The sequence below is a fragment of the Sporosarcina sp. FSL K6-1540 genome, assembly GCF_038620285.1.
In the GTDB taxonomy this organism is placed as follows: domain Bacteria; phylum Bacillota; class Bacilli; order Bacillales_A; family Planococcaceae; genus Sporosarcina; species Sporosarcina psychrophila.
In genome coordinates this window covers 4,493,400-4,551,070 of the sequence record NZ_CP152018.1, presented here as the reverse complement: position 1 = coordinate 4,551,070, position 57,671 = coordinate 4,493,400, and the positions used below count along the sequence as shown (strand labels likewise).

General features: G+C 37.1%; 55 protein-coding genes, 1 pseudogene and 1 riboswitch (2 of these 57 cut by a window edge). Of the genes and pseudogenes, 48 read left to right on the top strand and 8 right to left on the bottom strand.

Translation table 11 applies throughout. From position 1 onward, the window contains the following. From hpaB to MKY15_RS21875, 10 genes are all read left to right on the top strand, one after another. Window positions 1-449 carry the 3' end of a 4-hydroxyphenylacetate 3-monooxygenase, oxygenase component gene (gene hpaB, locus MKY15_RS21920; protein ID WP_342538588.1) on the top strand. Its footprint begins 1,036 nt before the window's first position, so only the last 449 of its 1,485 coding nucleotides appear in the window; its start codon lies beyond the left edge, outside the window; it ends in the stop codon at window positions 447-449. Between the two features lie 135 nt (window positions 450-584). Continuing rightward, on the top strand, window positions 585-1,055 hold the full coding sequence (locus MKY15_RS21915; RefSeq protein ID WP_342539801.1) for a flavin reductase family protein: 471 nt from the start codon (window positions 585-587) through the stop codon (window positions 1,053-1,055). Window positions 1,056-1,170: 115 nt separating this feature from the next. Beyond that, window positions 1,171-2,094, top strand: coding sequence for a 2,4-dihydroxyhept-2-ene-1,7-dioic acid aldolase (gene hpaI, locus MKY15_RS21910; protein WP_342538587.1), 924 nt, complete (start codon window positions 1,171-1,173; stop codon window positions 2,092-2,094). Window positions 2,095-2,292: 198 nt separating this feature from the next. Then, on the top strand, window positions 2,293-3,804 hold the full coding sequence (gene hpaE, locus MKY15_RS21905; RefSeq protein ID WP_342539800.1) for a 5-carboxymethyl-2-hydroxymuconate semialdehyde dehydrogenase: 1,512 nt from the start codon (window positions 2,293-2,295) through the stop codon (window positions 3,802-3,804). A gap of 20 nt (window positions 3,805-3,824) precedes the next feature. After that, on the top strand, window positions 3,825-4,808 hold the full coding sequence (gene hpaD / locus MKY15_RS21900; RefSeq protein WP_342539799.1) for a 3,4-dihydroxyphenylacetate 2,3-dioxygenase: 984 nt from the start codon (window positions 3,825-3,827) through the stop codon (window positions 4,806-4,808). Between the two features lie 323 nt (window positions 4,809-5,131). Beyond that, window positions 5,132-6,118 carry an ABC transporter substrate-binding protein gene (locus tag MKY15_RS21895; RefSeq protein WP_340742350.1) on the top strand — a complete coding sequence of 329 codons (987 nt, stop codon included), beginning with the start codon at window positions 5,132-5,134 and terminating at the stop codon, window positions 6,116-6,118. A 906-nt stretch (window positions 6,119-7,024) separates the two neighbouring features. Beyond that, window positions 7,025-7,150: a hypothetical protein gene (locus MKY15_RS21890; protein WP_338656246.1), complete on the top strand. Its 126-nt coding sequence runs from the start codon at window positions 7,025-7,027 to the stop codon at window positions 7,148-7,150. Window positions 7,151-7,253: 103 nt separating this feature from the next. Next, window positions 7,254-8,591, top strand: coding sequence for a gluconate:H+ symporter (locus tag MKY15_RS21885; RefSeq protein ID WP_067210563.1), 1,338 nt, complete (start codon window positions 7,254-7,256; stop codon window positions 8,589-8,591). Window positions 8,592-8,756: 165 nt separating this feature from the next. Further along, entirely contained in the window at window positions 8,757-9,548 is a 792-nt protein-coding gene (locus MKY15_RS21880; RefSeq protein WP_340742349.1) for a VLRF1 family aeRF1-type release factor, read from the top strand. Window positions 9,549-9,748: 200 nt separating this feature from the next. After that, window positions 9,749-11,569 carry a LysM peptidoglycan-binding domain-containing protein gene (locus MKY15_RS21875; protein WP_342538586.1) on the top strand — a complete coding sequence of 607 codons (1,821 nt, stop codon included), beginning with the start codon at window positions 9,749-9,751 and terminating at the stop codon, window positions 11,567-11,569. Between the two features lie 64 nt (window positions 11,570-11,633). On the opposite strand, the gene MKY15_RS21870 is transcribed toward MKY15_RS21875, so the two are convergent. Continuing rightward, window positions 11,634-11,822: a hypothetical protein gene (locus MKY15_RS21870; RefSeq protein WP_340742347.1), complete on the bottom strand. Its 189-nt coding sequence runs from the start codon at window positions 11,820-11,822 to the stop codon at window positions 11,634-11,636. An 820-nt stretch (window positions 11,823-12,642) separates the two neighbouring features. On the opposite strand from MKY15_RS21870, the gene MKY15_RS21865 reads away from it, so the two are divergent. The 11 genes from MKY15_RS21865 (at window position 12,643) to MKY15_RS21815 (ending at window position 21,955) form a co-directional block, all read left to right on the top strand. Further along, entirely contained in the window at window positions 12,643-12,807 is a 165-nt protein-coding gene (locus MKY15_RS21865) for an aspartyl-phosphate phosphatase Spo0E family protein (protein ID WP_067210553.1), read from the top strand. A 317-nt stretch (window positions 12,808-13,124) separates the two neighbouring features. Further along, a complete protein-coding gene (locus MKY15_RS21860; RefSeq protein ID WP_187045167.1) occupies window positions 13,125-14,141 on the top strand; it encodes an ABC transporter substrate-binding protein in 1,017 nt (338 codons plus the stop codon). Window positions 14,142-14,159: 18 nt separating this feature from the next. Beyond that, the gene (locus MKY15_RS21855; RefSeq protein WP_067210548.1) at window positions 14,160-15,212 is read left to right on the top strand and encodes an ABC transporter permease; all 1,053 of its coding nucleotides are present in this window, start codon (window positions 14,160-14,162) and stop codon (window positions 15,210-15,212) included. Beyond that, a complete protein-coding gene (locus MKY15_RS21850; protein WP_067210546.1) occupies window positions 15,187-15,984 on the top strand; it encodes an ABC transporter ATP-binding protein in 798 nt (265 codons plus the stop codon). Before MKY15_RS21855 ends, MKY15_RS21850 begins: the two co-directional genes overlap by 26 nt. A 152-nt stretch (window positions 15,985-16,136) precedes the next feature. Further along, on the top strand, window positions 16,137-17,258 hold the full coding sequence (locus tag MKY15_RS21845) for an FAD-dependent oxidoreductase (RefSeq protein WP_342538585.1): 1,122 nt from the start codon (window positions 16,137-16,139) through the stop codon (window positions 17,256-17,258). Between the two features lie 151 nt (window positions 17,259-17,409). Further along, window positions 17,410-17,943 (top strand): YhcN/YlaJ family sporulation lipoprotein, encoded by a 534-nt coding sequence (locus tag MKY15_RS21840; protein ID WP_342538583.1) that lies wholly within the window; start codon window positions 17,410-17,412, stop codon window positions 17,941-17,943. A gap of 231 nt (window positions 17,944-18,174) precedes the next feature. Beyond that, on the top strand, window positions 18,175-18,951 hold the full coding sequence (locus tag MKY15_RS21835) for a hypothetical protein (RefSeq protein ID WP_342538582.1): 777 nt from the start codon (window positions 18,175-18,177) through the stop codon (window positions 18,949-18,951). A 214-nt stretch (window positions 18,952-19,165) separates the two neighbouring features. Next, the gene (locus tag MKY15_RS21830) at window positions 19,166-19,567 is read left to right on the top strand and encodes a hypothetical protein (protein WP_342538581.1); all 402 of its coding nucleotides are present in this window, start codon (window positions 19,166-19,168) and stop codon (window positions 19,565-19,567) included. Window positions 19,568-20,458: 891 nt separating this feature from the next. Then, window positions 20,459-20,656 (top strand): hypothetical protein, encoded by a 198-nt coding sequence (locus MKY15_RS21825; RefSeq protein ID WP_067210533.1) that lies wholly within the window; start codon window positions 20,459-20,461, stop codon window positions 20,654-20,656. Between the two features lie 129 nt (window positions 20,657-20,785). Then, complete coding sequence (locus MKY15_RS21820) at window positions 20,786-21,541, top strand: exodeoxyribonuclease III (RefSeq protein ID WP_067210531.1); 756 nt, start codon at window positions 20,786-20,788, stop codon at window positions 21,539-21,541. A gap of 132 nt (window positions 21,542-21,673) precedes the next feature. Continuing rightward, the gene (locus MKY15_RS21815) at window positions 21,674-21,955 is read left to right on the top strand and encodes a VOC family protein (RefSeq protein WP_255428699.1); all 282 of its coding nucleotides are present in this window, start codon (window positions 21,674-21,676) and stop codon (window positions 21,953-21,955) included. Between the two features lie 157 nt (window positions 21,956-22,112). Here the strand turns inward: MKY15_RS21815 and MKY15_RS21810 are convergent, their stop codons facing one another. Together MKY15_RS21810 and MKY15_RS21805 are read right to left on the bottom strand one after the other, a co-directional pair. Next, complete coding sequence (locus MKY15_RS21810) at window positions 22,113-23,045, bottom strand: YsnF/AvaK domain-containing protein (protein ID WP_342538580.1); 933 nt, start codon at window positions 23,043-23,045, stop codon at window positions 22,113-22,115. A 420-nt stretch (window positions 23,046-23,465) separates the two neighbouring features. Beyond that, window positions 23,466-24,668, bottom strand: a complete 1,203-nt coding sequence (locus MKY15_RS21805; RefSeq protein WP_342539798.1) for an MFS transporter — start codon at window positions 24,666-24,668, stop codon at window positions 23,466-23,468. A gap of 151 nt (window positions 24,669-24,819) precedes the next feature. Further along, window positions 24,820-24,921, top strand: a riboswitch (purine riboswitch). Window positions 24,922-25,075: 154 nt separating this feature from the next. Between MKY15_RS21805 and MKY15_RS21800 the strand changes: the two genes are divergently transcribed. The 9 genes from MKY15_RS21800 (at window position 25,076) to MKY15_RS21760 (ending at window position 34,373) form a co-directional block, all read left to right on the top strand. Continuing rightward, window positions 25,076-25,663 (top strand): xanthine phosphoribosyltransferase, encoded by a 588-nt coding sequence (locus tag MKY15_RS21800; RefSeq protein WP_067213979.1) that lies wholly within the window; start codon window positions 25,076-25,078, stop codon window positions 25,661-25,663. Window positions 25,664-25,710: 47 nt separating this feature from the next. Continuing rightward, complete coding sequence (locus MKY15_RS21795; RefSeq protein ID WP_067213980.1) at window positions 25,711-26,946, top strand: nucleobase:cation symporter-2 family protein; 1,236 nt, start codon at window positions 25,711-25,713, stop codon at window positions 26,944-26,946. Window positions 26,947-27,042: 96 nt separating this feature from the next. Beyond that, the gene (locus MKY15_RS21790; RefSeq protein ID WP_342538579.1) at window positions 27,043-28,032 is read left to right on the top strand and encodes a tyrosine-type recombinase/integrase; all 990 of its coding nucleotides are present in this window, start codon (window positions 27,043-27,045) and stop codon (window positions 28,030-28,032) included. An 876-nt stretch (window positions 28,033-28,908) separates the two neighbouring features. Next, a complete protein-coding gene (locus MKY15_RS21785) occupies window positions 28,909-29,136 on the top strand; it encodes a hypothetical protein (RefSeq protein ID WP_342538578.1) in 228 nt (75 codons plus the stop codon). A gap of 48 nt (window positions 29,137-29,184) precedes the next feature. After that, window positions 29,185-29,907 (top strand): hypothetical protein, encoded by a 723-nt coding sequence (locus tag MKY15_RS21780; protein WP_342538577.1) that lies wholly within the window; start codon window positions 29,185-29,187, stop codon window positions 29,905-29,907. A gap of 164 nt (window positions 29,908-30,071) precedes the next feature. Continuing rightward, on the top strand, window positions 30,072-30,284 hold the full coding sequence (locus MKY15_RS21775) for a hypothetical protein (RefSeq protein WP_342538576.1): 213 nt from the start codon (window positions 30,072-30,074) through the stop codon (window positions 30,282-30,284). Between the two features lie 669 nt (window positions 30,285-30,953). After that, a complete protein-coding gene (locus MKY15_RS21770; protein ID WP_342538574.1) occupies window positions 30,954-32,402 on the top strand; it encodes a hypothetical protein in 1,449 nt (482 codons plus the stop codon). A 242-nt stretch (window positions 32,403-32,644) separates the two neighbouring features. After that, window positions 32,645-32,920: a hypothetical protein gene (locus tag MKY15_RS21765; RefSeq protein ID WP_342538573.1), complete on the top strand. Its 276-nt coding sequence runs from the start codon at window positions 32,645-32,647 to the stop codon at window positions 32,918-32,920. A 412-nt stretch (window positions 32,921-33,332) separates the two neighbouring features. After that, entirely contained in the window at window positions 33,333-34,373 is a 1,041-nt protein-coding gene (locus tag MKY15_RS21760) for an S-layer homology domain-containing protein (RefSeq protein WP_342538572.1), read from the top strand. A gap of 477 nt (window positions 34,374-34,850) precedes the next feature. On the opposite strand, the gene MKY15_RS21755 is transcribed toward MKY15_RS21760, so the two are convergent. Continuing rightward, on the bottom strand, window positions 34,851-36,275 hold the full coding sequence (locus tag MKY15_RS21755) for a toll/interleukin-1 receptor domain-containing protein (protein WP_342538571.1): 1,425 nt from the start codon (window positions 36,273-36,275) through the stop codon (window positions 34,851-34,853). A gap of 332 nt (window positions 36,276-36,607) precedes the next feature. Here MKY15_RS21755 and MKY15_RS21750 point away from each other — a divergent pair, with 332 nt between their 5' ends. The 15 genes and pseudogenes from MKY15_RS21750 to MKY15_RS21680 all read left to right on the top strand — a co-directional run bounded on the left by MKY15_RS21750 (window position 36,608) and on the right by MKY15_RS21680 (window position 50,130). After that, on the top strand, window positions 36,608-37,180 hold the full coding sequence (locus tag MKY15_RS21750) for a recombinase family protein (RefSeq protein ID WP_342538570.1): 573 nt from the start codon (window positions 36,608-36,610) through the stop codon (window positions 37,178-37,180). A 130-nt stretch (window positions 37,181-37,310) separates the two neighbouring features. Further along, complete coding sequence (locus tag MKY15_RS21745; RefSeq protein ID WP_342538569.1) at window positions 37,311-38,633, top strand: hypothetical protein; 1,323 nt, start codon at window positions 37,311-37,313, stop codon at window positions 38,631-38,633. 348 nt (window positions 38,634-38,981) lie between these two features. Beyond that, entirely contained in the window at window positions 38,982-39,221 is a 240-nt protein-coding gene (locus MKY15_RS21740) for a hypothetical protein (RefSeq protein WP_342538568.1), read from the top strand. Window positions 39,222-39,248: 27 nt separating this feature from the next. Then, complete coding sequence (locus tag MKY15_RS21735) at window positions 39,249-39,602, top strand: hypothetical protein (protein WP_342538567.1); 354 nt, start codon at window positions 39,249-39,251, stop codon at window positions 39,600-39,602. A gap of 125 nt (window positions 39,603-39,727) precedes the next feature. Beyond that, window positions 39,728-40,018, top strand: coding sequence for a hypothetical protein (locus MKY15_RS21730; RefSeq protein WP_342538565.1), 291 nt, complete (start codon window positions 39,728-39,730; stop codon window positions 40,016-40,018). Window positions 40,019-40,383: 365 nt separating this feature from the next. Further along, complete coding sequence (locus MKY15_RS21725; protein WP_342538564.1) at window positions 40,384-40,560, top strand: hypothetical protein; 177 nt, start codon at window positions 40,384-40,386, stop codon at window positions 40,558-40,560. A gap of 352 nt (window positions 40,561-40,912) precedes the next feature. Further along, window positions 40,913-41,692: a hypothetical protein gene (locus MKY15_RS21720; protein ID WP_342538563.1), complete on the top strand. Its 780-nt coding sequence runs from the start codon at window positions 40,913-40,915 to the stop codon at window positions 41,690-41,692. A 432-nt stretch (window positions 41,693-42,124) separates the two neighbouring features. Next, a complete protein-coding gene (locus tag MKY15_RS21715) occupies window positions 42,125-43,246 on the top strand; it encodes a hypothetical protein (RefSeq protein WP_342538562.1) in 1,122 nt (373 codons plus the stop codon). 476 nt (window positions 43,247-43,722) lie between these two features. Then, window positions 43,723-44,124 carry a hypothetical protein gene (locus MKY15_RS21710; RefSeq protein WP_342538560.1) on the top strand — a complete coding sequence of 134 codons (402 nt, stop codon included), beginning with the start codon at window positions 43,723-43,725 and terminating at the stop codon, window positions 44,122-44,124. Window positions 44,125-44,326: 202 nt separating this feature from the next. After that, window positions 44,327-45,265 (top strand): hypothetical protein, encoded by a 939-nt coding sequence (locus MKY15_RS21705; protein ID WP_342538559.1) that lies wholly within the window; start codon window positions 44,327-44,329, stop codon window positions 45,263-45,265. 408 nt (window positions 45,266-45,673) lie between these two features. Further along, entirely contained in the window at window positions 45,674-46,231 is a 558-nt protein-coding gene (locus MKY15_RS21700) for a hypothetical protein (RefSeq protein ID WP_342538558.1), read from the top strand. Window positions 46,232-46,466: 235 nt separating this feature from the next. Then, window positions 46,467-46,976, top strand: a complete 510-nt coding sequence (locus tag MKY15_RS21695; protein ID WP_342538557.1) for a hypothetical protein — start codon at window positions 46,467-46,469, stop codon at window positions 46,974-46,976. A gap of 541 nt (window positions 46,977-47,517) precedes the next feature. Then, window positions 47,518-47,937, top strand: a pseudogene (locus MKY15_RS21690) (solute carrier family 23 protein); the annotation flags it as partial. 330 nt (window positions 47,938-48,267) lie between these two features. Further along, window positions 48,268-49,002: a VWA domain-containing protein gene (locus MKY15_RS21685; RefSeq protein ID WP_187045161.1), complete on the top strand. Its 735-nt coding sequence runs from the start codon at window positions 48,268-48,270 to the stop codon at window positions 49,000-49,002. Window positions 49,003-49,314: 312 nt separating this feature from the next. Further along, window positions 49,315-50,130, top strand: coding sequence for a Cof-type HAD-IIB family hydrolase (locus MKY15_RS21680; protein ID WP_342538556.1), 816 nt, complete (start codon window positions 49,315-49,317; stop codon window positions 50,128-50,130). Between the two features lie 247 nt (window positions 50,131-50,377). On the opposite strand, the gene MKY15_RS21675 is transcribed toward MKY15_RS21680, so the two are convergent. Further along, a complete protein-coding gene (locus MKY15_RS21675; protein WP_342538555.1) occupies window positions 50,378-50,707 on the bottom strand; it encodes a DUF3889 domain-containing protein in 330 nt (109 codons plus the stop codon). Window positions 50,708-51,167: 460 nt separating this feature from the next. Here MKY15_RS21675 and MKY15_RS21670 point away from each other — a divergent pair, with 460 nt between their 5' ends. Further along, window positions 51,168-52,382 (top strand): NupC/NupG family nucleoside CNT transporter, encoded by a 1,215-nt coding sequence (locus MKY15_RS21670; protein ID WP_187045160.1) that lies wholly within the window; start codon window positions 51,168-51,170, stop codon window positions 52,380-52,382. A gap of 87 nt (window positions 52,383-52,469) precedes the next feature. Here MKY15_RS21670 and MKY15_RS21665 read toward each other — a convergent pair whose 3' ends face one another. From MKY15_RS21665 to MKY15_RS21655, 3 genes are all read right to left on the bottom strand, one after another. Next, window positions 52,470-52,748: a DNA primase gene (locus tag MKY15_RS21665; protein ID WP_338656303.1), complete on the bottom strand. Its 279-nt coding sequence runs from the start codon at window positions 52,746-52,748 to the stop codon at window positions 52,470-52,472. A 140-nt stretch (window positions 52,749-52,888) separates the two neighbouring features. Continuing rightward, the gene (locus MKY15_RS21660) at window positions 52,889-54,697 is read right to left on the bottom strand and encodes a sensor histidine kinase (RefSeq protein ID WP_342538554.1); all 1,809 of its coding nucleotides are present in this window, start codon (window positions 54,695-54,697) and stop codon (window positions 52,889-52,891) included. 4 nt (window positions 54,698-54,701) lie between these two features. Further along, window positions 54,702-55,481 (bottom strand): response regulator, encoded by a 780-nt coding sequence (locus tag MKY15_RS21655; protein WP_342538553.1) that lies wholly within the window; start codon window positions 55,479-55,481, stop codon window positions 54,702-54,704. 364 nt (window positions 55,482-55,845) lie between these two features. On the opposite strand from MKY15_RS21655, the gene MKY15_RS21650 reads away from it, so the two are divergent. Next, window positions 55,846-57,219 (top strand): extracellular solute-binding protein, encoded by a 1,374-nt coding sequence (locus MKY15_RS21650; protein ID WP_342538552.1) that lies wholly within the window; start codon window positions 55,846-55,848, stop codon window positions 57,217-57,219. Between the two features lie 115 nt (window positions 57,220-57,334). After that, window positions 57,335-57,671 carry the 5' portion of a sugar ABC transporter permease gene (locus tag MKY15_RS21645; protein ID WP_187047913.1) on the top strand. 512 nt of this gene lie beyond the right edge of the window, so 337 of the gene's 849 nt are visible here — the first part of the coding sequence; its start codon is at window positions 57,335-57,337; its stop codon lies off the right edge, out of view.

Sequence of the window (57,671 nt, the reverse complement as noted above, 5' to 3'; positions counted from 1 at the left end):
GTTCCCACTTATTCAAATCGGAGCACAATGCAAAAATCGATCAATATGGTAATATGACGCCGGACTTTGAACCACTAAATGCAGCACGTAATTGGTTCCCGAAAATGTATCAGCGTATGAATGAAATTATTAAAATTCTAGGCGCTTCGGGATTAATGGCGCTTCCAACTGAAGCAGACTTTAGCAATACGGATGTTGGAGCGTTAGTTCATCGTTACACACAAGGTGCGAATATTAACGGCGAAGAAAAAGTACAGCTATTCCGTTTAGCATGGGATATTTCTATTAGTGCGTTCGGTAACCGACAAGCTCTCTATGAATATTATTTCTTTGGAGATCCAGTGAGAATGTCGAATGCCTATTATGATGGATTTGATAAGCAACCTTATAAAGACATGGTTACAAACTTTTTAAATAAAACTAAAAAAGAAGCTGGAATAGTATTTTGACTAGAAAAGCGTATGGCGCCTGAAGCCTAGACACTGTACCGTGTCGAATAACTTATACTTTCTTATCTCGAAATAATTAAACAGGTGAATTGAAAGTGGAAAGGAGAATATATTATGCAACAAGTAGATCACGAGATTGATGATCGTTTATTCAGAAATGCTATGGGCAGTTTTGCAACGGGTGTGACGGTTATTACAACGGAAGTTGCTGAAGAGGTACATGGCATGACGGCGAATGCTTTTATGTCCATATCTCTCAACCCGAAGCTGGTGGCAATTAGTATTGGAGAAAATGCAAGAATGCATCAGCATATCAAAGATGCTAATCAATTCGCGATTAACATATTATCATCTGACCAACAAAATGTGTCAAAGCAATTTTCGGGTCAGCTTAATGGAGAATCTGAAATTACATTTGCCACCTATAAAGGATTGCCAATTCTAGAAGATGCGTTAGCCGTTGTTACATGCAAACTGTATAGCGAATACGTAGTAGGAGATCATACGGTTTTTATTGGTCATGTTACTGGCGTTAAACTTGAACAAAAAGATCCATTACTATTTAGTCAAGGAAAGTACCGTGAACTAAAAGAACTCGAAGAATAATGAGTGTGCTAGTTTACCTTATTCGTGGTGTGACAGAGAGTCGAGTAGGCGAGCTATACAGCTGGAATACTTTTCTTGAAACAGATATTTAATAATTTTGAAGGAGTGAATTCTTTTGTTATACGATGAAGCCAAAAAGAAGTTAAGAGGTTCAATTTGTCCTGTCGTTACACCATTTACTGAAAGTGGTGCGATTGATGAAGATGCATTCATTAAGCTGATTAATTGGCAAATTGACAGCGGAAGTCATGGGATTTCTGTTACAGGAACGAGTGGTGAACCAAGTTCTTTAACAATTGCTGAAAGAAAACGAGTTATGGAATTAGCAAAAGAAACAATTGCTGGACGTGTATTTTTTGCACCTGGTACAGGGTCTACCAATCATGATGAAACAATGGAGTTAACGAAATATGCAGAAGAACTAGGTGCAGATGCTGCAATGGTTATTGTGCCTTACTACAATAGACCGAACCAGGAAGCACTTTATCAGCACTTTAAAACGGTTGCTGATTCAGTTACAACGCCAATCATTATTTACAATATCCCAGGTCGATCCGCCGTCAATATGGAAGTTAGCACGATGAAACGCTTAGTTGAGGACTGTCCCAACATTATTGGTGTAAAAGAAGCAAACAAAGACTTTGAACATGTAAATCGTGTACTTCTAAATTGTGGAAGAGACTTCCTATTATTCTCAGGAATCGAACTGCTTTGCTATCCAATGCTGGCAATTGGCGGGGCTGGATTTATTAGTGCCACAGCAAATGTTGAGCCAACTAAAGTAGCCGAACTTTACAATGCTTGGGTTGCTGGAGACGTTGCGAGAGCACAAGATCTTCACTTCGAATTAATGCCATTAAATGATGCACTCTTCAAAGATACCAATCCAGCCCCCGTTAAAGTAGCACTTGGTATGATGGGGAAAATTACGCCGAAGCTTCGCTTACCTCTAGGATTACCAACAGCTGTAATCCAACAAGAAGTTCGTGAATCACTTATTGAGCTTGCAATTTTACCTAAGGAAGTTACTGCAAACTGACTAAAAAAATAATATATATGTTGAACAAATGAATGCCTATATAAACTGAGTGAAGGCGCATTACAGGGGGGCTAAGGAAGGCAGTCTAAGTTCGCAACGTCATGTCGCAACGACTGCATGACCTGCATCCTGCAGGCCAAAGCGAATTAGATGGGATTCCTTATTTCAACATATATAAGAAGGAAATAGGTGATAAGTATGGTGTCAACCCATGGGGTAGTTTCTTATAAACATGAAACACAACAGAATATTTCACTCTATATAAATGGAGAGTTCACTCCCGCTTTAAGTGGGACGACGATCAAAAATATGAATCCGTTTACTAATGAACAAATCAATGAAGTTGCTGAAGGGCAATCTGATGATATTAATAAAGCAGTGGCAGCTGCGCGGGAAGCCTTTGATCATGGTCCATGGAAAACGATGAAGCTAAAAAAAAGAATGGCCTATATTTATCGAATTGCAGATTTGATTGACGAAGATATAGAGAAAATCGCTTATTTGGAATCACTTGATACGGGACTTCCAATTAGTCAAACTCGAAATATGGTAAGCCGTGCTTCAGAAAACTTTCGGTTTTATGCACGTATGGTAGAAAGCCGTCTTGTTGGAGATGCCTATCAAGTAGATGATGAATTTATCAACTACACGATTCATGCGCCTGTAGGAGTTGCAGGATTAATCACGCCATGGAATGCCCCCTTTATGTTGGAGACATGGAAAGTTGCACCAGCACTTGCGACAGGTAATACAGTTGTTTTAAAACCAGCAGAACTTTCTCCGCTTTCGGCAAATCTATTGGCTGAAGTGATTCATAAAGCGGATCTTCCAAAAGGTGTTTTCAACGTTGTTCATGGCTACGGCGAGACAGCGGGGGATGCGCTAGTCAAGCATCCTGATGTCCAGCTTATTTCATTTACTGGCGAAACAACGACGGGTACAACGATCATAAAAAATAGTGCCGATACACTGAAAAGTTGCTCGATGGAACTTGGTGGGAAATCACCAATTATCGTCTTTGAGGATGCTGATTTCGATCGTGCTTTAGATGCTTGTGTCTGGGGAATATACTCTTTTAACGGTGAACGATGTACGGCGAACTCACGATTGTTTGTGCAAGAAGAGATTAAAGATAAATTTATCAAAGCTTTAAAGATACGTGTTGCGAATATTAAAGTTGGTGACCCCCTCGACGCATATACGGAGGTGGGACCACTAATCGATAAAGGGCATTATATTAAGGTCAAAAGCTATTTGGAAATTGCAAAAGAAGAAGGTACCGAAGTAATTAATGGAGATATCCCAATTGAATTAGCTAAAGGAAACTTTGTGGCACCGACACTTATACTAAATGCTGAAAATCATATGCGCGTTGCACAAGAAGAAATTTTTGGTCCAGTACTAACCGTGATGACATTTAAAGATGAAGAAGAAGTCATTAGATTGGCAAACAGTATTGATTACGGACTTGCGGGTTATGTTTGGACGAACGATATTAAACGAGGTCACCGTGTTGCGCAAAAAGTTGAAGCAGGAATGCTTTGGGTGAATGCTCAGAACGTTCGTGACTTAAGAACACCTTTTGGAGGTTCGAAATCTTCTGGTATCGGTCGTGAAGGTGGCCATTACGGCTTCAATTTTTATACTGAACAGAAAATTATTCATGTTTCAATTGCTGATCATCGTATTCAGCAGTTCGGGAAAAAATAGTGGAAGGTATGGTGAACACGATGGATTTTTCAATCATACGGATCGCGAGAACGGTTCTTCATGTAGTAGATTTGCAGGCGTCTCGTAAGTTCTATGTTGAGGGATTAGGCATGATTGAAACAGAAAGTGATGAAAATCATATTTACTTAAGAGGTTTAGAAGAACATTCGCATCACAGTTTACTATTGAAAAAAGCAGACAAAGCCGTTGTTGAGGTACTTAGTTACAAAGTGGAAAAAGAACAGGATCTCGATGAAATTGAAAAGCTTTTCATCTCACTGGGTCTGAAAACAAAATGGGTAGCGAAAGGGGTACAACATGCACTTGGAAGAACCCTTCGAGTGCATGATATCTCAGGAATTCCATTAGAGTTTTTTGCGGAAATGACTATCGTTGACCGGATGTTGCAGCGTTATGATCTTTATCGAGGAGCGAAAATTCAAAGGATTGACCACGTAAACTGTGCAGTACCAGATGTTCAAAAAGCCTTTGATTTTTATGTTGATCACTTAGGATTCTCGTGTTCAGAGTATACGGATACTGAGGATGGGGACTTGTGGGCAGCATGGCTTTATCGAAAGCCTACTGTTCATGATCAAGCATTCATGAGCGGTCCTGGACCAAAATTGCATCACTTTGCTTACTCATTAACAGATCGACTTAGCGTGCTCGATTGTTGTGATATTTTAGCGAGTATGGGCTATGCAGATTCAATTGAACGGGGACCCGGCCGCCATGGATTATCCAACGCCTTCTTCCTCTATTTAAGAGATCCAGATGGCCACCGCATTGAACTTTATACGGGCGATTATTTAACAAGCGACCCAGATTTAAAGCCGAAACGCTGGGATTTAAATGATCCACTTCGCCAAACATTCTGGGGTCACAAAGCACCGGATTGTTGGTTTAATGAAACAAGTACGTTCATTGATATTGAAACGGGTGAAGAAATAGAGTGTCAAGAACCATTATTAGCACAAAGACAACCAAAAATTATGGCTTAAGTACTGAACTAACCTATAGAACAATATGAAACACCTACGAAAATGTACCTGTTAACTTTTTCGTGGGTGTTTTTTGTATTGGAATAAACTAGCGATTACGAAACAATAAGAAGGCCTCCAAATTAAATTATAGCTTCAACTGGATTCGATTTGAACATGCTGGGAACTGGCCAACACAAATAACACTAATGTAAGCGCTTAAATATTCATAATGTTTGGAACCTTATTGACTATCAATCACAGGCAGTGTAGCATTATGAAAAATTAACTTTTAGAATCAAATTTTCACAAAATATGCAGGTTTAATTAAAGGGGGAAAAAGAATGAAGATTTATTTGAAGAAAATGGCGGTTGTCATTTTCGGTGCTGCATTACTACTTGGGGCATGTGGAGAAGGAGAGAAAAAAGAGTCGAGTGCTAATGGAGACACAAAGAAATATAAAATAGGTGTCACGCAAATTGTAGAACATCCCTCATTGAATGCCGCTTATGATGGCTTTAAAAAGGCATTGGAAGATGCAGGGCTTGACGTGGAATATGTAGTTCAGAATGCACAAAATGACAATAGTGCTAACACAACGATTGCTACAAATCTTGTTAACTCGGGTGTAGACTTGATCTTTGCAAATTCGACACCCAGTGCACAAGCTGTAGCAAGTGCGACTCAAGAAATTCCAATCGTTTTCACATCAGTTACAGATGCTGTTGGTGCTGAATTAGTAGAGTCATTGGAAAGTCCGGGAGGTAATGTAACAGGTACTATTGATTTGCATCCTGATGTAATTCCACAAACATTGAAGTTCCTACAAGAACAATTAGGTGCGAAAAATGTAGGCATTATTTATAACGCGGGGGAGCAAAATGCACGCGTTCAAGTGGATAAGATTCATGAAGTAGTAAAAGATATGGATTTGACTATTGTTGAAGCTCCTGTTGCCACATCAGCGGATGTAAAACAAGCGGTTGACTCATTGATTGGTAAAGTCGATTCTTTGTATATCATTAAAGATAACACGGTTGTTTCGGCGCTTGAAACTGTCACTTCAGTTGCGTTCGACAATAAACTACCCATGATGGTCGGTGAACTAGACTCCGTAAAACGAGGCGGTTTAGCAGCATACGGCTTTAGTTATCATGATCTCGGTTATGAAACAGGCCAAATGGCTGTGAAGATATTAAAAGGAGAAAGCAAGCCGTCTGAATTACCCGTTCAAGTTCCGAAAAAATTAAAATTTGTTGTTAATGAAGATACTGCATCTAAAATCGGTCTTGAGATTAAAGAAGAGTGGAAAGCTGAACTTAGTGAATAGATAGTTGATTATTTTTCATATTTTTAGTTGTTTTTTAGTTCCATGTTCAAATTTGCTTATTAGCGATATAAAATGAGGCCGATTGCATATAGTGCAATCGGTTTTATTTTATAGAAAAAAAACGGCGGATAATTTAATAACAGCAGGGTGCTTTAAGAAGTCTCACTATAATTCTCTTACCTTTAAAATATAGTGATTTCTTAAATTGAAAGGCCATTCTAAAATAATACTAGGCAGTATTGATCCAGTTCTAGGGAAATTCCTATTAAGTAAAAAGCGTCTCAAAGCTAGATGATGGAAGGAAAAAAGAGGGGAATCACGAAGAGGAAATCTGCTATTCAGAATTAATGATTGATTTTGAATGCGCTTTCACTATATAATGAAAATACTAAATCGGTTTACTAAACCGATTTATTGAAAAAATATTTAAAAATAGGACATTTACTATCGGAAAGGGGAGATTATGTTGCCATATATTTATTTGGTGTTTTTACGATAGGCGAAGCACTAAATACGTTTAATCCTTCTAGGGTGGGAGCCTTACGCTTTTTATGTCAAATTTATCACGAATTCGAATGTGTTATTTTAAATTTTTCTCGTAGCAAAAGTATCGACATGGGCGATGTGCGTTTGGTAGAAGGTTACCCGAGAACTTTCGCTGATAAAGAAATTCGTGAAGAGGGTCCCGGCAAGATATTTTCACTATCATTACAAAATCTCAAATCTTATTTTGGAACCAGAGGATAGTAAAGTAGGAATGTTTGAAGAAAATAATGTTGTTCATTGGCATATGGATTTTCGTAACAATATTTTGGTTAAATGAAAATGTTATTGAAAGCGTATACATTGAGTGGGGAATTTGAAATTAAGCAGTAAACTATCCCAAATCATAACTAAAGAGGACAAATGAAGATATCGAAATACTCGCTTCTTACTCAACTCACAGAAACTAAAGAAGTTGCCGTTATCCGGGAAAATGATGCAGAAGAAATTATCCAATCGACAAAAACTGCTATTGAAGGCGGCTTTTAAGCTAACCTATACAGCTCCAGATATACAATCATTGCGTAAATAGAATACGAATAATTAAAAAATATACATATTGGGGAAGAAAATAGGCTTGGGGGAAATGAATATGGAATGGATTATAAATTATTTGCCTATTATTTGGGTAGCTCTTGGAGTGGCTTTACTACTTTATTTGAACATTGTTGTAAAACTAAACAGTGTACTTGCTCTTTTGATCGTCGCGATACTGGTAGGTATTTTAAATGGTTTAACACTAGATGCAGTTGTCCTGTCGATCAAAACAGGTTTTGGCGGCACGCTTGGAAGTTTGGCAATCATTATCGGAATGGGTGCTGTACTTGGTAAATTGATGGTTGACTCCGGGGCTGCTCAACGCGTAGCTTCTACCTTATTAAACAAATTTGGAGTGAAAAATGTTGAGTGGGCAATATTAATTGTTGGAGCAATTTTCGGTATTTCAGTTTTTTACGAAGTTGCTTTCATCATTTTGGCTCCACTAGTAATTAGTATTGCTGTAGAAGCAAAAATTCCTTATTTACGTTTAGGGATTACTATGGTTGCCTCCGCGACAATGGCGCATAGTATATTCCCTCCACAACCGGGTCCAACTGCACTTGTTCAGGCATACGGTGCGGACATGGGTATGGTATATATATTGGGATTGGTTGTTGTCATCCCATCTGTTATTGCCGCGGGTATTATTTTACCTAGAATGCTACGTAATTTAGATCGTCCTGTGCCACCATTGTTGAAAAAGTCGAAAGAATTCACAGAAGATGAAATGCCTGGTTTTGCAATCAGTATAATTGTTCCATTGTTGCCAGCAATCATTATAACAACAGCTACTGTGATGGATCTATTTATTGAAAAAGGAACGATGTTCTACCAAATTATTAATTTCCTTGGCAGTGCCGAAATTAGTATGTTACTTGCGGTATTAGTTGCCATTTACGTATTCGGTACACGAAGAGGTCGAACAATGCCGGAAATCATGACTTCTTTTTCCGGGGCAATCGAGGGTATTGCGATGATTGTATTCATTGTTGGTGCCGGTGGTGCATTCAAACAAATCATTTTAGATACAGGAATTGGTGACTTTATCGCTGGAATGATGGAAAATACAAGTGTATCTCCGTTAATTATGGCATGGGTCATCACGGCAATGCTTCGTATTGCAACAGGGACAGGCGTTGTTTCTGCGATAACCGCTGCTGGAATCGTAGGTCCGCTTATTCATACGTTTGATGTGAATCCTGTATTAATGGTTTTAGCAACAGCCGCAGGAAGTAACACGATTACTCATGTAAATGACGCATCGTTTTGGTTGTTTAAAGAGTATTTTAACTTATCCATTAAAGACACATTCAAAACATGGGGCCTTCTTTTATTCACGAACTCGATTGTTGGTCTTGGTGTTGTATTACTACTTAGCTTATTTATTTAATGAAGTGAAAAGCTGTCTTCAAAGTCCATGTGAAGAGGATTTTGAAAACAGCTTTTTCTAATCCTTTATTAACTTGTAAATGTAAGTGTACTCACAATTCGTTTTAGACTAAGCACGTGAGGGTATGCTAATAGTGAATCGAAAATTAAGGAGGTTAATGTAATTATGTCATTAAGCAAAGAACTTAAAACCTTAAAAGACTTTCACTGTGATGACCGTTGTGTATTGAGTGTCTATTTAAACACTAATCCCGGTGATCCTGATCAACTAAACGGGGCATGGAGAATTCATTTGAAGAGTGGATTGAAGCGGATTGACGAGTATATTAAAGCTTCCAAAGATGAAAAGGAATTGAAAAATTTTACTGAACTTAGAAAGAAAGTTCAAACAGAAGTCGAGGATAATAAGAATGATCTAAGCAAAGGTGTTGTGATTTTTGCATCATTAGAGCCGGAACTATGGGCAGTTCACTATGTTCAAGTCCCAGTGAAAACAAGCTTCCACTGGGAAAACCACCCAGTCACTGAAGAGATGGAATATATGTACAAAGCATATCCGGAAGCGGGGATTATCTTGCCGAGCTTTGGGGAAGTACGCATTTTAGATACAGCAATGGGGGCCGTTATTGATGAAGCCACCTATGTATTCGACGCGAATTTGGAAGGATGGGGAAAAAGTCAGAAAAAAGATCCTAACGAAACACTAACCGGGGCTACTCGTGACGACGCCTTAGAACCACGTTTGAGAGAAAACCTTCAGCGGTTCTATAAAGGAATGGGTGAAATTGTTGGGAAATTGAAAAAGGAACGCGGCTGGCAAGAAATACATGTGTCGGGTGAAGCTGATTTAGCAAACGCTTTCGCCGAAACGTTGCGAGAAAAACCAGCAAGCTGCATCTATAAAAACTTGAATAATAGCAAACCGGCTGATGTGCTTCACCAAGTCTTTGAAAAGTAAATATGCGAAATTGGAAAAACGAATGGCTCTTTTATAAAAAGAGCCGTTCGTTTTTTTGTGCTTTCTACTTTGAATGAATGTCATAGTTAGAACATACCGCCCGCTAGACGAATAACCTAGGTGTGGGTAGAGCAATTGAATTCTGTTCACATTTAACTTGGGAAATTACGAGGTTGTCAAAATGGAAGGATGTGTTAGCGATGCAACTTTTTTATGTAGTTAGGACTGGCGACACATTAAATAACATAGCTAAGCGGTGGGAACTTCCAGTGAAATCCCTTATTGCCGCAAATAATTTAACGCAACCATATAGAATCACTATCGGGCAACAGTTGTCAATTCCACCTGGCGTCAATAAATACCGCGTTAAGTCGGGAGATTCCGTGTACCGGATTTCTCAAATGTATGGTGTTCCTGTTTCTTTGATTGTCGAAACAAATAGGCTAAGGCCACCATATGCCTTACAGGTAGGTCAGTTACTTGAAATCCCACCTGGTGTAGCTTATTACGTCGTTCAACCTCGGGACACATTGGTTCAGATTGCCAAGCGTTTCAACGTGACGACAGGTGGTCAAAGCAATCCTAAGTATTTACAGACGACCAACGAACTGCCATCCACAGCTCTAACTCCTGGAATGAAATTAAGTATTCCTTTCGCGCCTACCGCTGATCGAGGATTTCTTGCTTATACATCTGATCGCGGAGGGCAGTATGATATATGGGTGTATAATCCGCGGACCGGGAAAAATAGACAACTTACAAGTGGTTTAGGCGATGCACGCTCGCAACCAATTTGGTCGCCGGATAGCGGCCGAATCGCATTTGTTGGGAAGGATAGGATTATCTATGTTATTTATACAGCAACGGGTTTAATCGCTGGTATTGATCAGTTGGAAGAAGGGGGAGATTTCAGTCTGGGTTGGTCTCCAGACAGTTCAAGTTTAGCTTATGCGACCCGAGGAATGATTATACTGTATAACGCCACGTTGCATGCAGCGAAGACGATCAGGCAACCTGGTGCATCAGAAGTGAGCTGGTTTCCGAGTGGCACGGAATTAATGTTTCAAGCTCTGGATGCATCAGGTATAAGTCAGCTATTCAGCAGTGATACAAATGGAATGGCTAAAAAGCAAATTACTAGAAATACGAACGGTCCTCTTCATGATGCGCGTCTATCACCCGATGGTAGCTTTGCTCTCTATACAACACCAGGTGCAAGTGTTTCAATTATTTACACTGTGGAGCTTGCTACAGGTGTTGTGCATGAAGTGAAAGGGGGACCAGATGGGAAAAACTATTTCCCGGAATGGTCACCTGATTCTTTACGAATCGCGTATAGTGCGACCGCATCTGATGATAGAGGCTATTTTACGCAAATAAGAACTGTGGAGCGACTTGGGAATGATGATCGGATATGGGCGATTTCGAATTGCTTTTCGACACCAGTTACTTGGTCGCCTGATGGAAGAAAAATTGCATACCTTTCTGGGTGTAAAGAGCAGGAATTTGCCAATGAGCTGTGGGTGCTTGATCTAACCCATCCTGTCCCAATTAGGCTCATTGAAGACGTGACTATCACGTCAGTGCAATGGTCGCCAACACCGATTATGGATTTGTCAAAAGCGGAATTTACGAACGAGACTTTTGACGTTAACTTTCAATATCCCGCAAGTTGGCATAGGGTAAACAATGAAAGATATGAAGGCGATGATGGCTTTTTTCAGATTTCAGCTCTTTTGGGATCCGATTCGATCGACAAGGTATGCCATGACGAAGCTTTTCAAAAACTAATGCCCTATGGCTCGGCGCCTCGAATAATAAAATCACAAAACCCATATGAACAGTCATGCACTATTTTACCTTCTGCCGATCAACCAGCTGAAATGAAGGGGCAGGCAGCCTTTATCGCAAATTATCCGAGTCCGATAATGATTGATGGAATATCTTATAATTACTTTATATTATGGGCGGATAAGGAACATATTGATGGAATTTCCTCAACTGTTTTGTTTTTGCCGTAGGGTACTTCGAAAAAATAACCACTAGGGTTGGTTACTCCTAGTGGTTTTCAGTAAATATTTTCTATTATTTATAAGTCTTTTCCGATTCACTCTTTTGTCTGTCGTTTTGTGTCATCGGTTCATGCTTCGGATTTATGTTTCCGAGTTCGGCTAACTCAAGCGAAATTTCTTCTTTCATTGTATTCGATTTTAATTTTTGATGTTTCGATGGGGTTGATTTGTTGGTAGTTCCTTTTGGATTATCTTTTGTCATAATAAACCCTCCATTTCAATAAGTGTATTCTACGTTAATATGGCTTCAAAACCGATTTCAATTCGTATTAGCTGTGAAGAAATTTATTGAGACGAAAAAAGCATGATCCATGAAGGACCATGCTTTTTCATTCCCCTATGAAAGGGGTGCACTCGGAAAATTTGTTTTCTCAATGATACAAACTGTTTTTACTGACGATTATTTAATACTCGTCTTTCAGCTTGATAAGCCTGACGTGCGCCGCCACTTTTGGCAAAGCTGTCAGTATTCAAATTGCACTTAAACAAAAAACGTAACGCTTACTGCTTGGTCTAAAACTTCGTGATTAACCTGTATTACTTAGTTAAAGCCTTAATTATTCATCCCTAATGCCGGATGAATAGCTAAGTGATACACAACTTAACTCTAAATCAGGTGGTTCTCATCGAATGTAACTAGTCGCCAGTAAAGCAAATTTTCCGCCAAGGCTGTGCATTTCATCCATTAGAAGTTACTTGTAGGTTACTCGTCTACGAATAGCTTCTTCAGGTTGTTTCACCTTGTAATCTATCTATACCCAGCTGAATATGATATAAACCATTTTAAGTGAAATAGTTAAAAATACAATCAATCCACGAATGAAAACATGTTTAAAGCGTTAAGAATCAACTAATACGACTTATATTCCTATGACTTGTGACAAATTTATGAATTAATGTAATCTTGACTTAATACGACATTTTTTTTAAACATGATGTTGTACGATGAACTAGTTGCTTCCGAACCTACTAGATAAAGAGCGCATAATTTGAAGCCGAATATATTATATGGAGGAAGATTTGTGAAAAGGCTACTGAATGAAAAGGCGTTGTTGTTTCAAATTGGGATTAAGAGAAAAGTCATGTATAGAAAAGCAAAAACTTTCGGATATACGCATCCCCTTGTTGTCGCGTGTAGTCAAGAATTGGATGAGTTGATTAATAGATATCAAGAAAAAGTATCGTAATAAATGAAGTAATTACTCAGCTCAAATGCGGATTATCCCTAATTGTGTAGAAAAACGGTCAAAACTCCTTCGGCGGGTATTGGTCGTTTTTTTGTACGTAAAAATGAACCAAGTAATTCGTTGAGTTTTTATACATTAAAATGAATCGTTAATAATTAAAAAACAAAAAACACTATTTAGAAAATGTAAGCGCTTCAATGTTTAGAATACTTAAAATTCCATTGACTAACATTTGCAAACAGTGTATTGTTACGAATAATTATCGTCGTAAAGACAAGTCTATTAAAGAAGGCGATAATGAAAAAGGGGGAACAAAAATGAAAACAAATTGGTTAAAGTATGCAGTGGCATTATTTAGCGTTATTTTCATCCTTGCGGCATGTGGAGAAAACAAAGCAGAGAATGCATCCAAGCCATCAAATGATGAAAAAGAGCAAGGAACTAATGAAGAAACGAAGAAATATAAAATTGGTATGACTCAAATTGTCGAGCATCCATCTTTGAATGCTGCGGCAGATGGATTTAAAAAAGCATTGGCTGATGCAGGTCTTGACGTGGAATACGTTGAGCAAAATGCTCAGAATGATAATAGCTCTAATACAACGATAGCTAATAACTTAGTCAGTTCAGGCGTTGATTTAATTTTTGCGAACTCGACGCCTAGTGCACAAGCAGTCGCAGTAGCGACACAAGAAATTCCAATTGTATTTACATCGGTAACTGATGCTGTAAGTGCTGAACTAGTTGCTTCAATGGAAAGTCCAGGCGGCAATGTGACTGGGACAATTGATAATCATCCTGAAGCAATTCCATCAACGATGAAGTTCATGAAAGAAGAATTAGGCGTTAAAAATGTTGGAATGGTCTTTAACGCTGGAGAGCAAAACTCACGTTCACAAGTTGATGCGGTTAAGGAAATATTGAAAGATATGGATATGACTGTAAAAGAAGCGCCGGTTGCAACATCCGCGGATGTGAAGCAAGCTACTGAATCATTGATTGGTAAAGTAGATGCTTTCTACATTATTACAGATAATACGGTTGTGTCAGCACTTGAATCGGTGATAGATGTTGCGAATGCCAATAAGATTCCGCTGTTAGTCGGTGAATTCGACTCCGTAAAACGCGGTGGTTTAGGCGCATATGGATTTGAATTTTACGATATAGGTTTTGAAGCAGGTCAAATGGCTGTTAAAATCTTAAAAGGCGAAAGTAAACCAGCTGACTTGCCCGTTCAAATTCCTCAGAACTTAAAATTTGTTATAAATAAAGCTACAGCTGATACACTTGGTCTTGATATCAAGGACGAATGGAAAGCTGAATTAAGCGAATGAATTAGGAGATGATTCTGTATGTTTAGTGCTATATTCGGCTCTGTGGAGCAAGGAATCATCTATGCAATCATGGCACTCGGTGTGTACATCACATTCCGGGTGCTAGATTTTCCCGATCTAACGGTTGACGGAAGTTTTGTAACAGGGGCAGCGGTTGCAGCCACGATGATTGTCTTTGGGTATCATCCGTTATTCGCAACTGGAGTCGCCATTGTTATTGGATTTATTGCCGGTTGTATTACGGGTCTTTTACATACGAAAGGAAAGATTAATCCATTACTTGCGGGTATCTTGATGATGATTGCTCTGTACTCTATCAATTTAAGGATTATGGGGATGACGTCGGATAGTTCTGTTGGACGTCCCAATATTCCTTTGTTAAATGCAGAGACGTTGTTTAGTAAATTCTATGTATTTTGGAGTACGCTTGGCATTGATGAGTCAATCAATCAATTCTTCAGCATGCTAGGCGTTACATACTTACCTTCTACATGGGGAACGTTATTTTTAATGATTATAGCTACATTGCTTATTAAAGTCGTTGTAGATTGGTTTTTACAAACAGAAATCGGGCTTGCAATACGGGCAACTGGTGATAATAAGAAAATGATTCGCAGCTTTTCAGCGAATACAGATACTCTTGTAATCCTAGGGTTAGGCCTATCTAATGGGCTTGTCGCTTTTTCTGGTGCATTGATTGCTCAGTACTCGAAGTTTTCCGATATCGGTATGGGAATCGGTATGATTATTATCGGACTAGCTTCTGTTATTATTGGTGAAGCAATCTTTGGTACGAAAACAATTATGCGAACAACACTTGCAGTGATTGCAGGTGCTATTATTTATAGAATCGTATTGGGTCTTGCACTTCGAGTAGAATTTCTCGATACAGGAGACATGAAGTTAATCACCGCCGTTATTGTTATAGCTGCACTTATTTTACCGCAATACATTGATAAAAGACGGGAAAATAAGAGGAAAGCGAAACGTCATGCCGAACGATTAACAACTTATGATCATGTATTAAACAAGGGAGGGAACGCAATTGCTGAAACTCCAACAGATAAATAAAGTATTTAACGAAGCGACTCCCGATGAAAAAATCGCACTTGATCAAATCAACTTGCATTTGAAAAAAGGAGATTTTGTAACTGTCATCGGCAGTAATGGTGCGGGGAAATCAACAATGATGAATATGATTTCAGGAGCACTTACGCCTGATTTCGGTGTTATTGAAATCGCGGGTAAAAATGTTGTGAAACTGCCTGAATATAAACGTTCGGTAATGATCGGCAGAGTATTCCAAGATCCAATGGCAGGAACCGCTCCTTCTATGACAATTGAAGAAAACCTAGCAATGGCGTACTCGCGCAATAAAACACGCGGATTACGTAAAGGTGTTCACAAGAAACGTCGTGAACTATTCCGGGAATCACTAGAAACACTTCATTTGAACCTAGAGGATCGATTGAATGCCAAGGTAGGTATGCTATCAGGTGGGGAGCGTCAAGCACTCTCTTTGTTAATGGCTACTTTTACACAACCGTCCATTTTGCTTCTTGATGAACATACAGCGGCCCTTGACCCATCAAGGGCGGAATTGATCACGAATCTAACGAAACAACTTGTAGAAAAGGATCAGTTGACAACGCTGATGGTCACACATAATATGCAGCAAGCAATGGATTTAGGCAATAGGCTCATTATGATGGATAAAGGGCAAATCATCTTGGAAGTTGAGGCTGAAGAGAAGAAGCAGTTGACGATCGAAAAGTTAATGGCCGAATTCCAACGCATTCGCGGTGAAAAGTTAAACAGTGATGCCGCGTTGTTATCTGTGTGAAGTGAATTAGGATAAAACACCACAACCTGCCATGGTTGTGGTGTTTTTTTGGGAGTCGCGGGTAAATTCGACAAAACCATGTTAATCGGTCAAAATTCAGTATAAGAACTGGTATGATTAGAATAAACTCAAAGTGGAAAAGGTGTTTTATAATGAAGAAATTTATCATCATAGGCTCAGGAATTTTAGGAGCGTCGACAGCGTATCATTTAGCCAAATCTGGAGTTAAAGTGACAGTTATAGATCGTCAGGACGCGGGGCAGGCGACGGATGCGGCAGCGGGCATTATCTGTCCATGGCTATCCCAACGGAGAAATAAAGCTTGGTACGCCCTTGCGAAAGGCGGGGCGGCATATTATACGTCACTCATCCAACAGCTTGAAGAAGACGGGGAAACGGAAACGGGGTACCGACGCGTTGGTGCGGTTAGCTTGCACACGGATGCTGTCAAACTCGAGAAAATGAAAGAACGTGCGGTAAAAAGACGAGAAGATGCACCTGAAATTGGCGATATCCGTCAATTGAATGCAAGTGAAACATCGGCTTTATTTCCGCCGCTTTCTGGGGAATATGAATCTATTCAAATTAGTGGAGCGGCTCGTGTAAACGGGCGAGCTTTACGAAATGCGTTGGTCAGTGCCGCAAAAAAACATGGTGCAGTGTTCGTAAATGGGTCTGCAGCACTTATTGCTACAGACAAAGTTGTCACGGGAGTTCAAGTAGAAGATCAACAGTTTTTAGCGGATAAAGTCATAGTCACTGCCGGTGCATGGGCGGCAGAATTAGTTGAGCCGCTAGGCATTCATCTACAAGTGAGTGCTCAAAAAGCACAAATCGTCCATCTACAACTTGAAAAAACACAAACCACCGAATGGCCAGTCGTCATACCACCAACTGACCAATACATTCTTGCATTTGATCATGGAAAAGTAGTCATTGGAGCAACGCATGAAGATGATAAACAGTTTGATATGCGCGTTACTGCTGGAGGCTTGCATGAGGTATTAGGTAAAGCTCTAACAGTCGCGCCAGGATTAGCAGACAGCGCTTTTACCGAGGTACGTGTAGGTTACCGTCCGTTTACCCCAGGTTTCCTCCCGATTATTGGAGAAGTTCCAGGAGCAAAAGGGATTTTACTAGCGAATGGATTGGGTGCTTCAGGACTAACTGTCGGACCTTTCTTAGGAAAACAACTAGCAAAATTAGCAATGAATGAACCGGTTGAAATAGACCTTGAGTTGTATAAAGTTGTAAGTGCAATCAAAGCTGAGTAACAGTCGCCTGAATGTATTACCATAATTTACTTCATTCTCAAGCCGTTTTTCAGCTTGAGAATTTTTTTGGCATAAAATTTTAAAACGACTACATAAAAAAAGACAAACAGACCATGCTATCGTTACTGACAAATTTGAAGGAGGATTATCAATGACTAAGATGTTGCGTGTTTTGGCCACTTTGCTCGTCATTTTTTCTTTGATGGGTTGTGGAACGAAGAAAAATGAAGAAGTGAAGGACAATGCAGTGGGGACAGAAACAGAAACGGATGTAAACGATACTACCACCAATGATTCAACAAACGGTACTACAAACAACTCGGCAACGGATACCAATCCAAATAGCGAAGGTAATCAAGAGCTGACGGTCGCTGATGATGTTGCTGATAAAATAGTGGAAATGGAAGAAGTGGAAAGCGCCAATGTCATCGTAACTGACACAAATGCTTATGTGGCAGTCGTGCTAAAAGAAGGAGCAGATGGTTCAGAAGTGACTGAGAATAAGATTGCGGATGAGGTCAGGTCGACTGATGCTAACTTTAAAAATGTTTATGTATCGATGAATCCCGATTTTGTAAAACAAATGGACGAATATGGAACTAAGATTAGAGAAGACAAACCAGTGGAAGGATTCTTTGAAGAGTTTTCAGATGCGATGAAGCGAGTATTTCCTGATGCGCATTAAGCTATCCGTTTCAACTGTCTATTCAATAAAAGGCTCATCATTCTTCCAATGAATGATGAGTTTTTTTTGATGAATAAACTATTTTCGGAATTACACTTCAGGTTCTCGCTAATGGACAGTTAAACCTGTTTATTTCTCGCATCGTACTTATAAAAAGGATTAACAAGCAAGAAAAAGGGGAATACGAATAAAATCGAGTATTTTTTGTGGTTTATATAAGGAGAGAACTATATGAAATCAAAAAGAGTCAGCGTAATTGTCATTAGCGCTTTATTCATACTGGGTGGATGTTCATCAAGCGCGGATCAAGTTGTAGAGACACCAGATATTACCGAAACGGATACACCCGAAAAACAAATAGAAAGCCCCGAAACTAATCCTGAGCAAACACATGAAGAAATCTTAGCGCAGGTAACATCTGCTATAGAAACTGATGTGAAATTGATGTTGCCAGAGGATATTTTTGTAGGGGAAGGTTATCTGACGGCGACTACTGCATCGAGCAAAAATAATTACGAAGTAAATTTTTATGTCACAAATGTACCGATTCCTGTAAATGATTCTACCTTGCACGATGCACACCCTTATATGATTGTGAATGGGACATGGTATGATTCAGCGGCTAGTGCTAAAGCGAAAATCAATTACCAACCCATCAATGATGGCGCTCAAAAAGTTGATTTGGGAAATGGCATTACGGGATACCAAGATGCCGGTGCAGGGAGTATTTTCCTTACATGGCATGAGGGGCGCTGGTCATTTTCGATGCGTAATCGGAATAGCGAAGTAGGAAGTGCGAAAATGATCGATTTGGCAAAAGAGATTGTCGCAAAGTTAGAAAACCAATTATTACCAGCTCCGCAAAAGATCGGGGCTGGGATGTTTGATATGAATAGTGAGGGTGCAGCTGCGAATAGCTTTATGTGGCAGGAAGAGGAAGTCGTTTACGAGGTATATACGGTAGATCCTTTGTTACTTGTTGATACTGTAACAGACCAGATGAAGTAAGAATAGTGCTGAAGTCAAGACACCGCTCCAAGAGAAAAATGTAAACATTCTTCTCTTTAAATTAATGCTTCCTTGCCTGTGCTAAACACAATTTGAAGTTGTGTTCAGTACAGGCATTTTTCGTATTGCGAATTATTTTCCAAATTAAAGAGGTATTCCCACAACTATTGTGAATAAAATAGAATAACAAACGATAATTACGGGAGGAATAATTATGTTAAAGCCTGTTGAAAAGTTGCCGCTTGGGTTCATTTTTATACCTGTGATGATGCTATTGTTATCGTTCACAATACTCACTAATTTTAATTTGATTGGCTATCATTATAATTTAGATGAAAGTGCATCTTTCATAACGATTGAAGAAGGTTTTTTCAACAAAGAAAAATATAATATACAAATTAATGATGATAACACTCTACAAATCTTACAAAAGGTAATGATTCCTGTTAATTCAGCAGAGCGTATATGGCAATCCGATTTGATTATAATCTCGTTATTTATCGGATTATTTGCATACATATTTCAATCAGCTGCAAGACAAAGAAAAACCTTTAACTGGTTCGTACAATTATATGTAGGCATGTCTTTTTGTTATCCATTTATTTACAAAATATAATGGTGAGTAGGGGTTGGGGAAATCCATTTTCACGGGATCATTTCCGGTCCGCTTTCGGCGAAATATTCACGACACATTTATCGAGAGGCATGTGTGGCTAGAAGTGACTCCGTCACTTCTAGCCACACTATTTTCGTTAATCCTGTTGCGAATAGTTGCCTGTCGCGTTCCTACAATATTTAAGTGAATAATGCAGTTGCCTGGAAAGAAAAGAATAGATGACTTTCTATAGGTGGTGTAGGTGCCCGAAGATGCAATTTCGGGCACTCTAGTACGTTGTAAAATGCGTTCCTTGCTTACTTTTAGCAAAGAGTATGCTCCTAATCATGTGATACCTTATAGAAAGTGACACTTCTTTACTTAAAAAAGAAAAAACCATATAGAATGCATCAGCCGCCAAAATTGCATCTTTGGCGGCTTTTATCCAGGTAGATGCCCCTCTATTCTTTCGTCTCAAAAAGTTTTAGCACTTCGTATACTTATGCATTTGGAGCGCGATGGATGAAGGACCACCATACGATTATCGGGAAAGAAATGTAGTGATGCGACAAAATCGCATCACTACATTTCTAGACATCTCGATAATCGTATAGAAGTCTTTATATCCAAAGCAATCCAAAGTCAACTTTACACGTAGCGCCTAGTAGTTAATCATGTTATTCACTGGTTACTTTGGTTAATCAACAGACGTGATATGTAGTATGTCTTATCTTCTTTATAACATGGAATATTAGTGTCCATAGCGAGATACTAGAGAACATAGGGGAGTTCAATAAACGAGGTTTATAGATCCCGAACAAAGCCGTTGAGATTTGTTTATTAATGAAAAAATGAAACCAATTTGAGTAAGTAACGTATAGTAAGTTAAATCAAAAAATGGGAGGAATACATATGAATGGACAAGATGAATGGGAAACCAATCTGGACAAAGAAATGATAGCGCTGAAAGCCAAAATAGATCATTTGGAGAATGAAATCAAGGAAATGGAATTTCTTGTGCCAAAACCATTTATCACCTCGGAACAAATCGGGCAGATTGGCAAATTTCTATTAGGAGCAATCGTTCTAATCGGAATTTTTTGGCGATGAATGAACCAACTAGGCTAGCTGTAGCAGAATTTTCGTTTTTAATAGGTGAAAAATTGAACGTATGTTCTTTTGTGCTATAGTAAGAATGGAAAGAGAATTCGCAGAGGTTAATCAAAGGAGTCAATCTATATGAAATTAGTATCATGGAACGTCAATGGATTAAGGGCATGTGTTAGTAAAGGTTTCTTAGAATACTTTGAAACGGTGGATGCAGACATCTTTTGTGTACAGGAGATAAAACTGCAAGAAGGTCAAATTGATTTACAGTTGGATGGTTATCATCAATATTGGAATTACGCACTAAAAAAGGGCTATTCAGGTACGGCTGTATTCACGAAAGAAAAACCATTGACTGTGAAATACGGTGTAGGCGATTTAGATGCTCAAGAAGAGGGACGGATTCTTACGCTTGAGTTCGCGCAGTTTTATTTAGTAAACGTCTATACGCCAAACTCGCAGCGGGATTTGGCACGATTGCCATTTCGCTTGGAATGGGAAAACGACATGCGTGACTACTTAAAGAAACTGAATGATATGAAACCAGTCATTCTATGTGGTGATTTGAATGTCGCGCATCAGGAAATAGATGTACGAAATGTGAAATCGAACATCGGTAATTCGGGCTTCACCAGTGAGGAACGCGGAAAGATGACGGAGCTATTAGGGGAAGGATTCATCGATACGTATCGGTATTTCAATCCAAATCTAGAAGGAGCATATACTTGGTGGTCGTACATGAGTAAGGTTAGGGAACGGAATATTGGATGGCGGATTGATTATTTCATAGCCTCCAAACAATTGGAATCTCTATTGAAAGATGCTACCATACATCCACATATACTCGGCAGCGACCATTGTCCGATTGTTTTAGAAATTGATTTATAAATAAAGATGTTAGGGGAAATAACTTATAGGGACTACCGACCAAAAATAACGACGTTGCTTATCTTTGCTTATGATTGAAGCAAATGCACAAAATGCCATGAATTTTTACACAGCTATTTTGATGAATCGGAAATTCTAAATGTAGTCCATCAAGAAAACGACATGATCATGCACGCCACATTCACAATAAAAGGACAGGCGTTCATGTGCATCGACAGTTCTATCAACCAAGAATTCACATTCACTCCTTCCACTTCATTGTTTGTGGCATGTGACACGGCAGCGGAAATTGGTCGGCTTTTTGAACAGCTATCACAGGATGGACGAGTCCTGATGCTGCTTTCTGAAACGCCGGTCAGTGACAAGTTTGGTTGGGTAGGGGATAAATTCGGCGTCACCTGTCAATTGAACTAACCAAAAAAGTGATGGAAGTCAATCCGGAAAACGAAAAGGAGCTTGCTTAAGTAGATCATCTACTTAAGCAAGCTCCTTTTTAAAGGAATAAGAAAATATCTGTTTTTCAATCTTGAGCAGTGTCTAGACTCCAGGTGCCTTACGGTTTTCTTAATTATTAAAATCGTTTCCGGTCGATTAAAGAATCATTATTTAATTCATTCCGCTCAAATGGATTTGTATCCAATGAATGTATGGCCGTCCCATCACGTTCATCTAGTACTGCATCGGTCCGGTCGATATCCGCTTCTTCACGGCGCACGGTTTCGTTAACCGTTTCTGTATCATGAACTTCACGTTTGCCAACCACGATTTCTTCACTAACGACAGGACGTTTTGTCACTTCAACCCGCTCTTCCATAACAGGTATATGAATATTTTCACCATCATCAAACACTTCTCCGGCAGCAGTCTCTTCAGTTACTGCGCGTCGTTCAATGTACACTTCTTCACGTGTGACGGGCACTTCTACCGTTTGTGTCTCTTCGACAATGTGCTTACTGACGTTCACTTCACCCGCCTGATAGCGTTCTTTGTCGACATTGAGCTTCTCTTCGTGCAATCTTAGATGTTCTTCCTGTTCTGCATCTGTTCCTAACCCTAACCCTTGGCTGTTCATTGCTAGATTGGGATTATCATAATCATCAACAACAAGATTTGAGCCGATATTAGGATCTGTATAACCTGCTTGATATTCCGTTCCTTGATTTCCATAGAGATTACCGTATTCCTGGTCCACGTATAGAAGAATTCCGCCAGCTTTGACTTCATTGAAATAACGGTTGGATTCTTCGTCGGTGAAGCCCATGTTAGTGAATGCACCTTTGACGGGTTCATCTCCGCTCAGGAAAGCGATGAACTTGTCCATCCAGTTACCTTCAGGCGATCGGAGATCCACATCAGTTTCTCCTCGGATAATCGATAATGTATCTGCATCATTCGTCACAATATAAATATCGTTTTTAGTATAACCTTGCGCTTTTAACTCATCAATCTTATTCAAGACTTGGGTTTCATTATGGAATGTACCTACAAACTTTTTGTCAGCCATTTCAAATTGCCTCCTAAGATTTTTATAGTGTTAGTGCTAGTCTTTAAAATACCCAGCTTTCAAATAATAAAACCTATCCGCAATTTGCTGCTGAAGCATATTGAATTCACGTTAACGATTACCTGTTGAACCCATTTGATTAGTAGCAACTGATGCAAAAATGAAAAGAATGAAAGAGAACTTTATCAATTTGCCTCGTAAAAACGGCAAGAACTCTAGGGGAGTTGTCTGTATTTGATTTATAGTTGGGTTAGTATTAACTGCTATTTTGATAGAGAGGTTCTTTTGATAGCCCAGTAGAATAAAGAGGAGAAGGTCAAAACGGATGTTGTAGCCGAGTAAAAAAATGATAACTTGAAAAAGGCTGTAAACCAATATTGGTTTACAGCACTTTTTTGGTAGTAGAAGATTTCTAAGCACCTACTCTGGAGTAACGAAGGTGTTTTTCCCTGCTTTCAAGCCTGATAGGAGGACAATTAAAGATGCAATGATAATAATCAGCATCGGCACTGTCCAACCTGATGTGAAATCGTGTAATAATCCGAAGAGTACTGGTCCAACCGCCGCAAGTAAATAGCCGAAGGACTGTGCCATACCTGATAGATCTGCAGCTTCATGTGGTGTCCGTGTGCGTAATGAGAAGAACATCATTGAAAGTCCAAATGCTGCGCCACCTGCAATTCCAATCAAAATCATAAAGAGTGGAACAAGTGCAGTTGTGCCTGCCATGATACCGCCATAGCCCAAGAGGTATAATAGTGCGACACCCGCTACAATCCAGCGCTGATCTTTTACTTTTCCTGCTAGAATCGGAACGATGAATGTCATTGGTAATTGCGCAAATTGCAAGAGGGAAACCATCCATCCAGCACTATCTGGACTTATTCCTTGCGTTTTTAACACCTCAGGCATCCATGCGGAAGTTGTATAAAATATCAAAGATTGGAACCCCATAAAGAAGGTAACACTCCAAGCCAATTGAGAACGCCATAAAGAGGGTGATTTGGCCTTTTCCAAATGAACATCCAATGAATTTGGTGATTTCTTGTTTTTAAGTTGCGGGAGCCAGACGAGTAGAGCGATAAATGCTAGCAACGCCCAAACTCCTAATGCGCCTCTCCATCCAAACTGTGTATTATGAGAAAGTGGTGCACTGACGCCAACCGCGATGGCTGCGGATAAATTCATAGAGACCGAATAAATACCGGTAATGAGACCCATATGCAGTGGAAAGTTGAGTTTTATTAGACCTGGTAATAAGACATTTCCAAATGCAATGGCAAGTCCTATTAGGAAAGTGCCAATGAGCAAATTAGGTGTTGTGCCTAGAGAACGAGTAATAATACCTGCTGTCAATAAAATGAGTGATACAAATAATGTCAGTTCCATTCCGAAGCGACGTGCAATTTTCGGAGCGAACGGTGAAATAAGTGCAAAAGCGAGCAGAGGAATGGTCGTTAGGAATCCCGCTAATACATTTGAAATGGCCAAACTGTCTCTAATGGAAGAGATTAATGGTCCGACAGATGTTAAAGGCGACCGAAGTGTGGACGCGATGAAAATGATTCCGATAAGAAGAAACCATGTATTTCGTGTGAATTTTAATTTTTTATTTGTATTCATGGAATGTGGATTGGTCAAGATAATGCCCCCAAAGTCTACTTATTTCATCTACAATAACACATTCACCGCACATAGTACGTTCATTGAATTGAATGAATCATTATTTAACTTTTGAGGATGTTGAAATCTGAAATTCCCGTGCTATACTAATAACATTCTAATAGCATTCGCTCATATAATAGCGGGAATATGGCCCGCAAGTATCTACCGATTTACCGTAAATAAATCGACTATGAGAAGCAACGAATTGAAAAAGTCGTACTCATTTAATTGGGTATGTCTCTTTCTTTTCCATTCAGCAAATAAGCCTGAATGACATTGCTCCTCTCATGGTTTGATTGGATGCATGGTCATAGGGCTTATTTTTGTGGCTCTTGATTGTGAAAACAAGAAGGAGGAAAAATAAAATGAAATTGTTAAAAGATAAAATTGTAAAAGACGGTAAAGTATTATCGAATCAGGTGCTAAAAGTAGATTCATTTTTGAATCATCAAATCGATCCACCTCTTATGCAGGCGGTTGGGGAAGAATTTGCAACACGATTTAAAGATGCGGGAATAACAAAAATTCTAACGATTGAATCGTCGGGTATTGCTCCATCAATGATGGCGGGCTTGATACTAGGGGTACCGGTAATTTTTGCACGTAAAAGGAAATCACTAACGTTAGTGGACCATTTGTATACGGCGAGTGTCCATTCATTCACAAAAAACGAAACAAATGATATTTCCGTTTCAAAAGATTTCATTACAGCACAAGATACAGTCTTACTCATCGATGACTTCCTTGCAAACGGACAAGCTGTACTTGGGTTGCTAGATATCATTGAGCAAGCTGGAGCGAAGTTGGCAGGCGTTGGTATTGTTATCGAAAAAGGTTTCCAACCTGGCGGGGCGCTCATCCGTGAACGCGGCATCCGTGTAGAGTCACTTGCGAATATTGCTTCACTCGAAAATGGGCAAGTGACATTTATTGAGGAGGAAACTTCCAAGTGAGCAATCCACTTAAGTCAACTGCTTTAGGGCTCCAACATGTTTTGGCGATGTATGCGGGGGCGGTCCTCGTACCATTAATCGTCGGTAATGCACTGGGCCTAACTTCTACACAACTGACTTATCTTGTTTCCATCGACATTTTAATGTGTGGGATTGCAACGATTTTACAAATTATGAATAACCGTTTCTTCGGAATCGGATTGCCCGTTGTATTAGGCTGTTCGTTTACAGCGGTAGGACCGATGATTGCGATTGGCACCGAGTCTGGAATTTCCGCTATTTATGGGGCAATTATCGTATCGGGACTTTTCGTCATTGTTATTAGCCGTTTCTTCGGTATGCTTGTACGATTTTTCCCTCCAGTTGTAACAGGTTCTGTAGTTACGATTATCGGTATTACGTTAATTCCCGTGGCTATTAACAATATGGGTGGGGGACAAGGTGCAAGTGATTTCGGTTCATTGTCGAATATAGCATTGTCTTTCGGAACGTTGCTTTTTATCCTCCTAGTCTTCAAGTTTTCCACTGGTTTTATGCGGGCTATTTCCATCTTACTCGGCTTGGTTGTCGGGACTGTTGTTGCTACGTTTATGGGGAAAGTTGACTTCTCGGCCGTTCGGGATGCAGCCTATTTCCATATGGTTGAGCCTTTCTACTTCGGTATGCCGACTTTCGAATGGTCGGCTATCTTTATAATGATCTTAGTGGCAATGGTATCCCTTGTTGAATCAACAGGCGTTTACTTTGCGCTAGGTGATATTTGTGAGCGCGATATAAAGAGAAAAGATCTTGAAAAAGGGTATCGTGCGGAAGGGATCGCCGTCTTACTAGGCGGTATTTTCAATGCATTTCCGTATACGACGTTTTCACAAAATGTCGGTTTAATTCAAATGTCAGGTGTCAGATCACGAAAAATTATTTTAATCGCGGGTATTATGTTGGTTACGCTCGGTTTTGTTCCAAAAATCGCAGCTTTCACAACAATTATTCCAAATGCTGTTTTAGGTGGCGCGATGATCGCAATGTTCGGAATGGTCGTTTCCCAAGGAATTAAAATGTTAAGCAAAATTATTACTGATTCTCAAGAGAATTCTATGATCATTGCTTGCGCAATCGGGATAGGACTTGGTGTGACAGTCGTACCTGAACTCTTTGCACAATTCCCTTCAGATCTTAAAATATTAACGAGTAACGGTATTGTCGCGGGAAGTGTCACTGCGATTGTGTTGAATATACTCTTTAATATGTTGCCTTCACGTAAGAAGAAATTTAAAACTGAATAAAATTTTCCCTTGAAGTACCCCACATTCTACAAGGTGAAATATGATGTAATGTCGCCTACTTTTCCTGTTCATATGGAGAGGAGGCGGCATTTTTTTATGCAGAAAAAAAGAATCCATATTAGAGAAATAGATGATGAAGTAGTGGTTTCATTTACATTCCAACAAGCGTTTGAATATTTTTATTCTGCAAAACGTTCGGAGGAAAAACGTAAAACTACATTGGGCACTTACAACGAGCACTACAAATTCTTCACGAAGTGGCTGAAAACTACTAATCATGATATCTCGTTAGTAAGCGAGCTATCTGTCGTAATTGTGCGTGAGTACATCAATTATATGAGGGAAGACCATTACAACTTTAAAAGTAAAGAAAATGGTCTAGCCACAGAAACTACCAATGCAAGAATCCGATTCTTGAAAACTTGGTATGCCTTTTTACTAAAGGAAAAACTAATCAGCGATAATGTTTTACTTTCAATAAATCTTCTCAAGGTCGATGAAAAAAGGTTGAACCTGTTAACTGAAAAAGAGATGCAAGCGTTACTAAGCACACCAGACAAACGTTATATGCCTCAATGGAGGGATTACTGCATTATGTTTTTAGCATATGATTCTGCTTTGAGGATTAAAGAACTAATTAGTCTGGATGTAAAGGATATAGATTTTGTAAGAAGGCAGGTTATTTTACCTTCAAGCAAGGCAAAGGACAGAAGAATTAGAGTTGTACCGATATCTAATCACACTATCAAACTGCTTATAAAACTTATAGACGAAAATAACAAAAACTTTCCTGATGCTGAAGCGGTGTTCTTGAACTGGTTTGGTGAGAGGATGGCATCTGACACTTTTCGAAGGAATTTAAGTCGTTATGTCACTAAAGCAGGAATCGAAAAGAAGTTTTCTTGTCATGATTTCAGAAGACAATCTGTGACCGAAATGTTGAAGAATGGGGCATCTGTATTTGCAGTGCAACGAATCGCGGGACATTCCCAGATAACTACTACAAGACGATATGTCCAATTCGATGAAGAAACAATTAGGGATCAACATGATTTATACAGTCCAATTAACAGATTGAAGTTTTAAAAATGAACACAAAAAGAGCCAGGTGTTCTAGCACCTAAGCTCAGGTATATCACACTAATAGGTATCTCCTTTTACCTAGTGACGAATGGTGAGAGCTACCATGAAGGCTTAGGTTGGAAGCGTTGACTAGTTAATGCAAGTGCGATTGTATTTAGGCATGTACAGGCTATTAAAGGTGTACAGGCACATGTGGGGCGATGAAAGCATGAGAATACAACGATAGGAATATCGGAACTAAAAGAGGACGGACAAGAAACCTCAGTCGTCTCTTGACGCTGTATCTGTATGTAGTTTGCGTCTACTTTTCAAACACTATGATTCTTTTTTCTAATTCATTTTGTTTGAAAAGTAGGCAAAAACTTTCACAATCAATTTCCTAGATAAAGCTTCTACTCTGTCGTGGAAGGGCAGTTCAAAGTCAAGTAACAAGTACGCTTTGTACATTTTTAATGTTCATCAAATGGAGGTGAAGAGATGTGCAAACGTAAGCCTGAGCAGTAGCATCCCCAGTTGGGAACATCAGCCAGCAATAACAAGTGGCAGCAGGAACGAGACAAGTCTTATAACGATAGAGTCTCAAGGGTGGAGGGGGTCGGATGGGGAACAGTCTCGAGTGGTCACATATAAGACAGGGGAAATAAAAACGGCTGATAATTAACGTCAGCCCTTATCAATCCTCACACCTAATACTCTCACAGACTGTTCACAGCTACATTCTAACCGTTTAGATATCTCTGTGGTATAAATGTTAGCCAATCTATCAGTACGCTCAAGTCAATAGGAAAACTAATATACGCCAATGAGCGCAGAGGTCAAGCTGAAAGTGATCCTATTAGAAAAAGTAGAATCGCAAACTTTCTGAAAGAGTATTGGGGAGTGAAACACGGAGGTGACCGATCAAGTGGACATAATGGGAACTTGAAAACCACCGCAGATATTGCGGAGATTAGAGAAACAAGCAAGAACGTCAGACGACTCCTAAAACTCAACGACCTTATCCCAGAAATCCAACAGTATGTCTCATCGGGAAAACTTGGAACAACAGCAGCTGAACAATATGCATATATTACCCGACTATTCATATATTTCCTTATTTCATGTTAACGGTGTGGTACTATTATCTTAGTTATTAGTTCAATAGGGGGAATGAGGATGAAGAAAAGTAAGAAATTCTTGGTTGCTGTGATACTATCGACAACTCTAGTTCTTGGAGCATGCGGTGGTAATGCAGATGAAGGTTTTCGCAATATTAAATGGGGGATGACAATGGAAGAAGTCATTGCCATTGAGGAGAATGAGGGGAACAGTGATTTTGAATTACGTGAAGATTTCCTAGGGATGGATTTAATTGAATATGAAAATGTAATCGTAAATGGTCATAAAGCTTCCCTAGAATATAGTTTTGCTAATGAGGCGGATGGATTTGAACTAATTCGAGAGCAGAATTATCTACCTCCAAAAATGTATGATGAGTATGAGGACTTGAACAGTTCTGATTTTAGTGAGGAAGAAATCGAAATAGAGGTAAAAAAAATAGATGAAAAGTATAAAAAAGATATTGAGGAGTATATTGAACTCTTGGATCAAAATGAAATAGTGAAATTTTCTGATTATATTTTGATAGAGAGTAGTTATTCATTTGAGGACTTAGATGAAGAAGATATAAAAGAAATTAGGAATTCATTGATTGCAAAATACGGAAAACCAAGTAGCGGGGAAGAAGATGATGATTACTTTTTCAGGGTTTTAGATACTATTGAACTTTATTACTCAGAGAACATTGAGGAAGGCAAAGTTACAATTGGCTATTCAGCAAATTATAAATCATTGGAACACAAAATGAAAAAGAATAAATCGAACAGTGATGGATTATAAAAATCAACTAACAAAAGGAGTCGCGTATTAGCGGTTCCTTTTTTGTTGGAAGAAAATGACCTGTATCCAGTTGTCAATATTTAATTTAAAACAATAGTTTCCGATTAGACTTTCGTCGGTATAATGATTAGTAGGAAGAGTTGGAAAATTGAATCTAGAGGAGAATGATGAAAATAAATGAACTAACAGACGAACAGCGCTATGAAGAGATGTATGCACGCATGGAGCAACGAAAGGATGCCGAGAGGGCAGTCAAACTACCTTTGCTACAGGAAATGAGGGGACGTACAATAGAACTCCATGAAGAGTTAACCGAGCTAGTAGAATACAACCGAAAAGAGAGTGAAAGAATCGACATCGCCACGTGCAATCAGTAGAAAATATTAGTATCAGCATTAGTCGAGAGGTTCAAACTTAACGAGGTTCCCGTATCAATAAGTTATTCAAATATTAAGAGGATGTTCAACAGCTAGTGCGTTATGTACAACGGGTAATTGATACTAAAAACTCTCGAACAGGCGACATCAATTTATAGGAGTTCACAGCATTGAAATTCAATTCATATGAGCGTCTTAAAGATGGGACTAGACAAAGACAGCCCGGAAATCTTGAAACGCTCATAGGAGTTCACTGGTATACATTAGAGACACCATAATAAAAAGACCATGAACCCAATTATCGGGAGCATGGTCTATATTTGATTATTCAGTCAAATTAAAGTGGTAATCCATAAACTAAAAGAATTTCTTATCTTCATTGCAATAAAAGTCTAACTTCTATACAATTAATTGAGCAATCCTACAATAATGATACTCTACCCTTAATTGTACCATTCGAGTAGTGATTGAGTCAATAGATATTTTTGTTATCATACGATTGAATGAAAGGAAGTTGATGGGTATGCAGTTTTAAGAATAGAAAAGTTGAAAAGTTTCTTAGTCACGGACACTAAAATCAGAAAAGTGGTCATGGGAAATGACAGAAAAGACGAATCGGAACGGGAATCATTGACAATAAAATACTAGGACGAAGGAAGAGGTATCACCATGAGAGTATCAGAATTAGTTACGATTGATGAAATTAACAAGTGGGAACAAGGTGACATTATCACGATTAAAGCAGGGACTGGTGCCGGCAAATCATATTTCATTAAGAACAATCTCCACGCAATTGCTGAAAGAGATGGCAAAAGGATTTTAATGCTGATCCACAGAACGAATTGTACGAAACAGTTTTTAATGGAAATTGAGGCAGCAAATAAGACAGATGTAATTGATATTAGAACTTATCAGTCTATTGAAGCGGCTAAAAGAAACAGGGTCATTTATAACCTTGATCTCTATGATTTTATAATTTGTGACGAGTGGCATTATTGGATGGGTGATGCAAATTTCAACCGTCAAAGTGATTTATCTCTTAACGCCATTCTTAACCAAACTAAAGCAATAAGGATCTTCATGAGCGCAACCGGAGATACAATGAAATATTATCTTACTGACAAAAAGCATCTAGGACTTTCCACTGTTGACTATGAGCTTCCTATTGATTTTAATTTTATAAAGCATCTGGAGTTTTTTTACAAAGATGAAACTTTTGAAACTTACATTGAGCAAGCTATAAAACATAAAAGGAAAGCTATCTTCTTTGTACAGTCCGCTGCAAAAGCTTATGCACTCCATGAGAAATATAAGGAACATTCACTTTTCAATTGTGGAAAAGGTAGTAATTTTCATCAGTTCGTTGATAAGGAAAAAATAAATAAAATGTTACTCGAGGAAAAGTTTAATGAGCTTATATTATTCACAACAACGGTTATGGATGCTGGTGTAAATATTGTAGATGACGAATTGAATCATATCGTAATAGATGTGAATGACACAGGATCACTTATCCAATGCATTGGTAGAAAACGCTTAAAAAATAAGAATGACTATATCGTTTTACATGTGAAAGCAATTGGAGGGCGACAGCTCGGAGGTATAGAGACTCGTCTTTTATCAAAAATCAAAATGCCTTTACACCTTTTCAAAAATGGCGATAAATCAATGGTTGGTGAATATTTCAGAACAAATGAAAATAGTGAAATGATATATGACATTTTAAATGAAGATGGGAATATTGAAAAGAAACTCAATGAGCTAATGTTTTTTAAGGTTGTGGCAGATGTGACTGAAATTGATAGGATAAAGAGCTTGGGAAAGTATGGTTATTGCTTGTATTTGTCAAAGCTGTTTAAATTACCGTACAGCATTTACGAAGAAGAGGAAAAAAAGGATAGTTTAATGGACTATATTGATAGTGTTGTAGGTAAGCGATTATTTAAAGAGAATCAGAAGGAACTGATTGAGCGTATTGATCTAAGAGTGGATGGGAAACAACAGAAAAGCTATACGAAATTAAATGAAGGCTTAGAGATGATTAAACTACCATTCATAATAATTCCTAAGAAAAGTGGAAGTATGAGATATTGGTTAGTTGAGAAGATGGAAATATAAATTGGGACAAAATTGACGTGAAGCTTATAATAGCTTGACGTAGAAATTGTCCCAAGAAGAAATTAAATATCCAATCACAGACAGTCCGAGCGTACTTCTCGGGGTGGCGAAGGGTTGAACAAACGCTCTTGTACTTTGTTTGTTTGACACTTGCACTTAGGCAATACTTATAGAAGGAAGAGACAAGTACAAGACATCGAAAAGTTGCAACCAGATAAAAAACAGAATGGGGCGGAATAATAATGACGAACACAACGAAAATAGGAATAATAAACGAAATCAAGTCAATAGTTGCAGTAGCACAGGCAACACAGGCGGTTATAGATGCACAGTTAATCCTACTAACTGCACAAATAGAGCATTGCCACCGTAACCCTGACAATGAAGAAATGGCTCATATCATGCAGAGTATCGAAGAAGATAGGCAGTTTGTAAGGCATAAGCAAAAGAAGTTAGGCGACTATATCGGCTTAATCGACTATTATCAAGACCAATTAAAAAACTTTCCAATCGTGTGAGAACGATAAGAAAGCATACAGATTTAGACCTATGCAATTAAATTAGATGCGTGTCGACACCTATCTAACAATATTGAACGTATGCAGCCACTAACTGTATACGTTCTTTTTTCTATGTAATAAACAGGGTATAGCACACTGGAACACTAGTTCCTGTTATCTAACGAAAGGAACTAGTGTTGGAGGCGGATAAGCAGGATCAACCATCCGTTAAGACGGTAATTTACTATCAATACCGCCTATATATTTAATTATAGTCGAATTAGGACAATAATCAATAATGGACGGAATAGCAGGTAAATACGGGTGTCGCTCGACACGACCCGAGACCATATACGAGTGATATAATTATCTGTCTTTTTAAAAGGAATAATGTTACAGTTAATAGGAATTATAACCTAGGAGGAATAATATGAGAAAAGTTCTATCTATACTTTTTACTTTAGTATTAATGGCTTCATTAGTTCCACAACAGACTCAGGCTGCTAATGTTGATTTCAAAGATGTACCTAAAAGCCATACTAACTATACAGAGATTATGTATCTATTGGAAATGGGCGTTATCGAGCAGACAGAAAAGTTTGGTGTAAATGATAAAGTAACACGAGAAGAAGTTGCAATAATGGTTGCTAAGGCAATCGGATTAGATGGACAGAAAACAAAAACGAAGTTTAAAGATGTTCCAGAAAGTAGATATTCATCGGGCTACATCAACTCAGCGGTGAATGCAGGAATAATAAATGGTTATCCGGATGGTACTTTTAAACCGAAGAGCTTAGTTACTCGTGGTCACATGGCTGCATTCATTGCTAATGCATTTAAGTTGACGAACCAAGCCGATATTAAATTTAAAGATGTTTCTAAAGAATCAACTTCATATATAGCGGTTAGGAAGTTAGTTTATGCAAATATAACATCAGGTTATCCAGACAGTACATTTAAACCAAATGAAGGATTAACTAGAGCTCATATATCTGCATTCATCGCTAGAGCAATGAATCCGGCATTTAGACCAAAGCCAAAGTCAGTATCCAAGCCAGTACCAAGTTTTATGCATGGCGTTAATTTAAACATGAATGTTAGTCAAGTTCAAAAGGTTGAATCTGCGAAATTACTTCGTAAACTCGGTGATGGAAAAAATGATTACCTTATTTATGAAACAAATCGATTTGGTTACCCTAACCAATTGGTATACAACTTTGAGAATGGGAAGCTAATCCAAATATATTACGAATTCTTCCCCGACAAAAACTCTTTCGATTCAGAATATGAAATGGGAATTATTTACAACAACCTTCATGTAGCCGCAGTCAAAGAACTAGGTACAGATTACACTTACGCTAATAGTAAGCGTCCATTTGGTACGGTTTGGGACAAAGATCCTTATTCGATTCATCTTTTAGTAGGCGATAGAAATTTATATACAACAGCTACTATATCGTTAATGAAATAGTGATTGCTCAATGGACTTGAATATTTATCTAATGATTTAAGTGTATGACAATTACTATCAGCGTATACAACTAACAACTGTATGCGCTATTTTTCACGTAATAGATAGAACTATAGTTTACACCAGTAAAGTTACTGAAAACTTGCTTGTCGCAGTCCAATAACGATAGTTCATATAATTACCGGTAGAGTACATCCTATTAGTAACTTTAATCAGAAATCAATAATTGGGGAACATTTAAAGTAGGGATACTAACGAATGTATAGGTTGTTAGGAAGTGAAGGTTTAAGAGAAGAGTCAATATATCTACTCTTTTTCCTTCCATTTCAAAAAATCAATCACTAATCAAACAATAGTATTAAAGTATAAACAATAGTCTTTAAATCCTTAAAAACAAGGCTCTATAGCTATCATTTTATGACGAATTGTCAGAGCTAGCTTCAAAGACAACTTTATAGATGTCTTTGGAGCAGGCTTCTACAAAGTAGTTGCTATCACTTCTGGATTAATGAATTCTTGGATTGTAGGAATGCTTTCAAAGCTACTGCCGTATCCTCTGTCATATTGAATGCCATTGAATTTTTCCTTGATTTCCCCTGCACTGCTAACTGAAAATATATCTTTAATTGCATCAAAGTGCCTATTAGACTTCAGACGACTTAAAAACTTGATTGGAGTACTATGTTTGAAGTAAATATATGAATTTGGATACCAAGTTCCTCTATCTAAGTTTTGAGTTTTACTGATGTAATAAAGGATTAGATCAGTTTCTGTAATCGCTTTTCCATATTTCCCTGCTCTCGTAAAAATGGTCTCTGCTTGCAAACTAATTTTGCTAAGACCAAGTCTTTTGTTCCTTTCTTCTAAAGAGTAAAGATAGAATCTAAAACTACCGATACTTTGTGCGCCTCTTCCAGAATAAGTGGTGGTATCAAAATAATATTCAGCATTAACAATCTCTGCAAATACTTGATATTGCTTCTTTTCCAACAAAATCATTGAAGTGTGTAGATATAATTCGTTAACAAGAAACTTATAGTGGTCAAATTGCGATTCGTAAAATCTTCCAACCTCCCTGAACTCAGTAAAAACAAATATTTTTTCGAAAAAATCTACAATAAAATCAGATTCGAGGACTTCAGCGTCACAGAGTAGCCTTAACATTGAAGTGAAATCATCTCTTAAAGGGATAGATGCCTCTATTTTCTCATACACGAGTTCATCTAAAATGGAACCTTCTTTCATTTGTATTGATAATTCACTTAGTGCTTCCACAAATTTTTCTGTGAAGTCATAGGATAATGATTTTAGTCTATTGGGATGCTTATCTATTAAGGACTCCATTCTTCTAATAATGGCAGATGTTTTTAAATGATCGACCTGCCTTTCGCTTAGAAACGATGGCATTTTCCCCAACTGAGGTTTCTGATGTAGTGGTACTTTGTAAATGCTTCTAAGTAATTGTTCGTATCCATCCTCAAAAATTTCATCATTGGATAAATCAATATAAATTCTTGATGCCAAATAACTTGGTAAGAAGGATTGTCCGCCTTGGTCTCTTTCTGTAACAATAGGAATAAATTTTTCTTGCTGGGTACTTCCATAGATATTTGAGCTGATGATTTGAGTTTCATCGCCTACTCCGCCTTCTCTAGCATTAGCTCTGCTTTGATATTTTTCATCGCAAAGCATTAAGACTTTATCAATTTCATCTGCTCTAACCATTTGCTCCATAAAAACATATTTATCATGACCTTCAATCAAATCCCATTTATCTATTTTGACTTCTACACCATCGTGAACAAGCCTCTTTGCTAAATCTATTACCCATTGCTGGTAGTCATCATTTGACCAACTATACGAAATAAATACTTTTGGTGTAGTCAAAGCCTCAATTGTCAATGTATACGCCTCTTTCTAATTATTGTTATAATACAAATTTACTATATCGTAACACAATTCCTCATGAGATTGGTTCTATATATATAGTACACCCCGATTGTGTAAGAATTTACAAAGTCATGAATATAGCTTAGTGATAACTCTTTCATAATATCTGTAAATTTAGTCGTGGATAGATAGAACCCCCTCGCAATCATCCAAGGGGGTTAGCGAGTCATTTTTCTAATTTGTTCATAGTCACAACTTAACAGTATTGACTATGGTGTGTAAAGCGTACTACAATAGGGTTGTAGCGTAGTCGTAACTAATGACCATAAGTGAGGGCGAAAAACATGACAATTTACGGATATGCAAGGGTATCGGGTACATCACAAGAATTAGAAGGACAGATTGCAGAATTAGAAGAAAAGGGACATTGTACTACTATCTATTCTGAAAAGTTTACTGGAACATCAAAAGACAGAAAAGAATTTCAAAAGTTAATTGGAAAACTAGAAGCAGGCGACACTTTGACAGTAACAAAACTAGACCGTTTTGCAAGAACAGCAGAAGATGGTATTTCCCTTATTAAAGAATTAATGCGAAAAGGTGTTAGGGTAAATATTCTTAACATGGGCATTGCAGAAGATACGGCAATGGGTAGATTAATGCTTACAATATTATCAGGCTTTGCAGAGTTTGAACGTGACATGATTGTTGAACGATTGCAAGAAGGTAAAGCAATTGCGAAGTTGAACCCAGATTTCAAAGAAGGTAGGCCGAAAACATACAGCAGAAAGCAATTAGATCACGCCATGACGTTACTAGAAAATAACTCTTACACAGAGGTTGAAACACTAACGGGCATCAGTAGAAGCACTCTAACAAGGGAAAAACGGAAACGTAAAACGTTGGGAATACTATGAGATTATATATTTTCTAAAAACAAAGGTTTGATATATTTTTAATGATTATGGGGTTTTACTATCTTAATAGATAGTGCCTACAATATTAAATTTGGAATTGAAAATTAAATTAGAGGTGGGTGTATTAAAATTGGGACAAAATTTATTCAATCCTATTATTCCAGAAAAAAAATGGGGTAGTAGTTTTAAAAAGCTATTAAGTGCTACTAATACTGATGAACCTACAAGAAATATGATGAATGAAATTTACTCCAGTTTCATAGATAATGACGGAAATTTTGTTGAACAATTTCAATCTACTGGATTTGATGCCAGAACGTTCGAACTCTACTTGTTTGCCTATTTTTTAGAATCGGGATTCGAATTTGAAGAAAGTTTTGATAGACCAGACTATATTGTGAAAAAAAATGGAGTTAGAATTGCGATTGAAGCAACAACTACCAATCCGACAGCAGGTGTAACCAGAAATCCTGATAAAGATTTGTTAACAGATGAAGAGTTGAAGCAGGTAATAAATCATGAGTTGCCAATTAAGTTTGGAAGTTCTCTATTTTCGAAACTAAAAAAGAATTACTGGGAACTTGAACATTGTAAAGAAATGCCATTAGTTGTAGCGATTGAGGCATTTCACGATAGTGAATCCTTGTCATATTCAAGTAGTTCTTTAATTCAATATTTGTATGGCGAAGAGGAAAGATTAGTTGTTGATGAAAATGGTAATGAAGTAATTCAAAAGAAAAAAATCGATAAACATTTTGTTGGTGATAAAAAAATTCCTTCTGGATTTTTCCAACAGCCAAATGCCGAAAATATTAGTGCAATATTATTCAGTAATAGTGGTACTACAGCTAAATTTAAAAGAATGGGGTACCAAAATGGTTTGTATTCTAAATTCATAAAGATTATCCGAAATGGGTTTGAGTATGACTATAAACCTGGAGCAACTTCACCAAAATCATTCACTTATGATTTAGATGAGCGTGATGATGAGACGTGGGGGGAAGGATTAGTGATTTGTTTAAATCCTTATGCTAAATACCCGTTACCGCATGATATCTTTCCTGATGCTGCTCAATGCTATATGTTTGATGGAAACATAGTTTCTGATATATTTGGCTTTCATCCATATAATTCTACTACTCATACAGTTGGTAGAGATTATGAGTGTGAACCACTACCAAAAGAAATCAGAACGTTATTCAAATCAGAACTTGATGAGTTATTATATAATTTACCAACACCACCACATACAGAGGAATATGAATGGTATATTTCTTTAGATAAACGTGTAATTGGTCTAGTTTTATTTGATGAATTAGATAAAAATTGGAATTATATATGTTTGGAAAAGGGTGAAGAAAATTATCATGCTACTAGCATTGAAATAAATTTTGAAGAAATAGGTGAAGTAAGAGATAGACTTATAGATAAAATGCTATCTTGTCTTAAATAGATTCGCTTAACTTATTAATAATTAATGAATGTTGAAATTGTTTAAGCAATGAACTATACCGCCATAATACCAAGAATTAAAGAAAAAAGTAGTGGCTGGGGACATTATCATATTTAATTCCATTACTCGACTTTCAAAATCAATGAACGACACAAGTGAGGAATACAAATACTTTACTGACAATGATTAGGATTAGACAAGTAGAAGGAATTGCCATTGCCAAAGAAAAACTGGAACGATATACCGCTTGCTAGAGCGTGAAAGATTGAGAGGGTAGTCTAGTTGCTACTCTTTTCCCACCAATCAATAAAAGAAACATTTCATTTGAAAATGAGAGGATGAGTAAAAGTGGATAATTCACAAGAGAGAATCTGTAAGTTTCTAACTCAAAACAAGTTAAAATTCATCAGTGAAGATCAAGTAGCTAAAAAGTTCGCATACAAGAACATACTGACTTTTTACATTGGGAAAGAAGGATGGTCAGCCTATGGTATTGATGGAAGAGACTTTAAAGGTCGAAACCATCAAACATCTAAAGTTGGATTTCTTATTACTGAGTATAAAGATTCTGAAAAGGGTGTATATTGAAAAGCTGTTTTATAAGGAGGAATTACATTGATAGTTATTTTAGGATCAAGGAATAAGTCGAAAAAACTAGAACATTTAATGTATACACAATTTATGAATTATAATATTTTAGTCCTTGATGGCATAGGTGACAACTACTTTTCAGCACATGATCAGTTTGATCACATAACAGTGAATACGAATTACACTTATAAACAAGTAATTAATTATTTCAAGATAAATTACACTGAAATGTTCAGTAGATATGACTGGATAGCATTCCATATTAAAGCAGATGAATCTTCTATCGCAATTTTTAAGCAACTAGAAAGAGAATATCCACAAAACTTTATTTTGACAGTATACAGAGCCAATGGATTAACAAATGTCTACAATTATTAATGGATACATGCTTGGAATATAATGAATTAATTTTAAAAGCTAATAATCTTTGTGGAATAAAATACATAATTCAGCCAATATGTTACAATTTAATTGGAAATAAGTAGTTCAATAGGAGGTAAGAAATGCTGGACTTTTTAAGTAGTGGACTGTTCTGGACATTCGTAGGAGGCGTTACAATCTCTTCATGTGTAAAAGGCTTCTTTTCGATTTACCATAGGGAAAGTCACACTGGAAGTGATCTATTAATCGTTGGATTAACCATTTTAAATACAGGAATCTATATTGCTTCATTCATTTTATTGGGATGGATAACGGCTATAGTTTTATTTATACTTGGAAGCACAGTTGGAGGATTTGCAGCTGCTGAAGCTAAACATCGTTTACATAAAAAATCCCTGATGAATATTGATTGAAATAAACTTCAAGTATGCATACTATTCTGTGACAGTTTAATATATAGGCAGATACAATCACAGCTTAATCAACGCATAACGATAAAACCAATCGATTAAAACTAATAATTCATAAATGGTGATCAGATGGATCAATACTTTATCGAAACTGGCAAAATGGAAAAGATTCCGGTAGCTATACATTTGCCCGATACTATGTACCGGGTCTTAGATTACGATACAGGCGATTGGTGGCATTATACAGTGGATGGAAAATGGTATTGAGGTAGTCCAATAGTAATTGAGAAAATAATGTGTAGTTGCTAGAGCGATCAAACATAAGAGGAGGACGATATTATGAAGATTAAGAATTCAGTTGGATTTTTTTGCTTATCGCACTAATGAGTGTTCTATATGGTTGCAGTGATTCCAATCTAGCATCAAACGGTTATGAATTGATAACAGGCACGACAGGAGAAAAAGGAATTACAGAGGTGACAGATGAGTTTACGCTTGGTCAAGAGATTGCATTTGAAATAGAAAGAAGGAGAATATTCTTTTGAAACGCCATTCGTAAAGATAATGATTATGAAGCGTGATGGGGAATTGAAAGCATCTTAGGTGAGCGAGAGGAAAGTATTGATCCAGCGTGGTCATGGTTCTACTACTCGTTCAGTGATATAGAAGCAGGAGACTATACAATTAAAGTATTTAATTCAGACAGTGAGCTTTTAGGCGAAGAAAGATTTTCGGTTGTGGAGTAAACTAACTTTGAAATAAGGCTAACAACAAAAAGAAGAGATAAATAAAACGAAAAATAAAGAAGTGAAACTAGCATTGATGATGTACCATACATCAAGATAAGATAAAATTTTAGTATTATTGGGACTCAGCGTATGAAAGAGAGTGATTTATGTGTATCAGGTATATATTGATCGTATTGTTACCTTACTAAATAATAATGCCGGAGTTATTGCAACGGCAAGTCCAGTAATCGCTTATTACTTAGGTATGAAGACTATAAAGACAGTCGAAAAGAGAAAAAGAAAAGAGTTTAAAAGAGAGTTAGAATTTCTATTATTGAATGAGATATTCTTCAATCTGGATTACATTTCTCAAATAGATGTTTCTTTTAATAAGAACTTGCTGTTAGATGACGACAATTTATATATCCCAACAAAAGCTCCACGAACAGAAGTGATAGAAAGATATGTCGAATATGATTTTATCTCTAGCTTGGAAAAAGATAAAAGATTAGAGACGATGAATATTTATGTGCAACTCAAGCAATTAAAAAAAGAATATTACTTATGGAGAGAGCTAATAGTTAGAACCCCACATATAAAACAAGAAAAGCAGATTTTTGAACAGCTAAGCCTGCCTATGACAGAATTAACGACAGCGGTTCTTCATAATATGGTGAATTTATGGATTAAACTAGTATTAGAAATTGGAAGTAAATCAGAATATGGAATAATGAAAGATTTAAATAGACTAATGAAAAAAGAGAAGAGAAAAGGTAAATGGATGACTGGATTCTATAAAGCTTCTAATTATTATCGAGACTCTAATAAAGATAAATACGATATAGTAATATGTTGGACAAATGATTTAGTTGAAGACATTAATAAATCAGTGATAGAAATAAAAAGCTTATACCAAAACAAAACAGTTGAAGAAGATATAAAAATTTAATTTCATTGTAATAACGATACACCGCAATCCCTTATAAACGTGGGGTTTAACGCTATTCGATATACGAGAGGTCGGGGGTATATTCCGTTAATTGGGTACTTGCTATATCTTACAGTCACAGACCACTCCTAGTCACGCATCCAGTATCAAAATAAACCGAGACAAAAGTTAAATACCACATTTTCACTTCAACACGAATGCCGCCGCTCACCATTACCGCTATATGACGCCTCTATTTACTATCAGTCGCTTACCTAATCCAGAACTTTTTATTCAAGTTATCACTGGGCATATTGTGCAAATTTAAATACTGGTATAGTCCCCCGCCTTTAGGGACGGGTGCTAGTAGGATTGCTGCTGAATGCACAAAATACGTAGAAAGTTGAAAACTTTTTTTTGCGTTATTATTCGCATAATAATAGGAGGGGTAAAATGGAATCTGCAAAAAATACAGCAATGATGGACTTATATATGTTAAATAGGATTTCATTGTCTTGTGGAAAGAATAAGAAATTTGTTACTGCTTTTAATTTCATATTATTAAGAGATTATTGTTTAGTATTTGATGAAATTCTAAGAGCATTTAAACCTCCTATTAAGGTAGATAATAACATCACTAAGATTCGACAAAATATAAAACTCTTCGGACAGAGAGGTAGTTTAAAAAACGGCGATATTTATTTGAAAATTAGAGAAATTCACACGAGTAGCTTTGCTAGCTATGAAAATAATATCGGGTTATTTATGGAAGATAATAGGATATTAGGAAGTACAATATATAATACTTTCATTTTTTTAGACTCAGACTTTGAAAATCCTTATTTAACAATGCATGATACAGAGTTCAAAAAAAAGTTAGAGAGTTTCCTTTTGGATACAATTCCTCGAACTAGAATGAACCTCGAACCTTTAATAATAGATAATAATAATATTGATTTTTATAAAGATATACCCGTCAAGGAGGTTGGAAATTCAGATTCAATTAAATGCTTTGATGTTAGGTCAGAGAAATTTTTTGACGATCAAAAAAACTTACCTTTTCAGACGCTTCAATTTCGATTATTGATCTGTTTACAAGAATTAAATTATATAATTTACATTTTCGAGACATTTATTGAGAATAATGAAAAACAATTTATTGATAATTATACTTTTATGAGGATTTTAACAAGAGGTTTAGATTCAATTTTAAAAAATATAAATAATCTTTGGGAATACAGTAATGCAGAATTTATGCAGTGGTTAGATCCTCTTGATGAGAAATTGAGAAGTACAATAAATGTACTAGCTTCCAATAAAAAAATGATAGACTGGGCTTCAAAATATAGAAACATGATTCATTATGATACTTTAAATCAAAAAAATAACTCTAATTTTATTGATGTAATGAGTAATGATTCTGAATTTGAGAGTAAATGTTATGAAGTTTATCATGAAATTGTATTGCCGTTACAAAAAGGGATTTCTCAGTTTTTTATAGTAACAAAATCGCAACAATATTCATTACTAAAAATGTTAGTTATGAAGATTGGGGAGAAATTCAATGATAAATAGTATTTCTGCTATAGGAATTATGATACTCGAAAATTGGAACTATTAATTAAGTATATTGTTACAATTAAGAAAGATAAATGAGTAGAGTATTGGTATAGGGCGATAACAATTGAACATCATTAAATTATATTCCCTAATTTGTTGTTGCATAGCTGCATGTCTTTTATTTAGAAAAAACCGAAATCGAAAATGTTTTTGTTACTTAGTTGGCACATTCAATAAATGAAAGTCTTTATGCCAATTAAAATATTTCTCTGTATTATTATTGTAGTAATTACAAGGTTGACCGCAGGTTTCTTCTAGATAAGGCTTGTTCGTTGTGTGATTCATTTTAAACATCAAAAGACCACTATGTTGTAATGGGCAGGAAGCAATACAAGAAAGCTTAGAAGGACTAAGCAATCTAATACTCCTCAACAATTCTTCAATGTGTGGAGACATAAGGAGTGTTTTTAAACTTAAAAGGAGGAATAAATATGTTTAAGTTAGGCGATACGGTAATACATCAAACATATGGTAGGGGAGAAATAGTAAATTTTGATTTACAAGATAAATCCAGAATGTTAGTTGCTTTTGAAGAGGAACATGAAGTATTTATTCGAGATATCATTGATGAAGATTATCATTACGAAGATAACTGTAGACTTGAAAAAACAAGTTTTATTAATGTTTACACTTGGGATTTAAATAGAATAAACAATCTTAGAACTGATTTTAAGAATATCCAGGGTAATAAATTATATGAGCTTTATATTAATCATTGTCATTCTTGTAGAAAAGAGGTAAGCTCCCAGACTCATTCCAAATGTGAAGTTTGTGGATGGTATAAATGTGAATGTGGTTCTTGTGAATGTAATTACAAAAGGAAAATAAGGTGATTGCACGAGTAAGATGGAAGGATATCCTTATTCAACTAACGGGTCAGTTTAGTTTAAGAAGGGGAAATTTGTATTTGTACAGAAATAATAGAGCAGAGAACAAAATGAGCGTATCGGATATACTTTAGTTAAATGGAATACCTAAAGCATCTTTTTATGTAGAACTAAAAAAACATGAAGTGGAAAGGTGATATCCTCCTATATGTATAAATTTCGAATTAAATTTATTCTAAGTGAATCAGCTTACTTTAATGTAGATAAAAATAGCATATTAATTAATTCAGGATCTCGAAGTTATTATCTTAGTGCTGCTAATATTGATAAGAACATTAGTGAATCATCAATCCTCGTATTAGTTGGTAAAGGATTTGGAACGAAAAAAGAAGCCTATGATAGTGGCAAGCATTTAATAGATATTCTTAAAATAAGCTCATTACGTATGGGACTTGGAATAAATATTGGAAATGATGAGGATAATGGGGGGCTAACTACATATGCATTAGAATTACTCTACGATAAATTTGGATATCAAACATTAAATGATATATATGGTTTAATGGTAATAGAAGAAAAAGGGGATACAATATTTGTGGATTCTTCAGTTACGGGAGTAGCTATCGCAGACATAAATCGTTTCAAAAGGGAATTTCAAAAATTACATGATTTTACTATTTCTCTTCCTGAAAAACTAGTAGATGGTTTTGAACTTTTTAATCTTACACAGTTTAACATGCAGATAAGAATTAAATTTTTACTTTATATCATAATAATTGAATCCTTAATAGAGGTAAAAGTGAGAAGGTCTGATGTAGTAAATCACATTAATTCCCTTATAAGTCTTACAAATGAGAGTAATTGTTTGGAACGCAATGAAAAACAATCTCTTAATTCTAGTTTGAATTACCTTAAAAATGAATCAATTTCATTATCAGGTAGAAATTTAGTTAGCAAGTTTCTTGATGGAAATACATATTGTGGAGTTCAACCAGCTAAATTTTTTACTGATTGTTACAAAATACGAAGTAAGTTGGTACATAATGGAGATTGGAAATATGAGTATGAAAGAATAGGTAATGAACTGGGACTAATGGTTAAGGATTTACTATTAAAAATTGTAGAAGAAGAATGCATAAAATCATAATTATAAAAAGCAGGAAAAAACAGAGGTGGTAAAACAGGATTTACACCTAAAGCGATAAACAACTAGGAAATATTGATGATAAAAGTTATTTAAAAGAGAATTAAGCTCTATTCCTCTTTAAAATAATCGTAATTCAAGTCTTTAACTATAAAAGTAGTTTTATTATCAACTCCAACATGTGGCGGGGATATTATCAAATGAAGAGCAGATCAATAAATAGTAGGAGGTTAGACCACGGTCTTACACATATTCTATTTTGTAGTATGTCGAGTATCCACAGATAGTGAAGAACTAGCCTAATCCCTTGATATCCAAATGGAATCTATACAAGACCGCTTTATAAAAAAGGTTTTGATTAGATGATAAAGTTTATTAGAAAAGCAGATCTAGTGTATTGGAGGTTACAGCTTGTTAGTACTTATTGCAATATTATTAGTACCTATCTTAAATTATTTCTATTTTCAAAGCAAAGCAAACAGATGTCAGTTTATCCTCAATAAATATAACGCTTGGATTGCAGACGAAGAAGACGAAGATATTACGATATACAAAAGTGAACTCGAGGAACTTATGAAGTTATCTGGCTATTGGGGTATTAAGATTCATACATTAGATTCCGCTGGATATGGACAAGTAAGGTCATTGAGCATAAATCCATTTAGTCAATTCCCTAACAGCAGAATAGATGTTTATACAGTAATAAAAAATAATCTTGTCGCTTCAGGAGGGAAATTTAGAAGAAAATCGACATACTTATTCAATCCTCTCAATTGGATAGAGCTAATTGTCTTCCTACCAAAACACATCATGAGCTATCTTGGAGTTGAGGAGAGTAGATTAGGCAGTAAGATTGTAGTTCTTATCTGGTGGTTGATAGGTACTGTATTAACAACTATTCTTTTGAATACTTATAGTACTGAAATAGGACAGTTTGTAAGAAGAGTAATTTCTACAAAAGGAGAATGAGTCATATGTCAAACACTGAAGTAGTAGCCGACTTTATTTCTAAAGGCAATAGCTATTGTGATGACTGTTTATCTGAAGCTCTTGATATTAAACCAAGGCAGCAAGTGAATCAAATATGCAATAAACTTGTGGTCACGAACGTTTACAAAAGAGAAATTCGACCGTGTATGAATTGCACTAAGGATAAGCTTATAACTTATTTGGATTAATAATACATTTAATAAGGGGTGGTTTTATGGTTAAGTCAATGACATCTCATCAAGTGTCTGTATCGGCTGAGTCGTTTACTGCAACCCTGTTTGCATGGGCAGGATATGATATATCTGTTCAATACGGAGCTAATCAGCCAGAGTATGATTTAGTTGCTGTCTACGAAGAGAAGATGATAAAAATATCTGTCAAAGGTAGTCAAGATGGTGGATGGGGACTTACTCAAAACTTTAAAAAAGATAGATCATATAGTGAGGCAATCGACCATTGGATTAATAGGCATAAAGGAAATACTATTGTAAGTTTAGTACAGTTTCAAGATGTTGACTTTGAAAATGGTGATATACCTAGAGTTTATTTAGCTACTCCCGAGGAAATAGGGGAGCATATGAAGACAAGCAGAAGCGGACATGGAAACACTGTTTTAAAAGAAAGCCATCTTTTTAAAAATGGAATCGGCAAGGGGCATACTGATGAAATCCCGAAACATTGGAAATTCAGTAAGAAGCGAATTGAAGAATTAGTGGGTAAGTAAAATTCTGATTTTAACGAGATAATAGCATTTCACGACACCCAACAAACCCAAATAAACAGGGCTTTATAGCGTGTTAACATATTGGAGGAGGCGTAATATCCGATTATCGGGCAACGCAATAACAGTAGGATGTAAGACCACGCTGTATCACGCATTCCGTTATGAAGTTAGTCGAGCGTATGGAGGCAGAAGGTATTATACATATAAAATAAGAGTGGATACGAGTGAAGCTGTTACTAATAATACTTTAATTTATATTGATATGCAGGAAACGAACGCTAAAAAGATAAAATTTGCAGTCAATGAGCATTTCGGCTTTAAGGATAATAAGAAGATTAAAGTGGTCTCGCATGATAAGGCCAATAACGGACGATTAGGGTTTGCTTTGTGTGCTTAATAAATTATTGCTTAATAAAAGTAACTAGATTATAATGGAAGTAATATGATAGTGAAATGTAGGCGACTATCAAAAATGTGGGTTTATTGAAGTGGTGTAATCGTTGTTGTTTCAACGGTTTCAATAGAAGTAGTAACTCAAACGTTTTCACAAAATGTCGGTTTAATTCAAATGTCAGGTGTCAGATCACGAAAAATTATTTTAATCGCGGGTATTATGTTGGTTACGCTCGGTTTTGTTCCAAAAATCGCAGCTTTCACAACAATTATTCCAAATGCTGTTTTAGGTGGCGCGATGATCGCAATGTTCGGAATGGTCGTTTCCCAAGGAATTAAAATGTTAAGCAAAATTATTACTGATTCTCAAGAGAATTCTATGATCATTGCTTGCGCAATCGGGATAGGACTTGGTGTGACAGTCGTACCTGAACTCTTTGCACAATTCCCTTCAGATCTTAAAATATTAACGAGTAACGGTATTGTCGCGGGAAGTGTCACTGCGATTGTGTTGAATATACTCTTTAATATGTTGCCTTCACGTAAGAAGAAATTTAAAACTGAATAAAATAGTCCACATGTTTTGATATGGACTATGATGTATGTCGCTCCTTAATCATTTAGATTAAGGAGCGACATTTTTTGTGTGAAAAATAATGCATCTGAGAGAAGTTAATAAGAAAAACAAACAACTACATTTATTTCTTGAAAAGCGGAAGTTAATCAGGGACACCATCTTGCTATCCATAAACTTATGGTACAATCAGTTGTAATTGTTGATGGATTAATGAGAATATTTAGATGTTGGTACTTTTTACGACTTCAGATTTTTTAATGAGAAAATAATAATTTTGTGTGGCATAAATTAAATATTAAAAAAGATAAGGAGCATGATTAAATGACAAACTTAATAGATTTAACTAAAAAAGTAGGTATTGTATTAGAGAAGAAGAAACTAACTGGTGTTAAAGCAGAAATCATATTAGCAATCGATCAATCAGGCTCAATGAGTTCACTATATAAGAATGGGACTGTACAGCAGATTGTAGAGCGTTTACTAGCCATTGGTATGAACATGGACGCTAATAAAGAAATTGATGTATTTCAGTTCAATAACGGTGCAAATTTTGTTGGTACAGCAACAGAAGTGAACCATGCAACATTTGTAAAGGACACTAAAATGACTGTAAGTGGTGGAACGAAATATGCTCCAGTTATGGAATTGATAGTGAGTAAATATGGAATTGCACTGAGTGGGAATCAAGAACCTGCTAAGAAAAGTTTGTTTGGTGGTTTATTCAGTAAGAAAGCAAAAGAAATTCCTATTAAGCCTGAACATCCTACTTTTGTACTCTTTATAACGGATGGGAATAACTCTGATAAAAGTGAGGCAACACGGATTGTGCGTGAAAGCGCAAATCAACCTATTTTCTGGCAGTTTGTTGGGATTGGTAAAGAAAAATTTGCTTTCTTGCAAAAGTTAGACGACCTTAAAGACAGGTATGTAGACAATGCAGATTTCTTTAAAATCAGTAATGTTGCAAAGGTTTCCGATGAAGAGCTGTATGATAAGTTGCTTACAGAGTTTCCAGACTGGTTACTTCAAGTGAAAGCCAAGGGGATGCTAAGCTGATAAATTACATCTATTAAGAATACTAGAATTATAGGGGAGAATACAATCACGCAACAGGAACTGTTGGTGAATGGAGTGGGTATAGTAAAATATCAACGAACATCAATTAGAGAATTTCAATGAAATAATGTTGACGTATCGTGACTCGAGGTAGCCACAAAAAAACGCCTGTAAGTTAGTGACATAACTATTTTATTTTCCACCTCTCGATTTTAACATGCAATTATTGCGAGATGAAAAGTATCTTCACTAGACAGTGTAAGTCACAACATGCGACGATAATTAGATAGCATTAAGTAAAGGGGGAATTCCATGTATAAACTAATTGCGATTGACCTTGATGGGACATTACTTACGGATGAATTACTGATTACGCCAAGAACAATCGAGGCTATTCAAAAAGCGGTGGAATTAGGAACAGTTGTCACGATTGCGACAGGGCGTATGTTTCCATCTGCGAAATTATTTGCACAGCAACTCGGCATCAATGTACCAGTTATTACGTATCAGGGTGCAATCATTAAAAGCATTGATGACGATGAAGTGATGTATGAAAGACTTATTCCTCCTAACATGGCACAAAAACTAGTTGAGATTGCTCGTGATAAAAAAATACATTTGCAAGTTTATCAAGATGATATTCTTTATGCTGCATCAGAAAATGACAAGATTATTGAGTACTCCAAAAAATCGAAGGTCCCGTATAAAATAGAACCGGATCTTGGCAAACTTGCGAAACTAGGATTTACGAAAGCACTCTTTATCGAAGAGCCTGCCTACCTTGCAACCTTACAGGATGAATTGCGGGCATTGTTTGGAGGGAGTGCACATATCGCCAAGTCTTTAGTAAACTATCTTGAAGTGACGCATCCGGAAGCTAACAAAGGAAGTGCTTTATTGCACCTAGCGAGTAATCTTGGTATCGATCGTACAGAAATTATCGCTATAGGCGACAATCACAATGATATTGAACTGATTAAGACGGCTGGTTTAGGTATCGCGATGGGTAACGGGGTCCAGGAATTGAAAGACCTTGCGGATTATATCTCACTGACGAACAATGAAGAAGGAGTGCTCCATGCAATCGGAAAATTTGTTTTAGAGCCTTTGGGAGCAATGATAGAATGATGGTGAGGTAACTTCCTTTGGTGTTGAAAATAGTTGAATAGGGCTACTTAATGAAAAAACGCCTACGATAGATGCACTTTTAATAAGTGTGTCAATTACGTAGGTGTTTTATATTGTCTCAGTAATTTAGGTAAGGGCATAGTTTATCCATTTAATTAAGCCTCTTGATTATTTGGATTTAAAAATAATATCCCTTGAAAAATGGGGATTATCAAATTCCGAAAAAAATGGCCACGACTGTGAAGTTTTACCTAGAAGTTTCTTCAAATTCAATAGTAACTACTTTTTCAGTTTCGGTAGTATATTCAATTCTTACAAAAACGCCGAATTCGTGGTCACCATCTTTTAACCATAGCTTAAACTTTTCAATTGTTGAATCCTTTCTAGATTCGCTTCCTTCATGAAGGTAGTCAATAATAGTTGCATTGGGATATTTTGATTGTGTTTCTTTTATAGCGAGTTTACCCCACTTAGCGTAAGCTGGAATTTCTGGTGGTGTATGAGCAATGGTTGGGATATATGTTGGTGCTGAATTAACTGCAATAATAATTCCAAGTGCAATAAATGTTTTTCTCATAATTGATGACATCTCCTTTTTTATAGGATGGGTAATTTTTTGAAAGTCATTCTAAGACCAACTGCTTACCATCGTTTAATCCATTTTTTTGATTACAGTTATTTCTTTTCTTCGTAAAAATAGACATTGGTAACAGGATATAGAAGATGATTATACTAAGACTTTCTTACAGGTCAGCTGTATTGACTTAAAGGGTAGTCTTTTTTTGTTGTCTTAAAATGTGAGCGTATTCAAAAAACGACGAGTAATTTCGGATAAATGTGGAATACTAACTGCTGAATCATTTGGAAAACATAGTTTTTCCTATTTTCCGCACAATTTATTTACTTATGTCATTTCGTTTGCTAAACTCATTTAGTTGTATGACGTCAGACAACGAAAATGAGCTTTCCATAGTGCGAATTGGCGTATTAGTAACAAAATTATAAATGGAAAACTTCCATATGAAGAGGTGTACTAGTTGAATTTATTGTGGGGGCTTTTAGGGATAGTTGTGGTATTAGGAATTGCATTTCTTTTATCTAATGGAAAGAAATCGATTAATTACCGGACTATCGTTGTTGGTTTAATCATCCAAGTGACATTTGCATTCGTCGTCTTGAAATGGGAGGCGGGGAGAGCTGGATTAATATGGTTTTCTGGACTCGTGCAAAATGTCATTGACTACGCTGGCGAAGGGGTTGCATTTCTTTTCGGTCCGGTAGCGGACGTTGAAGGATTCGGTTTCGTCTTTGCATTCCAAGTGTTGACGATCATCATTTTCTTTTCTTCCTTGATTTCCGTGCTATATTATCTTGGAATTATGCAGGTGGTTATCAAACTGATCGGAGGCGCATTATCGAAACTGCTTGGCACGAGTAAAGCAGAATCGGTTTCTGCGGCCGCGAATATATTCGTCGGACAGACGGAAGCTCCACTTGTCATCCGACCTTTTTTGGCAAACATGACGAAGTCAGAGCTTTTTGCAGTCATGACAGGAGGACTTGCATCTATTGCTGGTTCTGTTCTCGCGGGTTATGCACTCCTGGGTGTTCCACTTGAGTATTTAATTGCAGCAAGCTTCATGGCTGCACCTGCAGGATTGATTATGGCGAAAATATTTATACCGGAAACGGAGAAGTCAGAAGTTGAAGATTTTGAGATGGGTAAGGATCAGGAATCTGTGAACGTTATTGATGCAGCAGCACGTGGGGCAGGAGATGGATTAAAACTTGCCTTGAATGTCGGTGCCATGCTATTGGCGTTCATTGCGCTTATCGCTATGATGAATGGCATGTTAGGCGGAATCGGTAAATGGGTGTTTGGCTTTGAATCGTTGACCGTTGAGGGGATTCTCGGCATTCTATTTGCACCGCTGGCATTCGCCATCGGTGTTCCTTGGTCAGAGGCAGTAACAGCAGGTGGATTCATTGGTCAAAAACTTGTGTTGAATGAGTTTGTCGCGTATGCATCATTCGCACCTGAAATTGCATCACTCAGCCCTAAAACAGTCATCGTCGTGAGCTTTGCACTTTGTGGCTTTGCGAACTTAAGTTCACTGGCAATTCTTCTTGGCGGATTAGGTTCTCTTGCACCAAGTCGACGTCCTGACATTGCAAGACTGGGTGTTCGTGCGGTGGCAGCTGGGATGTTAGCCTCGTTATTGAGTGCCGCTATTGCAGGGATGTTCATTTGAAAATGAAAATTTGAATTCCAAAAAGGACTGGACGGCTACGATGCCATCCAGTCCTTTTTGGTTTAAGTGCTACAGCAGATTATCTAATTAACCGTCGCTGCCATCTTCGATATGGTCGTCATCTTTCTTATCATCAACGACGCCATCGTCATCAACCTCAACATCTTTATCTGTTTCATCATCAGTATCTAAATCTACATCCGTATTTGTTCCATCCTCAGGATTGACATCTTCTACAGGTTCGTTAACATCCACGTCAACATCGTCGTCATCCCCATCGCCACATGCAGCAAGCATCCCGACTGAGAGCAATGTTGCCGCTCCTAGCTTTAACCATTTCTTTTCGCCTTTAAGTTTTAAATCCATTTAAATCTCCTCCAAGAGTATGTCTAAGATGAATGGTGCATGTTCTTGTAATACCCACATTTTATCGTGTGAATCATTTAGATTTTTCAGATAGGTGAAAGAAGCATAGTAATTAGAGTCCTGTTTCCTAACTAGTAACTTCATGTTCTTGCTGGAATTCGTATGGTTACCGTCGTGCCTACTCCGAGCGAGCTATCAATCTCAATGCCATATTGATCACCAAAATAGTACCGAATTTGATCATGGACATTTTTAAGCCCGATATGTTCTTCGGTTAATGTACTGGAGGATTGTGCAAGGCGATTTTTCAAGTATTGTAGTTGTTCTTCATCAATACCGACTCCATTGTCACTCACCGTTATTAGCATATCCTGGCCGGAAAAAATAGATGAAACTTCAAGTATTCCAGCTCCATATTTACGCTCTAACCCATGGACAATACCATTTTCTACAAGGGGCTGAAGGGAGAAATGCAAAAGTCGTATAGATTCACTAGTTGGAGCTAAGTTTTCGACGTACTGAATTTTATCTCCGAATCGCATTTGTTGTACTTGGATATACAGGCGAATGTGGGTCAATTCTTCTTCCAATGTGATTGTTTCTTTCCCACTTTGGATATTAATTCGAAATAACTGTCCAAGTACCCCAATCATTTCAGCAATATCCCGTTGTTTGTTTAACACCGCTTTCATTTGAATCGATTCAAGTGCGTTAGCTAAAAAGTGCGGATTGATTTGACTTTTTAGCGCGCGGTAATGTGCTAGCTTTTGTTGAGCTTTTAACACAGAGGACCGTTCAATGTAATCTTGTATGTCCGTGACCATTTTGCTAATTCCCTGATAAAGTCCGCCAAATTCATCCTGACGTTTGCTAGTCAAGTTAACATCGAATTTTCCGCGACCGATTATTTTCACTTGCCTACTTAAAAAGATAATTGGTTCAGTTACACGTATGTATAAGATCACCATAAATAACATAGCCATACCAATCGAAAAGAAAGCTAACCCTAAAATAACTTTGCGAAGCATTTCCGCATGCTTAGTCATTTCCTGTTCTTCTATATATTGAATAACTGTCCAGTCTGAGTAGGGAGAAGTGACAAAATTGAAAAATGAATTAACCCCGCCTACCGGTGCGTAAAAATTCCCGGATTCCTTATTTGAATCGGAAAGGAAAGGCTGGATAGCGGGTTTAAATGTCATATTGGAGTCGATTTGATCTAGGTCAGAAGCGTAAATAACACTGCCAAGAGGATCCAAAATAACGAAATTCCGATTATGATTTTCTGATAAATTTAGAATGTTACGTAATGAATCTAAACGGATATCAATAAGCAAAACACCTAACGGTTGTCTGCTTCCATTTTTATTAATTACCCTTGCGATTGATATCACTGATTCATTGGAATTTACCCTATTAAATGGTTGGTGAGTACCAAATAAGACGATTCTACCTTTTTGCTCAATGGTTTGTTTATACCATTCTTCGTTTGTTAAGTTACTCACATCGTAAACAGATTTTTTAAGTGTCGAATAAAAGACATGGTCACCTATATAAATTTGGACGCTATCGACATTCTCGATAGTTATTTCAATTGTACTGATAAAATGTTCAATCGCATTTTCGTATTCTAAAATTTGAACATAGTCTCGTTCTGAGTCATCTCCTTGCCAATTTTCAAGCGCATTTTGTAGTTTACTGTCCATCTGTGCAGTAAGCGCCCCCATCTCGATGCTCTGCAAATATTGATCGAAATTAAAAGATAGATTATTAAGAATGAGATTCGAACTATTTTGATACTCTTTTTTAGCTGATTGAATTGAAAACATGTAAATCATTACGGATAAAATCAGCAGCGGGATGGTAATCGTCAAAATCATAAGGACAAAAATTTGATGATTCACATGTTTAAATTGGAAAAATGGTAAGAAGCGCTTCAATTGGTTCATAATATCATAGCCTTAACTGTTTTCTATATTCTGTTGGTGTCATTTGGGTAACACTTTTAAATACTTTTACGAAATGTTTATAACTTTTATACCCACATAAACTTGCCACGTCGGCGATGGAATGTTGCGACACCTTCAGGCATTGTAGCGCATAATTAATTCTTATTTCGCTTACAAAAGTCATGTAGTTTTTATTTAATTTTGTTTTGAATAGCCGACTTAAATAAGAAGGATGATAAAAGAAATGTTCGGCAACCATATTGAGTGTTAATTCTTGATCCAAATGCAGTTTGATATAGGACTCTATTTTTTCGAAAAGTTGAAGGCCTTCTTCAGGCGCAATTCCAACCCCTTGAATTGTACCTGGATCTGTCAGCCGTTCGAAAGATTGTGGCATAAGTTGCTTTAGGCGTATTTTTTCTAAGCAATTTACAATAACTGAAAAACTTTTTTCGTATTGCAATGGTTTTAGTAAATAATCATATACACCGCCATAATGAATGGCTTTTTGCGCGTACTCGAATTCATTGTGGCCAGTCAAAATAATAAAAAGGGTATCGGGCAGTTTTGATCGGAGCTGTCCAATCATTTCAAGTCCATCCATTACAGGCATACGAATGTCTGTAATCACCAAGTGGGGGAGCTCGATTAAAGCTCTATCCACTCCGTCTTTCCCGTTTTCCGCCTCAATAATTGTATGGACCCCTAACTCTTTCCAATCGAAGTACTGTTTTAATCCAGAACGTATGAGAGGTTCATCCTCAACAATCATCAATTTATACATCGTATTCCCCCAAAAATAATTTGATAGTAGTTGTTGTTTTTAGGAATGTGTTTAATGACCTCTAAATTTCTATTACTTAAACAGCCATTTTGTGAATCTATTTTAAGTGTACACGATAAAAAAAGTTTCCCCAACAAGAAATTGGGAGAAGATTCAAACATGTTGTGGAGATTAATCTTTAATGGCAGTGTATTGGAGTTGGAATTATTAAATAATTTTAAGGGGTGTGGAGCATTTATGTCAGAATAGGGCTATGAATGTAAAGTTCATGGGATTGTCATGTCTGGTTATTGACTTTATGCTTAAAACAGGAAATGAAAGCGCTTCACCACTATTTCCGGAAATACAAGGAGGGGGAGATATTATGCGAGGTTCGAAAAAGGTTTCTGTCTTGTTAGTTGTAATGGCTCTTGTATTATCACTATTTTTGACCGCTTGTAGTCAAGATACAGCCGAGGAAAGCGAAGGTGGTAAAGACACAGACAAAAATCCAAGTAACGAAAAACAAGTGGAAATAACGTGGTGGAATTTCCCGAACTTCCAAGCTTTAGATGGAGAAGTAGGTAAGTATGAGAAAGAAATTATTGCCGCTTTCAATGAAAAAAATCCAGACATTAAAGTGAAGTTAGAGATGCTTACTTTTGAAGGTGGACCTGAAAAGCTGAATGTAGCAATCGCTACGAACACAGCACCAGATATGATCTACGACGCTCCAGGGCGGATCATTGATTGGGGTAAGAAAGGGTTACTTGCACCACTAAATGACATGATGCCAGATGATGTGAAAAATGATATATCTCCAGCGTTAATGAAACAATCGATGGTTGGAGATCAGGTTTATATGTATCCATTCAATACAGGGCCATTCATGATGGCTGTCAACAAGACTTTATTTGAGGACATTGGCGAACTTGATTTGCTACCATTAGATCGACCAGATCGGACATGGACTGTAGCGGAGTATGAGAAAGCGTTACATGCAGTTAAAGAAAAGGCTCCGGGTATCATTCCATCTGGTTTCTATGCAAAAAGCGTTGCGGGAGACCAAGGGACACGAGGATATATTACTAATCTAGGAACTAGTCGGTTTTTGAATGAAGATTATAGCGCTGTTGCGATTAACTCAGAAAGCGGGATTAAAGGGCTTGAATGGGTTGTTCAAGCTTCAAGAGATGGACTTGTGGCACCGGGCGCTGCTTCATTAGATGCTGGGGATCATAATGATTTATTCTTGCAAGGTAAAATGGCATTTGCTATTAACTATTCTGCTGTACTTAAATCACTTTTTGCTCCAAATAAAACAGAGGACTTTGAGGATGTTTTACTTCCTTATCCAACACCGGATGGATCCGATCCGAAGCTTGAACCATTTCTTGGTGGTCTAGCAGTCTTTAATAATGATGACGATAAAAAAGCTGAAGCAGCAAAAAAATTAGTTGACTTCATCGTGAACGATCCTGAATGGGGCGAGAAAAACTTGATTCAAACAGGAGGTTTGTCAGCGCGGAACTCAGTTACAGGCCTATATGAAGGGTCTGAGTATGAGTATTCAGAGCTGGCACGTAAATTCATAACAGATCCACCAACGATTGCAGACGGCTATGCAGAAGTGCGTACTTTCTGGTTCCCAGCACTGCAAGAAGCAATCCTTGAAACGAAATCAGCTAAAGAAGCGTTAGATGAATTTGCGGAGAAGTCCAATGCCGCGATTGAGAAAGCGAAAGCAGCGAATAAATAAAGTGAAGAGGAGCAGCATTATTTATTCGCTGCTCCTTTCCATAAAGAATTAGATTGGGGTGAAACAATTGTTAGCTACCATTCGTAAACCAAACAAAAACAAATTACGTGATTGGATGATGAGTTATTTGTTTTTATTACCTGCGTTAACATTTTTCCTCATTTTCGTTGTGTATCCCATGCTGCGAGGAATATACATGAGTTTTTTCGATTACAACATTACGAGTTTTGAATTTATTGGATGGGATAATTATGTAACTCTTTATCATGATAAAACGTTCCATAAATCTATGATTAATACAATTGTACTTGTTGCAGTTGCTGTTCCTATCGTTATTGGTTTTTCTATTTTTGTAGCGATGTCCATCTATAAGAAAAGTGAATTTATAAGATCATTTTGTAGGGGGATATTCTATCTACCTGCTGTAACCTCAGTGGTGAGTGTTACTGTCG

Coding starts and splice junctions, on each gene's coding strand:
- hpaE (WP_342539800.1), top strand. CDS start 2,293: ATGGTGTCAACCCATGGGGTAGTTTCTTATAAACATGAAACACAACAG.
- hpaD (WP_342539799.1), top strand. CDS start 3,825: ATGGATTTTTCAATCATACGGATCGCGAGAACGGTTCTTCATGTAGTA.
- MKY15_RS21895 (WP_340742350.1), top strand. CDS start 5,132: ATGAAGATTTATTTGAAGAAAATGGCGGTTGTCATTTTCGGTGCTGCA.
- MKY15_RS21890 (WP_338656246.1), top strand. CDS start 7,025: ATGAAGATATCGAAATACTCGCTTCTTACTCAACTCACAGAAACTAAA.
- MKY15_RS21885 (WP_067210563.1), top strand. CDS start 7,254: ATGGAATGGATTATAAATTATTTGCCTATTATTTGGGTAGCTCTTGGA.
- MKY15_RS21880 (WP_340742349.1), top strand. CDS start 8,757: ATGTCATTAAGCAAAGAACTTAAAACCTTAAAAGACTTTCACTGTGAT.
- MKY15_RS21875 (WP_342538586.1), top strand. CDS start 9,749: ATGCAACTTTTTTATGTAGTTAGGACTGGCGACACATTAAATAACATA.
- MKY15_RS21870 (WP_340742347.1), bottom strand. CDS start 11,822: ATGACAAAAGATAATCCAAAAGGAACTACCAACAAATCAACCCCATCG.
- MKY15_RS21860 (WP_187045167.1), top strand. CDS start 13,125: ATGAAAACAAATTGGTTAAAGTATGCAGTGGCATTATTTAGCGTTATT.
- MKY15_RS21855 (WP_067210548.1), top strand. CDS start 14,160: ATGTTTAGTGCTATATTCGGCTCTGTGGAGCAAGGAATCATCTATGCA.
- MKY15_RS21845 (WP_342538585.1), top strand. CDS start 16,137: ATGAAGAAATTTATCATCATAGGCTCAGGAATTTTAGGAGCGTCGACA.
- MKY15_RS21840 (WP_342538583.1), top strand. CDS start 17,410: ATGACTAAGATGTTGCGTGTTTTGGCCACTTTGCTCGTCATTTTTTCT.
- MKY15_RS21835 (WP_342538582.1), top strand. CDS start 18,175: ATGAAATCAAAAAGAGTCAGCGTAATTGTCATTAGCGCTTTATTCATA.
- MKY15_RS21830 (WP_342538581.1), top strand. CDS start 19,166: ATGTTAAAGCCTGTTGAAAAGTTGCCGCTTGGGTTCATTTTTATACCT.
- MKY15_RS21825 (WP_067210533.1), top strand. CDS start 20,459: ATGAATGGACAAGATGAATGGGAAACCAATCTGGACAAAGAAATGATA.
- MKY15_RS21820 (WP_067210531.1), top strand. CDS start 20,786: ATGAAATTAGTATCATGGAACGTCAATGGATTAAGGGCATGTGTTAGT.
- MKY15_RS21810 (WP_342538580.1), bottom strand. CDS start 23,045: ATGGCTGACAAAAAGTTTGTAGGTACATTCCATAATGAAACCCAAGTC.
- MKY15_RS21805 (WP_342539798.1), bottom strand. CDS start 24,668: ATGAATACAAATAAAAAATTAAAATTCACACGAAATACATGGTTTCTT.
- MKY15_RS21800 (WP_067213979.1), top strand. CDS start 25,076: ATGAAATTGTTAAAAGATAAAATTGTAAAAGACGGTAAAGTATTATCG.
- MKY15_RS21795 (WP_067213980.1), top strand. CDS start 25,711: ATGTATGCGGGGGCGGTCCTCGTACCATTAATCGTCGGTAATGCACTG.
- MKY15_RS21790 (WP_342538579.1), top strand. CDS start 27,043: ATGCAGAAAAAAAGAATCCATATTAGAGAAATAGATGATGAAGTAGTG.
- MKY15_RS21780 (WP_342538577.1), top strand. CDS start 29,185: ATGAAGAAAAGTAAGAAATTCTTGGTTGCTGTGATACTATCGACAACT.
- MKY15_RS21775 (WP_342538576.1), top strand. CDS start 30,072: ATGATGAAAATAAATGAACTAACAGACGAACAGCGCTATGAAGAGATG.
- MKY15_RS21770 (WP_342538574.1), top strand. CDS start 30,954: ATGAGAGTATCAGAATTAGTTACGATTGATGAAATTAACAAGTGGGAA.
- MKY15_RS21765 (WP_342538573.1), top strand. CDS start 32,645: ATGACGAACACAACGAAAATAGGAATAATAAACGAAATCAAGTCAATA.
- MKY15_RS21760 (WP_342538572.1), top strand. CDS start 33,333: ATGAGAAAAGTTCTATCTATACTTTTTACTTTAGTATTAATGGCTTCA.
- MKY15_RS21750 (WP_342538570.1), top strand. CDS start 36,608: ATGACAATTTACGGATATGCAAGGGTATCGGGTACATCACAAGAATTA.
- MKY15_RS21730 (WP_342538565.1), top strand. CDS start 39,728: ATGCTGGACTTTTTAAGTAGTGGACTGTTCTGGACATTCGTAGGAGGC.
- MKY15_RS21715 (WP_342538562.1), top strand. CDS start 42,125: ATGGAATCTGCAAAAAATACAGCAATGATGGACTTATATATGTTAAAT.
- MKY15_RS21710 (WP_342538560.1), top strand. CDS start 43,723: ATGTTTAAGTTAGGCGATACGGTAATACATCAAACATATGGTAGGGGA.
- MKY15_RS21705 (WP_342538559.1), top strand. CDS start 44,327: ATGTATAAATTTCGAATTAAATTTATTCTAAGTGAATCAGCTTACTTT.
- MKY15_RS21695 (WP_342538557.1), top strand. CDS start 46,467: ATGGTTAAGTCAATGACATCTCATCAAGTGTCTGTATCGGCTGAGTCG.
- MKY15_RS21685 (WP_187045161.1), top strand. CDS start 48,268: ATGACAAACTTAATAGATTTAACTAAAAAAGTAGGTATTGTATTAGAG.
- MKY15_RS21680 (WP_342538556.1), top strand. CDS start 49,315: ATGTATAAACTAATTGCGATTGACCTTGATGGGACATTACTTACGGAT.
- MKY15_RS21675 (WP_342538555.1), bottom strand. CDS start 50,707: ATGAGAAAAACATTTATTGCACTTGGAATTATTATTGCAGTTAATTCA.
- MKY15_RS21665 (WP_338656303.1), bottom strand. CDS start 52,748: ATGGATTTAAAACTTAAAGGCGAAAAGAAATGGTTAAAGCTAGGAGCG.
- MKY15_RS21660 (WP_342538554.1), bottom strand. CDS start 54,697: ATGAACCAATTGAAGCGCTTCTTACCATTTTTCCAATTTAAACATGTG.
- MKY15_RS21655 (WP_342538553.1), bottom strand. CDS start 55,481: ATGTATAAATTGATGATTGTTGAGGATGAACCTCTCATACGTTCTGGA.
- MKY15_RS21650 (WP_342538552.1), top strand. CDS start 55,846: ATGCGAGGTTCGAAAAAGGTTTCTGTCTTGTTAGTTGTAATGGCTCTT.